This is a genomic window from Alistipes sp. UBA1686 (assembly GCF_002320215.1).
Classification (GTDB): Bacteria; Bacteroidota; Bacteroidia; order Bacteroidales; family Rikenellaceae; genus Alistipes; species Alistipes onderdonkii.
Window position 1 is genome coordinate 1 of the sequence record NZ_DCKA01000010.1, and the last position, 57,671, is coordinate 57,671.

At 59.2% G+C, this 57,671-nt stretch carries 43 protein-coding genes, 1 tRNA gene and 1 riboswitch (1 of these 45 running past the window's edge); of the genes, 33 read left to right on the top strand and 11 right to left on the bottom strand.

Going from position 1 to position 57,671, the window contains the following annotated elements; all coding sequences use genetic code 11:
- Positions 1-233: 233 nt before the first annotated feature.
- The 6 genes from B3C38_RS03185 to B3C38_RS03210 all read left to right on the top strand — a co-directional run bounded on the left by B3C38_RS03185 (position 234) and on the right by B3C38_RS03210 (position 10,684).
- The gene (locus B3C38_RS03185; protein ID WP_286725255.1) at positions 234-1,244 is read left to right on the top strand and encodes an FAD:protein FMN transferase; all 1,011 of its coding nucleotides are present in this window, start codon (positions 234-236) and stop codon (positions 1,242-1,244) included.
- Between the two features lie 7 nt (positions 1,245-1,251).
- Positions 1,252-2,124, top strand: a complete 873-nt coding sequence (locus tag B3C38_RS03190; protein ID WP_022332337.1) for a YegS/Rv2252/BmrU family lipid kinase — start codon at positions 1,252-1,254, stop codon at positions 2,122-2,124.
- Positions 2,125-2,231: 107 nt separating this feature from the next.
- Entirely contained in the window at positions 2,232-3,155 is a 924-nt protein-coding gene (locus tag B3C38_RS03195) for a helix-turn-helix domain-containing protein (RefSeq protein WP_286725259.1), read from the top strand.
- A 182-nt stretch (positions 3,156-3,337) separates the two neighbouring features.
- Positions 3,338-4,792, top strand: a complete 1,455-nt coding sequence (locus B3C38_RS03200) for a site-specific integrase (RefSeq protein WP_286725262.1) — start codon at positions 3,338-3,340, stop codon at positions 4,790-4,792.
- A 90-nt stretch (positions 4,793-4,882) separates the two neighbouring features.
- The gene (locus B3C38_RS03205) at positions 4,883-8,152 is read left to right on the top strand and encodes a hypothetical protein (protein WP_286725265.1); all 3,270 of its coding nucleotides are present in this window, start codon (positions 4,883-4,885) and stop codon (positions 8,150-8,152) included.
- 501 nt (positions 8,153-8,653) lie between these two features.
- Positions 8,654-10,684 carry a glycoside hydrolase family 2 protein gene (locus tag B3C38_RS03210; RefSeq protein WP_022331831.1) on the top strand — a complete coding sequence of 677 codons (2,031 nt, stop codon included), beginning with the start codon at positions 8,654-8,656 and terminating at the stop codon, positions 10,682-10,684.
- Here B3C38_RS03210 and B3C38_RS03215 read toward each other — a convergent pair.
- Together B3C38_RS03215 and ispG are read right to left on the bottom strand one after the other, a co-directional pair.
- A complete protein-coding gene (locus B3C38_RS03215; protein ID WP_232044663.1) occupies positions 10,608-11,222 on the bottom strand; it encodes a WbqC family protein in 615 nt (204 codons plus the stop codon). The two genes, B3C38_RS03210 and B3C38_RS03215, sit on opposite strands and share 77 nt — an antisense overlap.
- The gene (ispG, locus tag B3C38_RS03220) at positions 11,207-12,688 is read right to left on the bottom strand and encodes a (E)-4-hydroxy-3-methylbut-2-enyl-diphosphate synthase (RefSeq protein WP_022331833.1); all 1,482 of its coding nucleotides are present in this window, start codon (positions 12,686-12,688) and stop codon (positions 11,207-11,209) included. The genes B3C38_RS03215 and ispG overlap by 16 nt, the downstream gene beginning before the upstream one ends.
- Positions 12,689-12,789: 101 nt before the next feature.
- Here ispG and B3C38_RS03225 point away from each other — a divergent pair, with 101 nt between their 5' ends.
- The 7 genes from B3C38_RS03225 to B3C38_RS03255 all read left to right on the top strand — a co-directional run bounded on the left by B3C38_RS03225 (position 12,790) and on the right by B3C38_RS03255 (position 20,397).
- Positions 12,790-13,239 carry a radical SAM-associated putative lipoprotein gene (locus tag B3C38_RS03225; RefSeq protein ID WP_022331834.1) on the top strand — a complete coding sequence of 150 codons (450 nt, stop codon included), beginning with the start codon at positions 12,790-12,792 and terminating at the stop codon, positions 13,237-13,239.
- Positions 13,240-13,325: 86 nt separating this feature from the next.
- A complete protein-coding gene (gene recG, locus B3C38_RS03230) occupies positions 13,326-15,434 on the top strand; it encodes an ATP-dependent DNA helicase RecG (RefSeq protein WP_276790960.1) in 2,109 nt (702 codons plus the stop codon).
- A gap of 44 nt (positions 15,435-15,478) precedes the next feature.
- The gene (locus tag B3C38_RS03235) at positions 15,479-16,276 is read left to right on the top strand and encodes a DUF3108 domain-containing protein (protein WP_022331836.1); all 798 of its coding nucleotides are present in this window, start codon (positions 15,479-15,481) and stop codon (positions 16,274-16,276) included.
- Positions 16,277-16,354: 78 nt separating this feature from the next.
- Positions 16,355-17,293, top strand: a complete 939-nt coding sequence (locus B3C38_RS03240; RefSeq protein ID WP_117507761.1) for a hypothetical protein — start codon at positions 16,355-16,357, stop codon at positions 17,291-17,293.
- A 478-nt stretch (positions 17,294-17,771) separates the two neighbouring features.
- Positions 17,772-18,338, top strand: coding sequence for an alkyl hydroperoxide reductase subunit C (gene ahpC / locus B3C38_RS03245; protein ID WP_286725278.1), 567 nt, complete (start codon positions 17,772-17,774; stop codon positions 18,336-18,338).
- A 5-nt stretch (positions 18,339-18,343) separates the two neighbouring features.
- Positions 18,344-19,894: an alkyl hydroperoxide reductase subunit F gene (ahpF, locus tag B3C38_RS03250; RefSeq protein WP_286725280.1), complete on the top strand. Its 1,551-nt coding sequence runs from the start codon at positions 18,344-18,346 to the stop codon at positions 19,892-19,894.
- A gap of 29 nt (positions 19,895-19,923) precedes the next feature.
- The gene (locus B3C38_RS03255; RefSeq protein ID WP_286725283.1) at positions 19,924-20,397 is read left to right on the top strand and encodes a Dps family protein; all 474 of its coding nucleotides are present in this window, start codon (positions 19,924-19,926) and stop codon (positions 20,395-20,397) included.
- 178 nt (positions 20,398-20,575) lie between these two features.
- Here the strand turns inward: B3C38_RS03255 and B3C38_RS03260 are convergent, their stop codons facing one another.
- Positions 20,576-21,580, bottom strand: a complete 1,005-nt coding sequence (locus B3C38_RS03260) for an ROK family protein (protein ID WP_022331840.1) — start codon at positions 21,578-21,580, stop codon at positions 20,576-20,578.
- A gap of 116 nt (positions 21,581-21,696) precedes the next feature.
- Here B3C38_RS03260 and B3C38_RS03265 point away from each other — a divergent pair, with 116 nt between their 5' ends.
- The 15 genes from B3C38_RS03265 (at position 21,697) to B3C38_RS03335 (ending at position 40,068) form a co-directional block, all read left to right on the top strand.
- On the top strand, positions 21,697-22,665 hold the full coding sequence (locus B3C38_RS03265; RefSeq protein WP_018696293.1) for a polyprenyl synthetase family protein: 969 nt from the start codon (positions 21,697-21,699) through the stop codon (positions 22,663-22,665).
- 44 nt (positions 22,666-22,709) lie between these two features.
- Entirely contained in the window at positions 22,710-23,954 is a 1,245-nt protein-coding gene (locus B3C38_RS03270; RefSeq protein ID WP_022331841.1) for a peptidase U32 family protein, read from the top strand.
- Positions 23,955-24,140: 186 nt separating this feature from the next.
- Positions 24,141-24,344: a hypothetical protein gene (locus tag B3C38_RS03275; protein WP_022331842.1), complete on the top strand. Its 204-nt coding sequence runs from the start codon at positions 24,141-24,143 to the stop codon at positions 24,342-24,344.
- A 20-nt stretch (positions 24,345-24,364) separates the two neighbouring features.
- On the top strand, positions 24,365-26,281 hold the full coding sequence (locus B3C38_RS03280) for a S9 family peptidase (protein WP_390128115.1): 1,917 nt from the start codon (positions 24,365-24,367) through the stop codon (positions 26,279-26,281).
- Positions 26,282-26,693: 412 nt separating this feature from the next.
- The gene (locus B3C38_RS03285) at positions 26,694-28,055 is read left to right on the top strand and encodes an MFS transporter (RefSeq protein ID WP_117507773.1); all 1,362 of its coding nucleotides are present in this window, start codon (positions 26,694-26,696) and stop codon (positions 28,053-28,055) included.
- Between the two features lie 130 nt (positions 28,056-28,185).
- Positions 28,186-29,316 (top strand): S66 peptidase family protein, encoded by a 1,131-nt coding sequence (locus tag B3C38_RS03290; protein WP_022331845.1) that lies wholly within the window; start codon positions 28,186-28,188, stop codon positions 29,314-29,316.
- 274 nt (positions 29,317-29,590) lie between these two features.
- Entirely contained in the window at positions 29,591-30,982 is a 1,392-nt protein-coding gene (locus B3C38_RS03295; RefSeq protein WP_055202216.1) for an aminopeptidase P family protein, read from the top strand.
- A 1-nt stretch (position 30,983) separates the two neighbouring features.
- Positions 30,984-31,679, top strand: coding sequence for a phosphorylase (locus tag B3C38_RS03300; protein WP_286725309.1), 696 nt, complete (start codon positions 30,984-30,986; stop codon positions 31,677-31,679).
- Positions 31,672-31,905, top strand: a complete 234-nt coding sequence (locus tag B3C38_RS03305; protein WP_276656207.1) for a hypothetical protein — start codon at positions 31,672-31,674, stop codon at positions 31,903-31,905. Before B3C38_RS03300 ends, B3C38_RS03305 begins: the two co-directional genes overlap by 8 nt.
- Positions 31,902-32,678 carry a 1,4-dihydroxy-6-naphthoate synthase gene (locus B3C38_RS03310; protein ID WP_055202210.1) on the top strand — a complete coding sequence of 259 codons (777 nt, stop codon included), beginning with the start codon at positions 31,902-31,904 and terminating at the stop codon, positions 32,676-32,678. The genes B3C38_RS03305 and B3C38_RS03310 overlap by 4 nt, the downstream gene beginning before the upstream one ends.
- A gap of 328 nt (positions 32,679-33,006) precedes the next feature.
- On the top strand, positions 33,007-33,183 hold the full coding sequence (locus B3C38_RS03315) for a hypothetical protein (protein ID WP_286725316.1): 177 nt from the start codon (positions 33,007-33,009) through the stop codon (positions 33,181-33,183).
- 81 nt (positions 33,184-33,264) lie between these two features.
- Positions 33,265-34,389 carry a DUF418 domain-containing protein gene (locus B3C38_RS03320; protein ID WP_286725318.1) on the top strand — a complete coding sequence of 375 codons (1,125 nt, stop codon included), beginning with the start codon at positions 33,265-33,267 and terminating at the stop codon, positions 34,387-34,389.
- 169 nt (positions 34,390-34,558) lie between these two features.
- Positions 34,559-36,715, top strand: coding sequence for an elongation factor G (locus B3C38_RS03325; RefSeq protein WP_286725321.1), 2,157 nt, complete (start codon positions 34,559-34,561; stop codon positions 36,713-36,715).
- Positions 36,716-37,010: 295 nt separating this feature from the next.
- Complete coding sequence (locus B3C38_RS03330) at positions 37,011-39,248, top strand: inorganic phosphate transporter (protein ID WP_022332602.1); 2,238 nt, start codon at positions 37,011-37,013, stop codon at positions 39,246-39,248.
- Between the two features lie 253 nt (positions 39,249-39,501).
- Positions 39,502-40,068, top strand: coding sequence for a DUF4924 family protein (locus tag B3C38_RS03335; RefSeq protein WP_276790937.1), 567 nt, complete (start codon positions 39,502-39,504; stop codon positions 40,066-40,068).
- 213 nt (positions 40,069-40,281) lie between these two features.
- On the opposite strand, the gene B3C38_RS03340 is transcribed toward B3C38_RS03335, so the two are convergent.
- Positions 40,282-40,779 (bottom strand): GNAT family N-acetyltransferase, encoded by a 498-nt coding sequence (locus B3C38_RS03340; protein WP_026318447.1) that lies wholly within the window; start codon positions 40,777-40,779, stop codon positions 40,282-40,284.
- A 62-nt stretch (positions 40,780-40,841) separates the two neighbouring features.
- Positions 40,842-41,003, bottom strand: coding sequence for a 50S ribosomal protein L34 (gene rpmH / locus B3C38_RS03345; protein WP_018696309.1), 162 nt, complete (start codon positions 41,001-41,003; stop codon positions 40,842-40,844).
- Positions 41,004-41,250: 247 nt separating this feature from the next.
- Between rpmH and murA the strand changes: the two genes are divergently transcribed.
- Together murA and B3C38_RS03355 are read left to right on the top strand one after the other, a co-directional pair.
- A complete protein-coding gene (gene murA / locus B3C38_RS03350; protein WP_055202200.1) occupies positions 41,251-42,567 on the top strand; it encodes a UDP-N-acetylglucosamine 1-carboxyvinyltransferase in 1,317 nt (438 codons plus the stop codon).
- 74 nt (positions 42,568-42,641) lie between these two features.
- Complete coding sequence (locus tag B3C38_RS03355) at positions 42,642-43,220, top strand: thymidine kinase (RefSeq protein ID WP_237957848.1); 579 nt, start codon at positions 42,642-42,644, stop codon at positions 43,218-43,220.
- A gap of 170 nt (positions 43,221-43,390) precedes the next feature.
- On the opposite strand, the gene B3C38_RS03360 is transcribed toward B3C38_RS03355, so the two are convergent.
- Together B3C38_RS03360 and B3C38_RS03365 are read right to left on the bottom strand one after the other, a co-directional pair.
- Positions 43,391-44,083 (bottom strand): hypothetical protein, encoded by a 693-nt coding sequence (locus B3C38_RS03360; protein ID WP_032135530.1) that lies wholly within the window; start codon positions 44,081-44,083, stop codon positions 43,391-43,393.
- Positions 44,064-45,533: a carbon starvation CstA family protein gene (locus tag B3C38_RS03365; RefSeq protein ID WP_117507796.1), complete on the bottom strand. Its 1,470-nt coding sequence runs from the start codon at positions 45,531-45,533 to the stop codon at positions 44,064-44,066. The genes B3C38_RS03360 and B3C38_RS03365 overlap by 20 nt, the downstream gene beginning before the upstream one ends.
- Before the next feature lie 131 nt (positions 45,534-45,664).
- Between B3C38_RS03365 and B3C38_RS03370 the strand changes: the two genes are divergently transcribed.
- The 3 genes from B3C38_RS03370 to B3C38_RS03380 all read left to right on the top strand — a co-directional run bounded on the left by B3C38_RS03370 (position 45,665) and on the right by B3C38_RS03380 (position 49,375).
- A tRNA-Thr gene (locus B3C38_RS03370) sits at positions 45,665-45,737 on the top strand.
- A 61-nt stretch (positions 45,738-45,798) separates the two neighbouring features.
- A riboswitch (cobalamin riboswitch) is annotated at positions 45,799-46,018 on the top strand.
- A 169-nt stretch (positions 46,019-46,187) separates the two neighbouring features.
- Entirely contained in the window at positions 46,188-47,258 is a 1,071-nt protein-coding gene (locus tag B3C38_RS03375) for a YncE family protein (protein WP_286725329.1), read from the top strand.
- 20 nt (positions 47,259-47,278) lie between these two features.
- The gene (locus B3C38_RS03380) at positions 47,279-49,375 is read left to right on the top strand and encodes a TonB-dependent receptor plug domain-containing protein (protein WP_286725330.1); all 2,097 of its coding nucleotides are present in this window, start codon (positions 47,279-47,281) and stop codon (positions 49,373-49,375) included.
- Between the two features lie 216 nt (positions 49,376-49,591).
- Here B3C38_RS03380 and B3C38_RS03385 read toward each other — a convergent pair whose 3' ends face one another.
- The 4 genes from B3C38_RS03385 to B3C38_RS03400 all read right to left on the bottom strand — a co-directional run.
- A complete protein-coding gene (locus B3C38_RS03385; protein WP_286725332.1) occupies positions 49,592-50,974 on the bottom strand; it encodes an efflux transporter outer membrane subunit in 1,383 nt (460 codons plus the stop codon).
- The gene (locus B3C38_RS03390) at positions 50,971-54,066 is read right to left on the bottom strand and encodes an efflux RND transporter permease subunit (RefSeq protein ID WP_286725334.1); all 3,096 of its coding nucleotides are present in this window, start codon (positions 54,064-54,066) and stop codon (positions 50,971-50,973) included. Before B3C38_RS03390 ends, B3C38_RS03385 begins: the two co-directional genes overlap by 4 nt.
- 3 nt (positions 54,067-54,069) lie before the next feature.
- A complete protein-coding gene (locus tag B3C38_RS03395; RefSeq protein ID WP_286725336.1) occupies positions 54,070-55,320 on the bottom strand; it encodes an efflux RND transporter periplasmic adaptor subunit in 1,251 nt (416 codons plus the stop codon).
- Positions 55,321-55,933: 613 nt separating this feature from the next.
- Positions 55,934-57,671, bottom strand: partial view of a sensor histidine kinase gene (locus B3C38_RS03400; RefSeq protein ID WP_286725339.1) — the 3' portion only. 221 nt of this gene lie beyond the right edge of the window; only the last 1,738 of its 1,959 coding nucleotides appear in the window; its start codon lies off the right edge, out of view — the gene reads right to left on this strand; its stop codon occupies positions 55,934-55,936.

The following is a 57,671-nucleotide window of genomic DNA, read 5'->3' on the forward strand; positions in this document are numbered from 1 at the left end:
GCCGAAAAGCTCCTGCTTTTTCTCTGCTGTTAAATAAGCCATTTTTGAAAGTTTATTTAAATTCCACTCTACGACGCATCCCCCTTACCGTGGATAACGCCAGAGCGTCCGGCAAAGTTACGAAATAATTGACAATTAAGCATGGCAAATGAAAAATTATTTACCTTTTTTACACGGATTTATCGCCTTAAACTCCGGAAAATACTATTTTTGCGGCAAAACAAGTCTACGTTATGGTAAAGACGCTTATTTTCGCACTCCTCGCGACGATGTGCGCAGCCTTCCTGTGGGGCTGCGGCGGCAAGGTTTCCTATACGACCGTCGACGGGACGATGCTCGGCACGACGCTGCACGTGGTGGCCGACGTGCAGGGCACTTCGCCGCAGGAGCTCTACGCCGCCGTCATGGCGCTCGACCGGGAGGCCAAGGCCTCGATGTCGATCTTCGACCCGGCGTCGCTGCTGAGCCGCCTGAACCGCAACCAGACCGACAGCGTCGACCGCCATATCGCCTTCAACCTCCGCCTGGCCGACAGCATCAGCTCGCTGAGCGACGGCCGTTACGACGTGACCGTCAAACCGCTCGTCGAGGCGTGGGGCTTCGCCGGGAAAGAGGCGCAGGAGAACCCGAACGTCGATTCGATCCTTGCGTTCGTGGGCCGTCAAAAGGTGCGCATCGAAAACGGCCGCCTGATAAAGGACGATCCCCGTGTGCAGCTGGATTTCAATTCGATCGCCAAAGGATATACCGTCGACCTGCTCGCGCAGCTCGTCGAGTCGTTCGGTGCCCGGAACTACATCGTCGACATCGGCGGCGAAGTCCGCTGCAAGGGCGTCAACCGGCAGGGGGATCCGTGGCGCATCGGCATCGAGACCCCGTTCGACGGCAACATGTCGAACGGCGAATACCTCCAGCGGCGTATCGGGATGACCGAAGGCGGCCTGGCCACCTCGGGCAATTACCGCCGTTTCTACCTCGATGCCAAGGGCAACAAGATCGCCCACACAATCGACCCCCGCACGGGGCGCAGCGCCGTTTCGCGCCTGCTGTCGGTGACGGTCGCGGCTCCGACCTGCGCCGAGGCCGACGCCCTGGGAACCATGTTCCTGGCGATGGGGGCCGACGATGCGCTGGCCGCGGCGAAGTCCATGCCCCGGATGAAAGTCTATTTCATCCTCGCCGACGGCGCGGATGGCTATGAAGAGTATGTTTCGCCCGCCATGAAGGCGGCAATCATGCAATAACCGATTTATGAAAAGCGCAGTTTTCCTCTACAACACCCAATCCGGCAAGTGCAAGATCGGCCACTGTACCGATAGCATCTGCACCGTATTCCGGGCTTACGGCTACGAGATTACCCCGCAGCCGATCGACTTCGAAGCCAATCCCTTCGACGGCAACGAGCAGATCAGCCTGATGGTCGTGGCCGGCGGCGACGGCACGGTCAACTATGTGGTCAACTCCATGAAAAGCAAGGGGCTAGATATCCCCTTGGGGGTAATCCCCGCAGGTACGGCCAACGATTTCGCCGGGGCGCTCGGCATGTCGCACAAACCGCTCGAAGCAGCAAGGCAGATTGCCTCGGGCGCCATCGACCGGGTGGATTGCGGCTGTGTGAACGGCCTCTACTTCGTCAATATTTTCAGCTTCGGCATCTTTACCACCACCTCGCAGCGTACGCTCGACGAACGCAAGCACAAAATCGGCAAGCTGGCCTATATCATCGAAGGGGTCAAGGAGTTCCGGGCGATGCACGCCGTGCCGCTCCAGGTCGTGGCCGACGGCGAGGCGTTCGATTTCAATTCGCTCATGGTGCTGGTTTTCAACGGCGAAACCGCCGGGGGATTCCGCCTTGCGCGCCGGTCGTCGATCAAGGACGGCCTGTTCGACTGCCTGATGCTCGAAAAGAAGAATTTCCTGCGTTCGACGCTGGCCATGGGGCGTTACCTGCTGGGCGGAAACCCCAAGATCGTCCGCCACCTGCGGGTTCGGGCGCTGGACATCGTCTCGACACTCAACGAACCTACGGACGTCGACGGCCAGAAGGGTGCCGAATTTCCGCTGCATATTGAGTGTATCGCCGGCGGCCTGCGTGTGATGTGCCCCCGCGAGGAGGGGAAATAAAGGCGGGACAAAATCCGGCCGCGGACATTGCGTTTCCTTTGTTTTTTGCACGAGATATTGCATTTGCGTATGAAAAATGTTACATTTGTCCGAAATACCACGACGATATGGCGGATACTATCAAAACGGCAAGGGCGATAAGGGAGAGCGGAAGGGAGAACTTGCGTAAGGTTTCGATCTCCCGTATCAAAAAGGAGATGAACGATGTGTTCTATCTCTCCGACGATCTGGTAATCACAACGCTTTCTGCACAGAACAATACGACGGCCGAGTACCCGGCTTCGATCGACGGTTTTTCGGCCATCATCATGATGACAGGCGAGGCGACCGTGTCGATCGACATGCAGAATTACAGTGTCAAACCCAATACGATCGTCTTTTTCAATCCCGACAGCATCATCCGCACGGTGAAATGTTCGGCGAACGCCGCAGCCTATTTCCTCGCCTTCTCCAAGTCGTTCGTCAACGAAATCCAGATAGACCTTTCTACCTCGCTGCCGGTCTACATGCGCTTCGGGAAAGCCCCCGTGCTGGAAGTCGCGCCGCAGGACGTGGATGAGATACGCCAGTTGTTCCAACTGATCAAAACCATGCTGCGCAGCGACAAGGAGCGTTACCGCCACGAGATCATCCGCACGCTCTTTACCACGGCGTTCTACATCATCACCGAGATTAACCAGCGCGAGCAGCCCGGCGGAATCAAACAGGGGCGCTGCGAAGTACTTTTCGACGAATTCATGTCCCTGTTACAACAGTACAACAAGCGGGAACGCAACGTGAGTTTCTATGCCAAACAGTTGAATATCACGCCTAAATACCTTTCATCGGTCGTCAAGGAAGTCAGCGGGAAAACTGCTGCGGGCTGGATCGACGAGTCGGTGATCCTCGAGGCCAAAGCGTTGCTGAAATACTCGGGAATGAGTATCCAGGAAATCGCTTACCACCTCAATTTCTCGACCCAGTCGTTCTTCGGCAAATACTTCAAGCAGCATACCGGCACAAGCCCCTCGCGCTACAAGCGCAAAGGCTGATCGGCATGCGCGGCCACAGGATGAATCCCTCTCCCGAAGAGGGATTTTTCTTGTGCCTTTTCCCGACGGGGAATAAGGCCGGATTTATTATTGCATATCAATCGCATAGGACATATGTTGCCGGGGCAACGGGGCTTTTTCCGCCCCTTAATTTGTAAACCATAGCGTAAACCGGAAAAAAGATGAAAATTGCAAAAGCTACCATTACCGCGCTCCTTTACACCTCCAAGACCCTTGCCAACGGCGAACACCCCGTCATGATCCGGGTCTGTTACAACGGCAAACGTAAATACAAGAGTACGGGGCTCTCCTGCCCCGCAAAACTCTGGAATACGGCGAAACAGGAAGTACGCGGACGCCATCCCCTTTCGATGAATATGAACGCCCTTATCGAATCGGAACTGATGTGCCTGAAAAACAAGGTGCTGGATTACGAACGGCAGGGCATGGCCTATTCGGTGCAGAGCCTGCTCGAGGCTTCGGGGCGGAAACCGCCGTCGCGCAAAACGCTGGACGACCTGTTCGAAGAACGCATCGCCTATTTCAGGGACTCCATGCAGAAACACAATACGGCGGCCGGCTACCAGACGCTGCGGCATATTATCGGACGGTATTCCCAGAACCGGACGGTCGAGCTGTTCGACGTGGACAAGGCCTGGCTGCAGGATTTCGAACAGCACCTCCATACGCGCTACGCCGACACGAGCATAAAACGCTTCTTCAGCGCATTCAAGGCGCTGATGAATTACGCTTGCCAAAGCGGCCAGCTGGCCGTAAGCCCGTTCCACGGGTTCCGCCTCAGCCGGAGGCTCGATGTCAGGACGGCCAAGCGGGCGCTGGAAACCGGGGAACTGGAGGCGATCGTACGTTACTACCTCGACACCTATTATTATAAGACGAACCGAAAGCCCGATGTAAAAACGATGCAGCGACGCTACTGGCGCAGCCGTGTGTATGGGGCGGACGGCACCGTCAGGCAGGCCGCGATCGATGCCGAACAGTTTTCGCTCGCGCTGTTTATCTGCTCCTATATCTTCCAGGGGCTTGCCCTGGTCGACCTCGCCCGGCTGAAGTGGAAGGATATGGTCTGCATCGAAATTCCTGACAAGGAGAAATACGACCGGGATCGTACGACATACGGCCTGCGATATGCCGAGGTGCACAAGGCCACAGCCACGTTCTACGAAATCAACCTCGTCCGTGCCAAGACGCAACACCCGACACGGGTGCTGGTCGAACGGTCGGTGGCATGGCCCTACATGGTGCCGTTTTTAGGGCTGGGAAAGGCGCGGGGCAACGATTTCGTCTTTCCGATCTACTTCGACGAAGACCCTGTGCACCAGTTCGAGCGGATCACCTATGCGAACAACGTGATAAACCAAAGCCTGCAACGGGTTGCCAAACGCATCGGCCTCACGCGGAAAGTCACCTTCTATGCGGCACGCCATACCTATGCGTCCAGGCTCTACCATGCCGACGTTCCCCTGCCCCTGATCGCTCAGAACATGGGACGCAACCCCGCGGAGATCGAGACCTACCTCAAGGAGTTCGACACCGACAAGATTATCAGCGCCAACAAACGCATCTGGCAAATCCCCCGGACAGAACCGCTCGAAACGAATACCGGCGGATTGTAAACCGTCCAGTCAACCGGCTACTTCTTATTGTCATTAACAGACTGATAAACAAGGTCAAAATAATTATCCGCACTGTTCCTCACGGGAACAATGTTAGCCGGTGTCGGTTGTAAGGACTACGACGACGACATCAAGGAAATCAACAACAAAATCGAAGGCCTCGAGACGGGCAAGCTTGCCTCGCTTGAGGAACAACTCAACTCCCTAAAGGTTACAATCAGTACGCTGGAGCAGGCCGACAAGGATCTTCAGCAAAAAATCAACGAACAGGAAAAGGCCATTTCTTCCGCCACAGGTGATATCGAGCAGCTTGAAAAAGAACTCGAAAAAACAGTTAAAGCCCATGAAAGCTTGCAAACCAATATTGATAATCTGAAGAAATATTGCGACGGGGCTTTCCTCAAGACAGCAGATGCTGCCAAAACCTATGCGACAATCGTCAGTGTTGCAGATGCCGTAGCTCTTGCAAAGAACTTGAAAGTCTACAACACCGATGCAGCCATCAAGAAGGCCATCGACGATGCTGTAGCTGCTGCTGTAAATGCAAACGGAGCAGCTTTCCAGGCAGCTTTCGACACGCGTTTCACATCGGCACTCGATGCAGCGCTTTCGTCCGAAGCTGGTAAGGAAGGCAAGATCTACCAGGCTATCACGGCTGCCATTTCGCAATACGATGGTAAAATGCACCAGTGCCTGACCGACGCCTTGGCAGAAAACGGTGTTATAACCAATGCTATTGCCGATGCCATTGCCGATGCGAAAACAGATTTGACGGCAGAGTTGCAAAAATGGGTATCGGGACGTCTGACCAGTGTAACGCTGATTCCCGATCTTTATGAAAACGGCATTGAGACGATCGAAGTCAACTCGTTACGCTACAAGAAAATGAAGGTCAATACCTCTACGGAAACGGCCGCTGTTACTCCTGCTACCGAAAAGTATTGGTATATTTCCGAAAAAGCTACACCCGTTCGCTACCACGTTTCGCCTTCGGTCGTTACCAACAGCGATATCGAGACTCCTTCGTTCGTGTTCGAACAGGCTGTTTCGCGTTCCGCCGTCGGCAGCACGCTCCTGTCCGTCGTTTCCAACACATGGTCGACCGAGGCCGGCAGTGCATGGAACATCAAGAGCAACGAACTGACAGTCAACACACGTCGTGTTGCCGGTTATGGTCTTGTAAAGCCTGCTCCCGAAAATAATATCTATACGGCAGCATTGAAGGTGCCTATTGCGGAGAAATGGCTGGAAGACGATGCCGACGATACGTTCATTTATTCCGACTATACGAAACTGAGCGAATATATCTATGATGTTAAGATCTCAGCCCTGCGCGATGACGGGGAAGGAATTGCCAAGTACAGCGATACGGACAGCAAACATTATCATTTCTACGAGACGTATAAGAAGGCAACAGATTTGGTGGCATCGAAGCCGGCTGCGACTTGCGATTACGACGAAACGATCGACCTGTTGACCCTGGTTACCGGTTGTGCAACCAATGCAGAGGGAGCTAAGGCCCGTGAAATCAATAAGGCAGCTCTTGCTGTTGCGGGTTTGGAATTCCGTTTCGCAGTGCCGACAGTCCCGTTCAAACGCGGCGAAAACGAAGCCGACAACCAGAAGTACATCAAACTGAACGGCTCGGTTGCAACCCCCGTTACTCCGGAAGGAACCGAGAATAACCAGGCAGCCATCGGTAAAACCCCCGTTGTACGCGTCGAATTGTGGGATGCAAAACGCAATGAGATCGTAGACGTAAAATGGCTCCAGCTCAAATGGACACAAAAGACCTTCAGCTTCCCGATCGACAAGATCTATACGAAACTGGGTTGCAGCTATACCTATAAGTTCCTTTGGGATGATATGAACAAGCATATCCTCGAGAAGATGGGCGAGAGCGGCATGTCGCAGGCCGATTTCGTGAATACTTATAAAGTCGCAGGTATCAGCACGACCGACAAATGGACGGAGCGCAACAATAATACCGGTTTAGGCAAGGTCGTTACGGACAAGACCTCCGACGATTACAAGAACGGCAATTACGAAATGTGGTATGGACTCGATGCCAATGCCGCAGAGTCGACACCCGCGTTCGAATGGCACCTGACGGCCGACCAGATCGGTAAGATTATCGACCTGGACGGGAAGCTGCTCAGCAAGTACAAGGACGGTAAGGATATGTTCGTTACGATCAATCTGGTACGCAAGGACGGCAACGTAGACGGCGGTCTGACGATCACCTTCGGTGTAAACTTCACCGTCGAGCTGAAGGCTACGGTTACGAAGAATACCGCATGGTGGCACTCCGACTACGCAGGCAACGCGAACAAGAGTGTCAAGGTCACGCCGATCCACATTAACACGGCCAACCCGGAATACCGCAACGGAACTGTCGATAAGTTGGTTAACTATGAGTTCGACCTGGCAAGCGCATTTACCGACAAGAAGCCGCTCGCCAATATGAACAACTGCGCCGTATGGGATATTCAGTTCTCCAAAACGCAGCCAGTTACGGACTTCAAGGTTAACTTTAACCCTGCAACCGCCGAACCCCAGGTAGAGCACAACAACGACGATTACGGCTATGTGCTGCAATCGAAGACCCTCAGCGGTAATGCTTCGAGAATCCAGTTCAACGGCACTCAGACGCAGAATGCATGGTTCGGTATAGACAACGGCAAGTCGGTCGCATCCGAGATATCCGTATTCGTGGGTGAAAATGCAGCCGGCTATGCACTGCTCGGCCAGCGTGCGAACGCGAAGATTTGGGGCTCAATCAACCCGAAGAACATCTATCTGGTCGAAACGTTCGAACTTTCCTACGTTGCCCCGCTCAAGTTCGTGAACGACCTGGGTGTCGTAGAGCTTCCCTATGCAGCTGAAGGACAGACTATCGATTGCGCAGAGGCTATTTCGATCCGAGACTTCCAGAACTACCTCGTAGCTGCAAAAGCCCCGGTAGCAGCGCAAGGTGAGGATGAATATGCTCCCGAACGCTACAAGTACTACGATGTCAAGACCGCTCAATGGAACTTTGCCGAAGCAGTTGTCAATCAGGCTGTCGACGCGCAGGGCAATATTTCGGCTGTCAGCATCGAGGGTATCACTGCCGACAACTACGCAACCGAGGTTGCCAAGAGAAAGCTTTATAGCGCCAACTCGTTCTTCAAGATGCCTTCGGGTCAGAACTGCTTTGAGACGAATGCCCAGGATGCTACGAAACTCGATTTCCACAGCCTGCTTGGTAACGACCTCGGCAAAGAGGTATCGGTACTGATTCCCGTATCGGTTCAGCACAAGTACGGCGTCGCCAAGACCCTCGTTCAGGTCAAGGTCAAACCGGTTGTTCTTGACTAAGACATCTTTCCCGCGGAATCCGGCGCTGCCTCACAGCAGCGCCGGGAACCCGGAAACATACCCCAAGGCAGGAGTCGCACATCCCCAAAGTTTTTTGGTAACAAAAACTCCCACTTTTCAAGTAAAACTCCTGCCTGCGGCAGACCGAAGAGGCGCGGTCTGCCGCTTTTTTTGTGCCCGGAAGTTCCGCGGAACTCTTCCGATCTTCCTCTCGCGGGCATCACGCGCGGCAGGCGGCCCGCAATGACCGACCCTGTCCTAATATCCGCTCGCGCCCGACCCGGCAGTGTTTCTACAATCACGCAACGGCCCAATACGAATGCACACCACTCAACCGACAAACACGCCGTACGTATATCCCGACATACATTCCGCCCCGAATAACGCCGGACAGCCGACTCCGGATACCGACAGCACGGAAGCGGCGCCCGCAGCGGAAAATTTGATTTTGAGCCGGCGTTGTATTATCTTTGCATCAGGACACCAAAACCATCCGAGACAATGAAACGATACATAGCGACACTCCTGCTCCTCGCCATCTGCGCCTCTACACAGGCCCGCGAGGTATTCCCCCTGAACGAGGGATGGCGTTTCTTCTTCAAGTCGGAGAACAGCAGCGACAACGCCCGACATGTTACGCTGCCCCACACCTGGAATACAGATACGGGAGGCACCGGATATTTCCTCGAAACAACGGCCAACTACCAGAACGACATGTATATCCCGGCCGAATGGGCGACCAAACGGTTATTCGTGAAATTCTACGGCGTGCAAAGCGTGGCCGACGTCTTCGTCAACGGCTACTATGTCGGCGGGCACAAGGGCGGAGGTACGGCTTTTGCGCTCGAAATCACCGACAAGATACGGTTCGGTTCCGACAATGCGCTGCTGGTCGTCGTCAGCAACAATTACTGCGACGACGTGCTTCCCACCTCGACGGACATGAATCTCTACGGAGGCATTTACCGTGAAGCGGAGCTGATCCTTACGGAAAAAACAGCCGTATCACCCCTCTACCTCGGCTCGGACGGCATACTGGTGCGCCAGAACTCGGTCAGCGACGAGCGGGTCGAAGGCGAAGCGGAGATCCATCTGGTTACCGGCGGGGAGAACAGTTGCGTCCTGACGCTCGACATCACGGCGCCCGACGGCAGCCGCGTATTTTCCAAACGACAGAAAACGCGCATCGACGGGAAACCCGTCACGATTCCCTTCTCGGTCGACGCCCCGCAGTTGTGGAGTCCCGCCAACCCGGCCCTCTACCGGGTATCGGTAAGCATCGGCGACGCGACCGTCACCGACAGCGTCGCTGTGCGCACGGGCTTCCGCAGCATCGTAGCCACCCCGGCGGGCGGCTTTGCGGTCAACGGCAGCCGCATCCCGATACACGGCGTAACGCTCTACCACGACAACGCCATCTCGGGCGGCGCACTCATCGCGCCCGACTATGAGGCTGACCTCGGCCAGATCCGCACCCTCGGGGCGAACGCCCTGCGTTCGGCCGTGATGCCCCATGCGCAATACCTCTACGACCGTTGTGACGAGCTGGGCATGCTGGTATGGGTCGATGCGCCGTTCCACCGCTCCTCGTTCCTGGGCGACGTGGCCTACTACGCCACCCCGCAGTTCGAACAGAACGGCCTGCAACAGTTGCAGGAGATCATTGCCCAAAACTACAACCACCCCTCGGTGGTGATGTGGGGTATCTTTTCGCGGCTTTGGACGCGCGGCAACGACGTAACGCCTTACCTGGGCAAGCTCAACGCGGCGGCACACGCCCTCGACCCTTCGCGTCCCACGGTGGCCTGCAGCGACCAGGACGGCAATATCAACTTCATCACCGACCTGATCGTCTGGCGACAGGACGTAGGCTGGCGCAAAGGCACGACGGACGACGTGACCGTATGGCGCGACCAGTTGCAGAAAGGGTGGTCACACCTCCGCTCGGGAATCTGTTACGGGGGCAGCGGCTTCATCGGACACAAAAGCTATACGGCACAGGCGGCACCCCGCGCGAACTGGATGCCCGAGGAGCGTCAGACTCACTTCCACGAGCAGTATGCCAAAAACCTCCAGAACGACTCGCTTTTCTGGGGGACATGGATCAACAACATGTTCGACTACGGTTCGGTACGCCGGCCTTACGGGGTGAACGGCGCCGGTCTCGTGACCATCGACCGCCGCGAGCGCAAGGATGCGTTCTACCTCTATAAGGCTCTGTGGAACAAGGAGGAACCGACACTGCACATCACAGACAAGCGGCGGACGCTGCGCGACGGCGAACGGCAGGCATTCCATATCTATTCGTCGGCCGGTGCCCCCACGCTGCTCGCAGGGGCCGACACGCTGGCCGTGACGGAATACGCCACGTGCCAGTACCGCACGGATTCGGTGTCGCTGCGGGGCACGGTCGAAATCAAGGCCATCGCCGGGCCGTTGCGCGACAGCGTGACGCTCAGAGTCGGCAACGTCTTAAAACCGAAACGGCTTCAGGGCCCTCGGCGAACAGTAAATCCGCAACCGACAAATTAGGCTGGAAAGGCATACGATCGGAGAAGACCTGCACATAGGGCTCGGCAATGAACGCCGGGCCCTCATTGCGCCGTTTGGGACGCAGGTCGGTGTCGCCCGCGGCGGCAGCGACATACGCCTGGGAGAACTCCGGCATGGGAACGCGCAGCAGGGAGCAGAGCCGACCGAGCAGTTCGGCATTGTAATCGGCCAGGAATCCGTATTCCCGGCGGTAGAAAGGTTCGAAATATTCAGCGTAAAAATCGAAATAGGGCGACCCTTTGTAGGAGGCGACCAACGCCCCCCAGTGCTGGTGCTGCCAGCGTTTCGAATAGTCGATCCGCACGTCGCGTACGGGCTGGCGGGGACGGTTGGCATGACACACGTGGACGGTCAGCTCCATCACCCCATCCGTAGCGAGGATACGGGCGCGGTTGCGCTCCGAGCGCTTCACGAAATGCTCGCCCAGGTCGACGACGCACCCGCCGCACAACAAGTGCGCGAAGTACTCGACCGAGGGCAGGTATGCGAGCGGCAGGATCGTCATGGCTCCACCCACTCGCCGTCGGCCTTGATCAGTTCCACGAGGCGGTCGAGCGCCTCTTCCTGCGGGATGTTGCGTGCCACGACCGTGCGCCCCTTGTAGAGCGTGATGCGGCCGGGTACGGCACCCACGTACCCGTAGTCGGCATCGGCCATCTCGCCAGGGCCGTTGACGATGCATCCCATGACGCCGATCTTGAGGTTCGAAAGGTGCGACGTGCGCGATTTGATGTCGGCGAGGGTCTTTTCGATGTCGTAAAGCGTGCGACCGCAACTCGGGCAGGCGATGTACTCGGTGTGCGAGAACCGCACGCGCGCCGCCTGCAGGATCATCAGCTCGATTTCGCGCACCTGCTCTTCGGCAAATCCCGGCGCGTCGATCCAGATGCCGTCGGCCAGCCCGTCGAGCAGCAGCACCCCCAGGTCGGCGGCAGCCTTCACGGCCAATGTCTCCAGCGAGGTCTCCTCGTAACGGCGTTTCACGACGACCGGTTCGGGGGTATCGAGGTTCAGGATCGCGGCGCGCAGCTCGGCCGTGGGATTGCCCGACACGGCCTCGATTACGCGGAAGCCGTCGAGCGGCTCGCTGTGCACGACCGGCACCTGTATATTCGTACGGCGGCGGTACTCGGTCGGGGAGTAACGCTCGGGATGCAGCACGGGAAATATCCCGGGGCGCTCCGCGAAGTGCCTTACCAGCAGTTCCGCCACGGGAATTTCGTGCTCCGGGGCCTCGGTCAGCGATACGCGGATCGTGTCGCCGATGCCGTCGCAGAGCAGCGCCCCGATACCTACGGCGCTCTTGATACGCCCCTCGATGCCGCTGCCGGCCTCGGTGACGCCCAAGTGGATCGGATAGTGCATATCCTCGGCATCCATCGCCGCGACCAGCAGCCGGTAAGCGGCGACCATGACGCGCGTGTTGCTCGACTTCATCGACACGACGACCTGGTCGAATCCGTGCGCCTTGCAGACACGCAGGAACTCCATGGCCGAGACGACCATGCCCTGCGGCGTATCTCCCCACTGGTCGAAGACACGTTTGGCGAGCGACCCGTGGTTGACGCCGATGCGCAGGGCGACGCCCCGCTCGCGGCAGCGGGCGATCAACTCCTCCAGCTCCCCGCGATCCGTGCGGTAATTGCCCGGGTTGATGCGCACCTTGTCGACATATTGCGCGGCAATGGCGGCCACCTCGGGCAGGAAGTGGATGTCGGCCACGACGGCCGTATCGAAGCCCTCGTCGCGCAGACGGCGGACGATGCGGGCAAGGTTCTCGCCCTCGCGCCGCCCCTGTGCCGTAAGGCGCACGATCTTTCCCCCGGCGCGGTCGATCCGTTCGATCTGCGCCACGCTGGCTTCGGTATCGTTGGTGTCGGTGTTGGTCATCGACTGCACGGCGACCGGGTGCCCGCCGCCGATCACGACCCGCCCGATGCGCACCTCGCAACTCGGGCGGCGACTGTATTCCGAAAGATTCATCTCTTCTGCGATTGTGATGCAAAGATAAAGATAATCCGCGATTTTGCGAATTCCGATTTATTCCCTATATTTCGGATAGCAACCACAATCCCGCTCCCGCCATGAAAAAACGCATCAAAAAACGCCTGTCTTTCCTGTTGCTGACACTGCTCGGGTTCTCTACGGCCTGCGAAAAACAGAAAAACGGAGAACCACCGACCGCCATGTACGGAACGCCGCACGTAAATATCTGGGTCGGCGGCAAGGTAACCGACAAAACCGGCACCCCGATACCCGGGATCGAGGTGCGCCAACCAAACAGCTCCTATAAGGCACAGACCGGGGACGACGGTTGCTACGAACTTCCCGGACAATTATTCTCCATTGAAACGACGGCGGACATCCTGTTTACCGACACCGACGGCCCGTCCAACGGCGGGGAGTTCGCGGCACAGTCCGTTCCGGTCGAATTCACCGAAGCCGACCGCGTCTCGGAAGCCGAGGGATGGTGCGGGGGCAGTTTCGCCCGCATCGGTGTCGACGTCACGCTGGAGGAGGACGCGCAGGAATAGCCCGGAATAGCCCGCGGCAACACCCGGCAAAAGGAATAACGCCCTGTGCGCGATACGGATTTCCTGTTTTTTCGTATATTTGTCGTGTGGACTACCTGGACAACGACATAAAATTCGTAGGCGGCGTCGGCGAAGCCCGCGCCCGGCTTCTGGACAAGGAGCTGGGCATCCGTACGCTGGGCGACATGCTGCGTCACTACCCGTTCCGCTATATCGACCGCACGAAAGTCTACCGCATCGCCGAGATCACCGACGATGCGCCCACCCTGCTCCAGTTCCGCGCCCGCGTGACGGGCGTAGCCTATGCCGGCACGGGCCGCAAACGCCGCTTCACGGCCTATGTCTCCGACCCCACGGGGTCGGCCGAACTGGTCTGGTTCCAAGGTATCAAATGGATCGAAAAACGGGTCGAAGTGGGACGCGAATACCTCATTTTCGGACGGCCGTCGTTCTACCGCGGCGAATTGTCGATGGCGCACCCCGAGCTGGAGACCATGGAACAGGCGCTCTCGCGCAAAGCCGAAAGCGGCATGCAGGGCATCTATCCCTCGACCGAGAAACTTTCGAACGTGCTCGGCGCCAAGGGCATGTACCAGATCATCTGCAATGCGTGGGCGCTGGCCAAAGACCATATCCCCGACTACATGCCCGACGAGGTGCGAACCCGCTACGGGCTGATCCCACTGCGCGACGCCTACTACAACATCCATTTCCCGCAGTCGCCCGAACTGCTGCGGCAGGCACAGTACAGGCTGAAATTCGACGAACTGCTGGGCATCCAGCTCAACGTCCAGTCGCGCCGCACGGAGCGCCTGGCCAAAAACAACGGTTTCCTGTTCATGAAGGTCGGGGGCGTCTTCAACACCTTCTACAACGAAAAGCTACCGTTCCCGCTCACCGGAGCGCAGAAACGGGTCATCAGGGAGATCCGGCAGGACACCGTCACGGGCTACCAGATGAACCGCCTGTTGCAGGGCGACGTCGGCAGCGGCAAGACCCTCGTGGCGCTGATGTCGATGCTGCTGGCCGTGGACAACGGCTACCAGGCCTGCATGATGGCGCCCACCGAGATCCTCGCCCGCCAGCATTTCGCCACCATCACGCGTATGCTCGACGGCATGGGGGTGAAGGTCGCCATCCTCACCGGCGCCTCGAAGGCCAGGGAGCGCCGGCTGGCGCTCGAAGGGATCGCCTCGGGCGAGGTGCACATCCTGATCGGCACGCACGCCCTGATCGAAGACCGGGTGCAGTTCGCCAACCTGGGGTTCGTGGTGATCGACGAGCAGCACCGCTTCGGCGTGGAGCAGCGCGCCCGGCTCTGGATCAAAAACGAGCAGCCGCCGCACATCCTCGTGATGACCGCCACGCCGATTCCCCGCACGCTGGCCATGACCCTCTACGGCGACCTCGACGTCTCGGTGATCGACGAGCTTCCGCCGGGACGACGGCCGATCAAGACCGTACATTACACCGATGCGGCGCGGCTGCGCCTGTTCGGCTTCATGAAGCAGGAGATCGCCAAGGGACGGCAGGTCTATGTCGTATATCCGCTCATCAAGGAGTCCGAGGCCATGGATTACAAAGACCTCACCGACGGCTACGAAGCCATATCGCGCGATTTTCCGCTGCCGGACTACGTCACGACGATCTGCCACGGCAAGATGAAACCCGCCGACAAGGAGGAGTCGATGCGCCAGTTCAAGTCGGGCGAGGCCGATATCATGGTCGCCACGTCGGTCATCGAAGTAGGCGTCGACGTGCCGAACGCCACGGTCATGGTCATCGAATCGGCCGAGCGGTTCGGGCTCTCGCAGCTGCACCAGTTGCGCGGGCGCGTAGGGCGGGGCGGCGAACAATCCTACTGCATCCTGATGTCGGGCGAAAAGCTCTCGAAGGAGTCGCGGGCACGCCTCGACGCCATGTGCGAAACCAACGACGGATTCCGCCTGGCAGAGCTCGACCTCAAGCTGCGAGGTGCGGGCGACATCAACGGGACGCTCCAGAGCGGCATGGCGTTTGATTTGAAGATCGCCAACCCCACGCTCGATGTCCAAATACTCACCGTTTCGCGCGAGGCGGCGGCCGGCATCCTCTCCGCCGACCGCACCCTCTCCCGGCCGGAGCACCGCGGCCTCAGGGAGTTAAGGAGGCGCTATTCGGGGCGCGAAGAGATTGATTTTTCGATGATTTCGTAATATTTCATACCCACGACCGTTTATCCATTAAAAACCCTTTTTCCATGAAACGACTGTTATTCACGATATTGTTATTCACCGCCGCACTGCCTGCCGCAGCCCAGCTCTACCACCCGGGCGAGCAGCTTTTCTACCGCGTCAGCTACAAGGCCAAGATGTTCCCCAACACCGAAGTGGGAGCGGTCGAGGTCAAGACGAGCGAGGTGCAGCTCGACGACCGCAAGTTCTACAAGGTCGAGGGCATCGGCCGCACGCTGCCCACCTACCGCTGGTTCTTCAACCTCGAAGATATCTACACGGTGTGGATCAGCCCCGAGACGCTGCGTCCGGTACGTTTCGAAAGCGACCTCAAGGAGGGCGACTACACGTTCCAGAGCTATTACACTTACGACTGGGACAACGACCAGGTGCATACCCGGTGGCGGCGGCGCCAACGGCCTTTCGAGGAGAAAACCATGCCCCTGACTCCCGAGAGCATGGATGCCATCGCGCTTTTCTTCACCATGCGCTCGGCCAATGCCGAGGATTTCAAACCCGGTGAGCCCGCAACCCTCCAGATGGTATTGCAGGACACGATCCGGCACCTGAATTACAGGTACATAAGCCGCGAAACGAAGAAGATCCGCAACATGGGACGCTTCAAGACCCTGAAGTTCGAATGCCAGCTGGGCACCTCCGAAGGGTTCTCCTTCACCGACGGCACGGTCTTCACGCTATGGATCTCGGACGACGAGAACAAAATCCCGCTTTACATCGAGTCGCCCGTCCGCGTAGGCAGCATCAATGCCTATATTTCGGGCTACAAGGGGCTTAAATACCCGATGACGAGCCTCATAAAATAAAAATTTTGTTATCTTTGCCTCAGGATAACCCTGACCCGGCGAACAATCAGGTAAATTCGACACTGAAAAACTGTTTTTATGGAAGAAAATAAGCAAGGGTACGACCCCTCGGAATTCGAGGACGACGATTACATGACCTCGCAGCCCGTCCCGGAAAAATCCATCCGCGGCTACCGCATCGTCATCATCATCCTCTCGGTGATCCTGGTGGCGCTTTCGGTACTTTATTTCAGCATACACCGCCAGCAGATGGTCGACAACCAGCTGCTGCAGGCCGACCGCGATTCGATCCAGAACGACCTGGGACGCCTGATGACCGACTACGACAACCTGCAGGTGACCAACGACAGCATCTCTGCCAACCTCAACGTGGAACGCGACCGCGCAGACTCGCTGATGACGCGCCTGAAAAAGGAGCGTTCATGGAACCTGGCCAAGATCAAACAGTACGAAAAAGAGGTGGGTACGCTGCGTACGGTCATGAAGAGCTACATCCGCCAGATCGACTCGCTCAATACGCTCAACAAAAAACTCATCAACGAGAACGTAACCTACCGCAAGGAGATCTCGTCGGCGAAGCTGCGCGCCGAAATGGCCGAGGAGAAGGCTGCCGAGCTGGACAACAAGGTACGTGTCGGCGCCGTGATCCGCGCCCGCGACATCCGTCTCTCGGCGCTCAACGCCAACAGCAAACCCGTGTCGAGGATCAAGAATGCCGCGCGCCTTCGCGTGGATTTCGTACTGACGGCCAACGAGCTGGCGACACCGGGCGAAAAGACCGTCTACGTCCGTATCACCTCGCCCGACGGCTATGTACTGACGACCGAGGCCATGCCGACTTTCGATTTCGAGGGTGAACGCCTGAGTTATTCAGCCATGCGCGAAGTGGACTACCAGAACCAGGATCTCGAAGTGGGTATCTACTATAACAGCACAGGCTTTGCCGCTGGTGCCTACACCGTACAACTGTTCTGCGACGGCCGCCTGATCGGAACCTCGCAGATCGCGATGCGATAAAACAGGAACACCCCGCACCCAAGGCGGGAGGAGAGCCCAAGCCCCGGAGTTAACGCTCCGGGGCTTTCGTTTTGCAGGCACCCCGCTCCCGGCACCGGGAAAACCCCGGCGGCCTGCGGGAATCTTCATTCCGGATTCCCGCATGATGCGATCCCGGCTGCCCCGGGCACTCCGATCCTGTTCCCGGCCCCGCCTGTTCCGGATTCCGGCGCATATCCCCAATAACGGGTATCGGGCGGGGAAAATTCCCCTGAAATTGCGATTGCACGGATACGCCGGGCTCCGTACTTTTATAAAATCTACGGGCAACGGCAAAACACAGGCCGGAGCGCGGTAAAAGCACTATCATAAATTTTAACTATAACTACATAAATATTATCAATTTGATTTATACAAAGATTTCCCCTATTTTTGTATCAACAAAGAGGAAGAAAACTAAAGCAGCAAAAAATATTCACATAAATAAAAAAGTATAGCTATGACATCAATCATCAATTCAACGGTACCCGAATTCAAGGTTCAGGCCTACCACAACGGCAAATTCGTAACGGTCACGAACGAAGACCTCAAAGGCAAATGGGCGATCTTCTTTTTCTACCCGGCTGACTTCACGTTCGTATGCCCCACCGAGTTGGTGGACATGGCCGACAAATACGACCGGTTCAAAGCCATGGGCGTGGAGGTCTACTCGGTAAGCACCGACACCCACTTCGTGCACAAAGCCTGGCACGACACTTCGGAAAGCATCCGCAAAATCAACTACCCGATGCTCGCAGACCCCATGGGTGTACTTTCGCGCGGCTTCGGCGTCATGATCGAGGAAGAAGGCGTAGCCTACCGCGGCACGTTCGTCGTCAACCCCGAGGGGAAGGTCAAGCTGGTGGAGATCCAGGACAACAGCATCGGCCGCAATGCCGAGGAGTTGCTGCGCAAAGTCGCCGCGGCACAGTTCGTCGAGGCGCACCCGGGTGAAGTATGCCCCGCCAAATGGCAGCAGGGCGCCGAGACGCTCAAACCGAGTATCGACCTGGTAGGTAAAATCTAAGGGCCATGCTGGATCATACACTCAGGGAGCAGTTGCTCCGCTTGTTCGAGGGGCTGGAAGCCTCCTACGTGTTCGACGTCACGGCCGACCCCGGCCATGCGTCGCGCGGAGAGCTGCTCGAGCTGCTCGAAGAGACGGCCGCCTGTTCCGCGAAGATCGGCTGTCGAATCACCGACGGGCAGGGACTGGAGTTCCGGCTTCTGCGCAACGAGAAGGACACCGGCATCCACTTCCGGGCGGTGCCCAACGGCCATGAGTTCAGCTCACTGGTACTGGCCGTGCTGAACGCCGACGGCAAGGGCAAAAACCTGCCCGACGAAGCGACGCGCCGACAGATCGGGGCGCTCGGCGGGCAGATCGCGCTGACGACCTACATGTCGCTCACCTGCACCAACTGCCCCGATGTGGTACAGGCGCTCAACCTGCTGGCGCTCTCCAACCCCCGGATCACCCATACGGCCGTGGACGGAGCCCTGTTCCCCGAGGAGGTTGCACGGCTGAATATCCAGGCCGTACCGGCGGTCTTCCACGGCGAAGAGCTGATCCACGTCGGCCGTGGCTCGCTGGCTGAACTGCTGGATAAACTCGAGGAACGTTTCGGCACCTCGGATACAGGCATCACGCCCGTCGTGCGCGAATACGACCTGCTGGTCGCCGGGGGCGGCCCCGCCGGGGCTTCGGCCGCGATCTATGCAGCCCGCAAGGGGCTCCGCGTGGCGGTCGTGGCAGAAAAGGTCGGCGGGCAGGTCAACGAAACGGTAGGCATCGAAAACCTGGTCTCGGTGCCGCGCACGACCGGAGCAGAGCTCGCGGGCGACCTGCGCAGACACATGGAGGCCTACGGGATTGACATCTGCGACAACCGCCGCATCGAACGTTTCGACATGGACGGCGGCATCCGGGAGCTGCATGCCAAAGGCGGGGAGGTTTTCCGCGCCCCGGCACTGGTCGTCGCCACGGGAGCTTCGTGGCGCAGGCTCGGGGTGCCGGGCGAAGCGGAGTACATCGGCCGCGGCGTAGCCTTCTGCCCCCACTGCGACGGGCCGTTCTACACCGGGAAGCATATCGCTGTGATCGGCGGCGGCAATTCGGGCGTCGAGGCCGCAATCGACCTGGCGGGCACCTGCGCTTCGGTGACGGTTCTCGAATTCATGGAGACTCTCAAGGCCGACCAGGTATTGCAGGAGAAGCTGCGCACGCACCCCAATGTAGCGGTACATACGAACGTGCAGACGCTCGAGGTCGAAGGCGACGGCAGCCGCATGACGGCCCTGCGCACGAAAGACCGCTCGACGGGAGAGGAAAAACGGCTGCCGCTCGACGGCGTATTCGTCCAGATCGGCCTCTCAGCCAACAGCAAGCTGTTCGCCGGCATCCTCGACACCAACCGCGCGGGAGAAATCCTCACCGACAAGGAGTGCCGCACGTCGGTACCTGGCGTATATGCAGCGGGCGATGTGACGGACATACGTTACAAACAGATCGTGATCGCAATGGGCGAAGGAGCCAAGGCAGCCCTGTCGGCCTCGGAAGACCGGATCAAGGGAATAATTTGATATACAAACAATTAAAATAAAAAACGATTATGAAAACACTGGATTATTTGCACCTGAACGAGAAGAAGGTACAGGGCGTAGTATCGGCACTGCATTCGCTGCTGGCTGATTTTCAAGTATTTTACACCAACCTGCGGGGTTTCCACTGGGACATCGAAGGGCACGGGTTCTTCGTCCTGCACGGCAAGTTCGAAGAGCTGTATGACGATACTGCCGAAAAGGCCGATCAGATCGCAGAACGCATCCTGATGCTGGGCGGCAAGCCCGAAAACAGGTTCAGCGAATACCTCAGGGTCGCCAAGGTCAAGGAGGTTTCGGGCGTAACACGCGGCGATGAGGCCATCGGGCATATCCTCACCACGTACAGCTACCTTATCGGCGAGGAGCGCAAGCTGCTCGAACTGGCCTCGGAGGCCGGCGACGAGGCTACCGTGGCGCTGATGAGCGACTACCTGAAGGAGCAGGAGAAGATGGTCTGGATGCTGACCGCCTACAACAAATAGCCCTTCACAGGGACACCGGGCAGCCGGTATGTAACGGCAATGCCGGCGGAGCACAAACTCCGCCGGCATTCTTTTCATCCGGACAAATCCGAAAACGGCATCGGCAAGACAAGACAATCCCGGCTCATCCTCTGCCAGGCAAACCGAAGCGACGCCCGTCGCCCGGCCTTCCGCCGGATTATTTATGCTCCTCCTGCCAGATCAGGGCCGAAGCGCCGAGAATCGCGGCATTCTTACCCTGGATACCGCTCGGAAGCAGCTTCACCTTGTTCTTGAATGCAAAGAGCATATTCTCCTCCATGTACCACTGCGTAGGCTCGAAGATCAGCTTGCCCGCCTTCGACAGGCCGCCGAAGAGGAAAATCGCCTCGGGCGACGTGACGGTCACCACGTCGGCCAACGCACGACCGAGCATCTCGCCCGTAAAACGGAAGGCTTCGAGTGCGATGGGATCGCCCTGCTCGGCAGCGGCGGAGATCATCGAAGCGTCGAAATCGCCGAAAGCGATGTCGCGCAGCTTGCTGGGAGCCGACATTTTGGCCATCAGTTCGAATGCCGTACGCTTGATACCCGTAGCCGAAACATAGGTCTCCAGGCAGCCCTTCCGCCCGCAACCGCACTCGCGGCCGTCGCGCTCGACGATGACATGGCCGAACTCTCCGGCAAAGCCATCATGGCCGTAGATCATCTCGCCGTTGGCGACGAAACCCGATCCGAGGCCCGTACCGAGCGTAATCATGATGAAGTCGCGCATGCCCTTGGCATTGCCGTAGATCATCTCGCCGATCGTCGCGGCATTGGCGTCGTTCGTCACGAGCACCTTCACACCCCCGAAGCAGTTCCGGATGTCGTCCGCCAGCGGGAAAACGCGGCGGCTTTCATCGGGATTGGGGTCTCCCTCGCGGAATTTCCAGAGGTTCGCGGGGTTTTCGACCGTACCTTTATGATAATTGGCATTGGGGGCACCGATACCGATACCCGTCAGTTCGTACTCGAACGAAAGGCTGTCGGCCAGTGCGTGCATCGCCTGGCAGAGGTCTTCGACATAGGCCGGATAATCGTCTACACTGGGGTATTTCTTGGTCGAAATGACCGATTCGGCATACAGGTCGCCGTTTTCGTCGACGAGGCCGAACGCAGTATTGATACCGCCGATGTCCACGCCGATAGCGAGTTTTTTCATATCGTGTTCTGGTTAAAGGTTAGAATTTATCAGGTCAAAGTTAATCCAAAATTCGGCTACTCCAAACTTTTTTCCTACTTTTGGGACAGATTCCGATCCAAAAGTATTGTCAGACTATGCAAACGAACGAGCAACTGCTCTCCGCCATCGAAAATTACCTGGCCCAAACCGAGTTCCCGGCCGAACCCGAGCTACTTTACGCCCCGATCGGCTATTCGCTCGCGGGCGGCGGCAAGCGCCTGCGCCCCATGCTGCTGATGCTCTCCAACGGCATCTTCACCGACAAGATACAACATGCCCTGCCGGCCGCCGCGGCCGTCGAGGTGTTCCATAATTTCACGCTGCTGCACGACGACATCATGGACAATGCAGCCGTGCGGCGCGGCAAACCCTCAGTCTACGCCAAGTGGGGGCAGAACGTGGCGATCCTCTCGGGCGACGCCATGCTGATCTGCGCCTACCGGTTGCTGGGCGAAGTGCCGGCGCAACTGCTGCCGCAGATACTCTCGACGTTCAACACCATGGCGCTCGAAGTGTGCGAAGGGCAGCAGTACGACATGGATTTCGAACGCAAGCCGAAGGTTTCGGTCGTGGAATACATGCACATGATCGAGCTGAAGACCTCGGTTTTGCTAGCCGGGGCCACCACGATCGGCGCCCTGCTGGGCGGCGCTTCCGAAGAGGACTGCCGCAAGCTGCGCCGCTTCGCCATCGAACTGGGACTGGCATTCCAGTTGCAGGACGACCTGCTGGACAGCTACGGCGACGAAAGGCTGGGCAAGGCCATCGGCGGCGACATCCTCGAAGGCAAACAGACCTACCTGATGATCACGGCCATAAGCCGCGCGGACGAACCTACGCGCGAAGTGCTCCGCTCGACGCACCGCTCACAGATGCCCGACGCCGAGAAAATCGCCACGATAAAAGCCGTCTACGACCGGCTCGACATACCACGCCTCACCGAACAGCAGATTTCGCTGCGCTTCGAAAGGGCGCTGGGCATCCTCGACACCCTTTCGGTCGAAAAATCCCGCACGGAACGGATGCGCGAATACGCCCTGAGCCTGATGGGACGCAAAAACTGATTCCGGAAACACCCCTCACAGGAACATCCCCCGTAAACGACACTATGCAACGCTCCGAGATAGAAATCATGGCCCCCGTAGGGTCTTACGAAGCACTGGCCGCAGCCATACAGGCCGGGGCGGACTCGGTATATTTCGGCGTCGGGAAGCTCAACATGCGCTCGGCGTCGGCTGCGAATTTCACGCTCGACGACCTGGCGAAGATCGTCGCCACGGCACACGCCGCAGGGGTCAAGGCCTACCTCACGGTCAACACCATCGTCTACGAGGACGAGATGCAAACCGTCCACGAGGTAATCGACCGCGCCAGGGCCGAAGGCATCGACGCCATCATCGCCACCGATTTCGCGGCGATACTCTATGCCCGGCGCATCGGGGTCGAGGTGCATATTTCGACCCAGAGCAACATTTCGAATTCCGAAACCGTGAAGTTCTTCTCGCAGTGGGCCGACACGGTGGTGCTGGCACGCGAACTGACGCTCGAACAGGTGGCGCAAATACACCGCCAGATCGTCGGGAACGACATCCGGGGCCCGCGTGGCGAGCTGGTCGAAATCGAAATGTTCGCCCACGGCGCATTATGCATGTCGATTTCGGGTAAATGCTACCTCTCGCTCTACGAAACCAACTGCTCGGCCAACCGCGGAGCCTGCCGCCAGCTGTGCCGCCGCAAATACACCGTCACGGACACGGAGACCGGTGCGGCGCTGGACATCGACGGGCGCTACGTCCTCTCGCCCAAAGACCTCTGCACGGTCGATTTCCTCGACAGGTTCATCGGTGCGGGTGTGCGGGTGCTGAAGATCGAAGGGCGTGCACGCGGCGCGGAATACGTCAAGCGCGTGGTGGAATGCTACGACGAAGCGCTGCGCGCGATCGAAGCGGGCACCTACACCCCCGCCCTGGCCGCCGGGCTGAAGGAGCGGCTCGCCACGGTCTTCAACCGCGGCTTCTGGGAAGGCTACTACGCCGGGCGCCCCGTGGCCGAACACAGCCAACATTACGGCTCGGCCGCCACGCGGCGCAAGGTCTACGTAGGCAAGGTAACAAACTTCTACAAGAGAATATCGGTGGCCGAGGTACTGGTCGAAGCCGCACCGCTGTCCGTGGGCGAGGATATTTTCTTCATGGGTGCCACCACCGGCATCGCCGAACAGGCACTCACCGAGCTGCACGACACCGACGGCACCCCGGTGCAATCCGTGGCACAAGGCACCCTCTGCGCCGTGCACACCGACACCCCGATCCACCGCGGCGACCAGCTCTACAAATTCGTCGACGCGGAATAGACCCGGCTGTCAGGGCAATACTCATTACAAGAAACGCCTCCGGGCGTTTTTTTGTTACGGTTTCTCTGCGGTCAGGCAGGAAAAAGTTGCTTATCATAAAAATTTTATCGAAAAACAATAAATTTTATTTGTTTTTCAAAATTTCTTTTGTAAGTTTGCAGTGTCAAAAACAAAAAGACACCCACTATGGAAATCGAAAAAGTCATCCGCATCCTGGCCATTTTCATCGCCGTGGCAGCCTTTGCAATCAAAGTAGCCACGCACCTGATGTTTCCCGGGGCGTCGCACACCGGCGACATCCCGATCCTGATCCTGCTGACCCTCTCGGTCTGCAGCATCTGGCGGGACGCCTTGCGCACGAAAAAGCAGAACGAAAATCCAAACGAATAAACCCCATGAAAAAACTCCTCATGTTCGCCGCTACGGCAGCCATACTGGCCGCCTGTACACCCAAGACAGCCCCCGAGCTGCCTTTGGAAACCTTCTTCCGCAATACGGAAAAAACCGGGTACCAAATATCGCCCGACGGAAAATATTTCTCCTACATGGCGCCTTACGAAAGCCGCCGCAACATCTTCGTGCAACCTGTCGACGGCAAGGACGCCGTGCGCATCACCTCGGAAACCGAACGCGACCTGGCCGGATACTTCTGGGCCAACGACCACCGCATCCTCTATCTGAAAGACACCGGCGGCGACGAGAATTTCCAACTCTACGGCGTGGACATCGACGGCAGCAACCCGCAAGCCTATACGGCCATCCCGGGCGTACGAACACAGATCATCGACCCGCTCGAAGAGATCGACTCGCTGATGATCATCGGCACCAACCAGCGCAACCCGATGATCTTCGACCCCTACCGCCTGAACCTCTCGACGGGCGAGATGACGATGCTGTGCGAGAATCCCGGCGACATCCAGGGCTGGCAGACCGACCATGACGGCAAGCTGCGCGTAGCCTATGCCATCGTCGACGGCGTGAACACGCAGATCCGCTACCGCGAAACCGAAGCCGAGCCTTTCCGTCCCGTACTGACGACCAACTTCAAGGAAGGCGTTTCGTTCGCCACTTTCACCCCGGACAACAAGCTGGTCTACGCCATCACCAACCTCGGGCGCGACAAATCGGCACTCGTGCTGATGGATCCGGCGACCTGCGAGGAGCTGGAACAACTCTACACCAACGACAAATACGACCTGCGCGGCATCTGGTACAGCGATGCACAGAAAAAATTGCAGGGTGTTTCGTACGAAGGCCACAAAGGCGTGAGGCGCCATTTCTTCGACAAGGCGACGGGCGAGATGTTCGGCCGCATGGAGAAACACCTGCGCGGTTACGAAGTCGGCATCAGCGGCTGGAACAAGGCCGAAGACAAATATATCGTCTATGCGGGCGGCGACCGCACGATGGGCGCCTACTACCTCTACGACGTGAAAGCCGACACGATGACCAAACTGGCCGACCTCGCACCTTGGATCGAGGAGCAGCAGATGGCCGAGATGACACCGGTTACCTATACCTCGCGCGACGGCCTCGAAATCGAGGGCTACCTCACGCTGCCCGTCGGCAAAACGCTTCACAACGCCAAGAACCTGCCCGTAGTGGTCAATCCGCATGGCGGCCCGTGGGCCCGCGACTCGTGGGGATTCAACCCCGAGGTGCAGTTCCTCGCCAACCGCGGTTACGCCGTACTGCAGATGAACTTCCGCGGTTCGACCGGCTTCGGACGCAAATTCACAGAAATCGCCTACGGCAAGTGGGGCCAGACCATGCAGGACGACATTACGGACGGCGTGAACTGGCTGATCGAAAAAGGCATCGCCGATCCCGCGAAGATCGCCATCTACGGCGGCAGCTACGGCGGTTACGCCACGTTGCAGGGTATCGTCAAGGATCCCGACCTCTATGCCTGCGCCGTGGACTACGTGGGCGTATCGAACCTCTTCTCGTTCCTGCAAACCATCCCTCCCTACTGGAAACCGATGCTCGACATGATGTACGAGATGGTCGGCAATCCCGAAAAGGACGCCCAAATGCTGCGCGAAAACTCCCCGGCACTCAACGCCGAACGGATCAAAACCCCGCTGCTGGTGGTACAGGGCGCCAACGACCCCCGTGTGAACATTAACGAGAGCAACCAGATGGTCAACGCCCTGCGCAAACGCGGCGTGCATGTCGACTACATGGTCAAGGACAACGAGGGACACGGCTTCCACAACGAGGAAAACCGCTTCGATTTCTACCGCACGATGGAGAAATTCCTCGGCAAATACCTCAAGGGCATCGAACCCGAGGGCGAAATCGTCCCCGAAGACAGCCGAAGGTAAACCGTATGCGACACCCAATCCCTAAAACGAACACAGCCAATTTTTAAAATAAAAAGTTCAAATTCATAGTTGTGTGACGGAGGCCCGGATAATCCCGGGCTTCCGTTTTTTACAGCACAGGAAAGGGGGGGGGCACGGACAGCCTCACCTACGGCAGCAGCCGGAGGCGCGGGCGCCGCCAAAACGCAAAGCGCTGAGAGAGGCGTCCGGCGGCAGCATCCGACGACAGACACGCTGCGGGCAGTCAGAAGCATCCCCGAAACCGGCGGCGAGCCCTTTCCCGCAACCCGGCCGATCCAGCTACAACCAGCCTGCGGGCCGCCCCGAATTTGAATTGAGCCGCGATTACATTATCTTTGTCCCTGCAATGAACGCCGCACCCCATATCGCACGACCTGACGACGGGCTTCCGATGCCCCGCCGCCTGTGGGCCATCCTGGCCGTAGCGTTCGGCGTCTCGCTGTCGGTGATCGACAGCGCCATCGCCAACGTCGCCCTGCCCACCATCGGGCTGGAACTGGGGATCTCGTCGGCCGACTCGATCTGGATCGTCAACGCCTACCAGCTGGCCATCATGATCTCGCTGCTGTCGTTTTCGGCATTGGGCGACGTGGTGGGCTACCGCAAAGTCTATATCGGCGGCCTGATGCTCTTCACCGTGGCCTCGGTGGGCTGCGCCCTTTCGACATCACTCCCGACGCTGGTGCTGGCGCGCGTGATGCAGGGGTTCGGCGCCGCGGCCGTCACATCGGTCAACACCACGCTTATCCGCATCATCTACCCCAAGGCGCAACTGGGACGCGGCATGGGCATCAACGCCACGGTCGTCGCCGTGTCGTCGGTCGCCGGGCCTACGCTGGCTGCGGGCATCCTCTCCGTCGCCGAGTGGCCGTGGCTCTTCGCCGTGAACATCCCCATCGGGCTGGTGGCGCTGTGGCTGAGCCGCCGCTTCCTGCCGGACAATCCCGTGCGGGTGAGCGCACGCCGTTTCGACTGGCGCGACGCCGTAATGAACGCCCTGACCTTCGGCTTGCTGATGGCTTCGGTCGAAGGGTTTTCGCACGGGCTCGACCCGCGGCTGCTCACCCTGGGCATCGCAGCGCTGCTCATCGTCGGGTTCTTCTTCATCCGCAGCCAGCTGCGCGAGCCCTATCCGATCCTGCCGTTCGACCTGCTGCGCATCCCGATCTTTTCGGTTTCGGTCGTCACGTCGATCTGCTCGTTCCTGGGGCAAATGCTGGCCATGGTAGCGCTGCCGTTCTACCTGCAACACGAATTCGGCTACGACGAAGTGGCGACAGGGCTGCTGATGACCGCATGGCCGGCCGTGATCATGGTCGTGGCTCCCGTGGCCGGAATGCTCGTCGAGCGCATCCACGCCGGACTGCTCGGCGGGACAGGGCTGACGGCCATGGCCGCGGGACTGTTCCTGCTGGCATTCCTGCCCGAACACCCCGCACCGGGCGACATCGTATGGCGGCTGGTGCTCTGCGGTGCCGGCTTCGGGCTTTTCCAGTCGCCCAACAACAGCATCCTGATCGCCTCGGCTCCGCACGAGAGGAGCGGAAGCGCCAGCGGCATGCTCGCCACGGCGCGTCTCATAGGCCAGACCACGGGTGCGGCCCTGATGGCGCTGCTGTTCCACATCGTCCCCGATGACAGCACCCACACGGCACTCCTGCTCGCCGGCGGGTTCGCACTCACAGGGGCCGTCGTCAGCCTTACCCGTATCCGGCTACCCCTGCCCGAAGGGTTGGCCCGGCACAAGAGATAATTCCCCGGGCAGGCGGAACGACGGACACTCCGGCAGGTATCGGCACCGCCCATGCAACCCGGCACAGCACGCACGGCAAACACACAAGACAACCACACAAACAACAGCATACAACAACACTAATCCCAGCATGAAATACCCCTTGCTCCTCGCCGTCCTGTTCTCCTGCATCGGGATGGCGCCCGCACGACAAACCCCGCCTTCACCCTCCGATACGGTACAACGTGCAACGGCCGCTCTGCAAACCGACAATGCATCGATCTGCACCCCGCACGCAACCGGCGCGGAGACACCCCCTACACTGCACCCCGACACCGCACAACCATCCGCCCGGACGCAATTCATCCGCCCGCCCTACCTGCGGCCCGGCGACACGGTGGGCATCGTCACCCCGGCGCGGAAACTGTCGGAGAAGGCCGACACGGCAAAAGTGCGCGAGCGCTTCGAATCGTGGGGCCTGAAGGTTAAGTTCGGGCCGCATACCGCCGACCGCGAGCAACCCTATTTCGCAGGTACCGATGCCCAGCGCGCCGCCGACCTGCAGGCGATGATCGACGACCCCGGCGTAAAAGCCGTCGTCAGCTTCCAGGGCGGTTACGGCTCGGTACGGCTGCTGCCGCTCATCGACCTCAGCCACCTGCGCGAGCACCCAAAATGGGTCGTCGGGTTCAGCGACGTCACGATGCTCCACCTGGCACTGGGACGGCTGGGCGTTGAGAGCCTCCATGCCACCATGCCGGGCAAGTTCCGCTTCGGGAGCGAGGAGACCGCCGACGCGATCGTCTCCGACGAAGCGCTGCGCAGTGCTCTGCTGGGACTGCGGCAGCGTATCGACACCGGCCCACACCCGCTCAACTGCCCGGGCACGGCCCGCGGACGCCTCACGGGCGGCAACCTTGCGATCGTCTGCTCGTCGCTCGGCACACCCGAGGAACCCGACTTCGACGCCCCCACGGTGCTCTTCATCGAGGAGGTCGGCGAACACATGTACCGCCTCGACCGCATGATGCAACAACTCGCCCGGAGCGGAAAGCTCGCCAAATGCAAAGCCATCCTCGTCGGGCATTTTTCCGACATGGCCGGACAAAAACATTTCGGCATCACCGACCCCTACGACATCGTTGCGCAATACGTGCGGCCGCTGGGAATCCCGGTCGTCTTCGGCCTGCCCGCGGGGCACGAAGACCCCAATGTGGCGCTTTACATGGGACGCGAAGTCACCGTCACGGTGGGCGAAACGGGTGCCGTCATCGAATTCTGACGAAGGAAGCGGGGCGCAGCGGAACGGCCCGACTCCGCCCGGACAGCAGGGCGGCGGGGCAACCGTCCCGGGCAAAGCCGCCGGGCTGCGGCGGAGCGGCGAAAGCCTTCCGCTCCGGGCCATCGCCCTCCGCAAAAAATAAACCCGCCGGGGAACGGGCTTGCCATATTTTTACTATTTTTGTAAAAGGAGGGATACGTAGCCCTGTGAAAGGCGCGGGAAACCGTCCCCGGAAACGAAATACGGATTATCGGAAATCTAAAACACTACGCATATGTTCTCAGCAAAAACCTACGCCGCGCGCCGCAACATGCTGCGCACCAAAATCGGGTCGGGCATCGTCCTGTTCCCGGGCAACCCCCTGTCACCCAACAACTACCCGAACAACGCCTACTATTTCCGGCAGGATTCGTCGTTCCTTTACTATTTCGGGCTGAACATCCCCTCGCTGGCGGGCCTGATCGACGCCGACACGGGCGAAGAGGCACTCTACGGCGACGATTTCACGGTCGAGGACATCATCTGGACAGGCCCGCAGCCCACGTTGCGCGAGCTGGGCGCAAAGGTCGGCATCGCGGCGACACACCCCCTCTCCGAACTCGAGAAACGGCTCCGCAAAGCCATTTCGCTGGGGCGCAAAATCCATTTCCTGCCTCCCTACCGCGGAGAGACTAAGCTTTGGCTGTCGTCGCTGCTGGGTATCAAACCCACACTGCTGCACGACTACAAGTCGGTAGACCTGATGTTCGCCGTGGCCGAAATGCGCGAGAAAAAGAGCGCCGAGGAGGTCGAGGAGATGGAGCGCGCATTCCAAATCGGCTACAAGATGCACACGCTGGCCATGAAGATGTGCCGCCCGGGCGTCGTCGAGCGCGAAATCGCGGGTGCCATCGAAGGCGTCGCCAAATCCTACGGTTCGGGCGTGTCGTTCCCGTCGATCGTCTCGCAACACGGCGAAACGCTGCATAACCTCAACGCCGACGGCGTATTGGAGGAGGGGCGTCTGCTGCTGTGCGACGCGGGCGGCGAAACGGTCGACAACTACTGCTCCGACCACACCCGCACCTACCCCGTAAGCGGGAAATTCACGCAGAAACAGAAGGATGTCTACAACATCGTGCTGGCGGCACACGACCATGTGGCCGACATCGTCAAACCGCACATGATGTACTCCGAGATACACAACGCCGCCTACACGACGCTGGCCGAAGGGCTTGCCGGAATAGGGCTGATCAAGGGATCGGCAGCCGACGCCGTGGCCGCGGGTGCCATGACGATGTTCATGCCCCACGGGCTGGGGCACGGGCTGGGCATGGACGTGCACGACTGCGAGGCGATGGGCGAGCGGAGCTTCGACTTCTCCTCGATCGCCCAACGCGCCGCCAAGTCCGCGACCTGCATTTACCGTGCGGCGTGGCGCCTCGAACCGGGGACGGTGATGACCGACGAACCGGGGCTCTACTTCATCCCGGCGCTGATCGACAAATGCCGGGCCGAGGGCCTTTACAAGGGGATCGTCGATTACGACGCCCTGGAGGGCTACCGCGACTTCGGCGGCATCCGCATCGAGGACGACATCCTTGTGACGGAAAGCGGGAGCCGTATGCTGGGCGACAAGAAGATACCCGTCACGGTCGAGGAGCTCGAAGCAGTCGTAGGCCGGTAAGGTGAAACGGATTTTCATTTTCCCGACCATCGAGGAGGCCAAGGCCTTCATCCTCACCGAGCCCCGCGACCCGGTATTCGTCGGCGGGGTGGGCATGGCCGAAATCGCAGCGGCGACGCTGCGCGCCGTGAAAGCCAAAAAGCCGCAGTTGGTGGTGCTGGCCGGCATTGCCGGCGCCTGTGACCGGACATTGCGGCGCGGCGAGGTGGTCGAAGTGGTCACCGAATGCATAGCGGGCATCCCCGAGCGTTACGCCCGCAAATACGAGACCTCGGGCCCCGACCTGGGGCTGCCCCTTGCAGCCGGGGTCACCGTCAGCCGTTCGGGCGACGGAGCCGCGGCAAAGGACGGGCCGAAAAGCGCGGCGGAAGGCACCGGGCACGCGGCAGGGGACGCCGGATTCGCGGAGCCGCACCCCGGATTTACGGCAGACGACAGGGCGGGACACGCAGCGGAAGGCACCCATCACCAGACGCCGGAAGGAAACCCGGAGGACACACCGGGCGGGTACCTGCCGGAAGTGGAGAACATGGAAGGCGCAGCCTTTTTCGCCATATGCGACGCGCTGGGTGTCGCGTGCTGCCAGATACGCGCCGTGTCGAACTACGTCGGCGAACCCTTTGGCCAGTGGGCTGTGGAGGAGGCCGTCGGGAACCTGACGGAAAAGTTAAACCAAATATTCGAAAACAATGAATAAAAATTGGATGCTCTGGGCGGGACTGATCCTGATACTGGTCGTCTTCATCCTGGTCTGGCAATTCGCCCCCGCCATCCAGCGGTGGCTGGCCAACGTATTTATCGACATCATCGTCCTCGTGCTGACTTTTGCCGCCGGATGGCTGCTGGGCCGTTTCGGGGGTAAACGCAACCGCAGCGACAACGAGAAAAACGCCCGCAACATCACCGAGACGCAGAAACGGTGAGGCTGAAGCTGCATATCTCGCCGTGCCCGAACGACACGTTCATGTTCGACGCGCTCGTTAACGGCCGCATCGACACGGGCAGCCTGCGCTTCGAGGTCGAATACCACGACATCGAGGAGCTGAACCGCGGTGCCGGGCTGGGACGTGCCGACATCAGCAAGATAAGTTGCGCCGTGCTGCCCGCCATCGCGGAACATTACGCGCTGCTCGACAGCGGTGCGGCACTCGGACGCGGCAACGGGCCGTTGCTGGTACGCCGCGCAGGCGATACGCGGCCAATACGCCGTGTGGCCGTCCCGGGGCTGCACACCACGGCCAATGCCCTGATGGGCAAACTCTTCCCCGAAATCGAAGAGCGTACACCGCTGCTCTTCTCCCGAATCGCGGCTGCCGTCGAGCGGGGCGATTTCGACGCCGGAGTACTTATCCATGAGGGCCGCTTCGTCTACCGTGAACGGGAACTGGAACTGGTCGCCGACCTAGGGCAGTTGTGGGAACACCGGACGGCGCTGCCGCTGCCGCTGGGCGGGATCGCAGCCCGGCGCAGCCTGCCGGACGAGGTGCGGCACGAGGCTGAACGCCTGCTGCGCACAAGCATCGAATACGCCTTCACCCATCCCGAAGCTTCGCGCACCTATATAAAACAGCACGCACAGGAGCTGGATGACAAGGTGATCGACGCACATATCGCGCTCTTCGTGAACGGATATTCGCTCTCGCTGGGCGACGAAGGCCGCCGTGCCATCGAGGCACTGACGGGGGTGATCCCCTGAGCAACCGCCGGCCACCTCCAACACGTTCCGTCATGAAGTCCGTTTTATTATTGTTTCCGCTCCTGATCGCCGCAATTCGTGCAACGGGCGAGGCGCCCCTGTGGCAGGCCGCCAACGGGAGTCGGATACGCTTCCTCTGGCTGCGGACATTCGACAATCCCGTCGTCGTGAGGATGGAGAAAAACGGTAACGGAATCACCCTCCGCAGGAAAACAGCCGGCGGGGCAAGCGGTTACGAGTCCGGAAAAATCGCGGCAGACGAGAGCAAAACCCTCGGCAGGCATGGCTGGAGTACATGGCCCGGTTGCAAAAGGCCGGCTACTGGCTAATGGGTACGATAGACAAAGACCTAATGAGTTTCGACGGCTCGCAATGGATCCCGGGAGTAAATCTGAACGGACAATGCCACCTCGTCGACCGATGGTGCGGACACGGTATCCGGGAACTGTGCCTGCCGCTCTTCCGGCTGACCGGAATGGAAATAACCGGCAACGACATATATTAGGAAACGCCCCGGCAACCCGGAACATACAGCTTACGGCGACAACGAACCACTGCCAAGCAACCCCAAACCCCGCAATATCCCATGTACCGCACGACAAACCGCCCCAACACCCGTATCGAAGTGGCCGACGCACTGCGCGGCATCGCCGTGGCAGGGATCATCCTGTTCCACGCCCGCGAGCATTTCAACCTCTACTGGAGCGCCCTCGACCTGCCCCGCGCCGGATTCGGCAGCTGGGAACAGCCCGTGGCCGATATGCTGGGATTCCTGCTTTCGGGCAAGATGTACGCCATCTTCGCATTGCTGTTCGGGCTGAGCTTCTTCATCCAGAGCGACAACCAGGCACAGCGGGGCAACGACTTTTCGCTGCGCTTCGCATGGCGCATGGTGCTGCTGTTCGGCATCGGGCTGGTCAACGCGGCGATCTACAACGGCGACGTACTGACCTACTACGCCCTTTTCGGGCTGCTGATGATTCCCATCGGCAAGCTCCCCAACCGATGGGTGTGGGTCATCGCGGCCCTGCTTTTCATCCAGCCGCTCGAACTCTGGCAGTATTTCAGCGGACATACACTCTCGATCCGCGGCATCGAAGGCATGGAGACCCTCTATCCCACCCTCGCCACGGGCACCTTCGCCGAGAGCGCCCGCGTGAGCCTGCTCTACGGCCCGCTCAGTTCGTTCGGCTGGGGACTGGAACACGGCCGGGGCACGCAGACGCTGCTGATGTTCGTATTGGGCATGCTGGCCGGCCGCTACCGGCTCTTCTACGACGAAGGGCAGCACAGACGCATCTGGGGCGGGTTGCTGGCCATGGGCATCGCGGGCACGTGGCTCGTACCGTTCGAGGCGATGCGCAACCTGATGACGGCCACAGCGATCGTCTCGACGGTCGTCCTGCTGTGGTACGGCTGGCCGGGGTTCCGCCGGGTACTGCACGGCATGACCTTCTTCGGGCGCATGAGCCTGACCAACTACCTGCTGCAATCGCTGCTCGGGACGGCGCTCTTCTACAACTGGGGGCTGGGGCTTTACCGCCACGTGGACGTGATATACGGCACGCTGGCAGGCGTGGGGATCATCCTGGTTCAGTATCTCTTCTGCCACCTCTGGCTGCAGCGCCATACGCACGGCCCCGTCGAATGGGTGTGGAAAAAGCTCACCTGGGTCGACCTCCCGCTTTTCGACCGTAAAATCGCCTCCTGAGGGCGATTTTTTCGTGTCGCCGTTTGGTTATCCCGATTTTTTTGTATATTTATAGTCGGCTAATCGGAAAATGCTCCGCAGCACGACTTTCCGTTCCGGGAACCCGGCTCCGCGAAGTACTCCCGACGATGCCCCGCACCACCGCAAAACCTTAAAACCATACGGGAATATGAAAAACTATTCAGCAAAAGAAATCAAAAACATCGTACTCATCGGGGCGCCCGGCACGGGAAAAACTACCCTTGCCGAAGCGATGGCCTTTGAGGGTAAGGTCATCGACCGCAGGGGTAGTATCGAGGCGAACAACACGCTCTCGGACAACACGGATATCGAGCACGAATACAAACGCTCGATCTATTCCACGATCCTCTTCACCGAATTCATGGATCGCAAGCTGAACATCATCGACTGCCCGGGCTCGGACGACTTCTGCGGAAGCCTCTTCTCGGCATTCAAGGTAGGCGACGTGGGCGTATTCCTGTTCAACGCACAGAACGGCTGGGAAGTCGGCAGCGAGATCCAGGCCCGCTATGCACGCCTGCTGAAAAAGCCCGTCATCGGCGTGGTGAACCAGCTCGATGCCGAGAAAGCCAATTTCGAAGCCACGATCGAGTCGATCAGGGCCGCATCGCGCGTGAAGCCCGTCATCGTACAGTACCCCGTCAACCAGGGGTCTGAGTTCAACGCCTTCATCGACGTGCTGCTGATGAAGATGTACCGTTTCAAGGACAACGACGGCCACCGCGAGGAGCTGGAGATTCCCGCCGAGGAGATAGACAAGGCGCAGGAACTGAACAAGGAGCTGGTCGAAATGGCCGCCGAACACGACGAGGCGCTCATGGAGCTCTACTTCGACAAAGGTACACTCACGCAGGACGACATTCGTGCGGGTCTGAAAATCGGCGTTTCGAAACGCGAGGTGATGCCGATCTTCTGCACCAGCGGCAAGCGCGACATCGGCACCAAGCGCCTGATGGAATTCATCATCAACGTGGCACCCGGTCCGCTGAAGGCTCCGTGTTTCCTCTCGACCGAGGGCGAGGAGATCGCCGCCGACGAGACGGCACCCGCCGTGGCGTTCGTATTCAAGAGCCAGGTCGAACAGCATATCGGCGAGATCACCTATTTCCGCGTCATTCGCGGCAGGATCGCCGAGGGCACCGAGCTGGTAAATACCCGCACGGGCAACAAGGAGAAGATTTCGCAGTTGTTCGCCGTGGCGGGCAAGAACCGCATCAAGGTCACGGAGCTGTCGGCCGGCGATATCGGCTGCACGGTGAAGCTCAAGGGCACGCGCACCAACGACACGCTCTCGGCTCCTTCGGCACCGGTCAGCATCGAACCCATCGTCTTCCCCGAACCGCGCTACCGCGCCGCCGTGAAGGCCAAGGAGCAGAGCGACGAAGAGAAACTGGGCAAAGTCTTGAACGACGCCAAGTTCGAAGACCCGACGATTCTGGTCGAATACTCCAAAGAACTGAAACAGACCATCATCCAGGGTCAGGGAGAACACCACCTGAATATTCTGCGCACACGCATCGAGAAGGAGAACAAGCTCTCCTACGACTATATCGCACCGAAAATCCCCTACCGCGAGACCATCACCAAGGTTGCGCAGGCCGATTACCGCCACAAGAAACAATCGGGCGGTGCCGGGCAGTTCGGCGAGGTGCATATGATCATCGAACCCTACTACGACGGCATGCCCGAGCCCAAGAACTACAAGGTTCCCGGCAAGGGCGACATGATCGTGAACCCCAAGACCAAGGAAGAATACGACCTGGCATGGGGCGGCAAATTGCAATTCTACTCGGCGATCGTGGGCGGCGCCATCGACGCACGCTTCATGCCCGCCATCCTGAAGGGTATCATGGAGAAGATGGACGAAGGCCCGCTGACAGGATCCTACGCCCGCGACATCCGCGTGGTGGTATACGACGGAAAGATGCACCCGGTGGATTCGAACGAAATCTCCTTCAAACTGGCGGCGCGCAACGCCTTCAAGGAGGCTTTCCGCAACGCGGGGCCCAAGATCATGGAGCCGATCTACAATGTCGAGATACTCGTCCCGAGCGACTACATGGGCGCCGTGATGTCCGACTTGCAGAACCGCCGTGCGATGATCGCCGGAATGGAGTCCGACAAGGGCTTCGACCGTCTGAACGCCATGGTTCCGCTGGCTGAACTATACCGCTACTCGACGACACTCTCGTCGCTGACGTCGGGCTCGGCCACCTATACCATGAAATTCTCGTCCTACGAGCAGGTGCCGGCCGACGTGCAGGACAAGCTGCTGAAGGCCTACACCGATACCGACGACGAATAATCCCCGGCAGCGGAGAAATACAGCGGGAGGGCAATCCCCCTTCCGGGCAAGGGCGGGCAATTATGCCCGCCCTTTTTCGCCGTCCGGGAACCGGCAGTCCCCGCCTCCGCCCACCGGCGCTCCGCACGCCCTGCGGTATGGCGTATGCCCCAATCCGCCCGGCATCCCGGCATATCCAGCGCGGCCGCAACGAACAGAGCCGCCTCATGTTAAGTTAATGTTAACAATCGGTGCCAAAACCGTTTCATCGGAAAAAATGGCGTAAATTTGTTCACAATTTGCACTAAACCCTAACATGAGCGAAATCTACACCGTAATCGTAGTTATTCTGGGAATCCTCGCCATTTCAGGTCTTTTCGTCGGCGTCACGAACGACGCAGTCAATTTCCTCAACTCTGCCATCGGCTCCAAGGCCGCTTCGATGCGGGTCATCCTCACCGTCGCCTCTGTCGGCATTATCGTCGGCGTAGTCACCTCGAGCGGCATGATGGAAGTGGCCCGAAGCGGCATGTTCAATCCCGGACTGTTCACATTCCACGAGGTCATGATGTTATACCTGGGCGTGATGTTCGCCAACATTATCCTGCTGGATCTCTACAACTCGTGGGGACTGCCCACCTCGACCACCGTCTCGCTGATCTTCTGCCTGCTGGGCTCGGCCATCGCCGTGTCGATCTACAAGATCTCGAACGACCCCGCGCTGGGCGTCGGTTCGCTCGGGCATTTCATCAACACCTCGCGCGCCATGGGTATCGTCTCGGCGATTCTGCTGTCGGTAGTCATCGCCTTCACCTGCGGTACGATCGTCATGTATATTTCGCGTACGATCTTCTCGTTTCGCTATACGGTGATCTTTCGCCGCTTCGGGTCGTTGTGGTGCGGCGCATCGCTTACGGCGATCATCTATTTCGCAGTCTTCAAAGGACTCAAATCGCTGCTTGCGGACAATGCCTTCGTCGGAATGGTCGACCGGCACCTGCTGCTGTCGCTCTTCATCTGCTGGGTGGCATGCTCCGTGCTGCTGTTCTTCATCCAACGGTTCAAGATCAACATCCTGCGCATCACGATCCTGTCGGGTACGTTCGCCCTGGCACTGGCTTTCGCGGGCAACGACCTGGTGAATTTCATCGGCGTACCCGTCGCCGGATTCGACGCCTTCTCGATCGCTAAGCATTCGGGTGACCCGCAGATGATGATGGGGGCACTCTCGGAAAACGTCCCGGCCAATTTCCTGATTCTGCTTGCCGCAGGGGCGATGATGATCCTCACGCTTTGGACTTCGAAAAAGGCCATGCACGTCTCCGAAACCGAGTTGTCGCTCTCCGCAGCGCAGGAAGACGAAGGCCCCGAACAGTACGGCTCGTCGGTCATGTCCCGTACGATTGTCCGCGCAGCGCTCAATATCAACGCCGGCATCGAACGGATCATCCCCGCACGCGTACGGGCAGCCGTCTCACGCCGTTTCGAATACGAGGACATCGAACATAGCGGCGCCCCCTACGACATGATACGCGCTACGGTCAACCTCACAACCTCGGCCATGCTGATCGCCATAGCCACCTCGCTCAAACTCCCCCTTTCGACCACCTATGTCTGCTTCATGGTAGCCATGGGTTCGTCGCTCGCAGACCGCGCATGGGGCCGCGAAAGCGCCGTGTACCGCATCTCTGGCGTCATGACCGTCATCGCCGGGTGGTTCATCACGGCGCTGGGCGGATTCCTGATCGCCTTCGTCGTCGGACTTGCCCTGATCTACGGCGGCACGATGGCCTTCGTTATCGTCACGGTACTCTGCGGCTACATGCTCATCCACAGCAATTTCCTCAAGAAAGGCAAGACATCCGCCGCCCCAGCCGCAGCCGGGGTGAAATCCCAGAGCACGGAAGACATCATCATCAACCTGCGCGACGAAGTATGCCGTACGATGGAGTCGGCGACAAAGATCTATGACCGTACGCTGATCGCCGTATTCAAGGAGAACCGCAAGGTGCTGCGCGACATGGTCAAAGAGTCGAACGACCTCTTCTACCAGTCGCGCGAGCGCAAATACACGCTGCTGCCCACGCTCAAAAAGCTCCAGAGCAGCGACGTCAACACGGCCCACTACTACGTGCAGGTGGTCGATTACCTCAACGAAATGACCAAGGCGCTGATGCACATCACGCGTCCGGCGTTCGAGCACATCGACAACAACCACGAAGGGCTTTCGAAGGAGCAGGCCAAAGACCTCATGTCGATCAACGACGACGTGGAGTCGATCTACCGCCATATCAACCAGATGCTGCGCGACGGCGATTTCTCCGAAATCGAGATGGTGCTCACGCTGCGCGACCAGTTGTTCGAGTCGATCGCCGAAGCCATTAAATCGGAGCTCTCGCGCATCAACGAAGCCCGCTCGAATACCAAGGCCAGCATGTTGTACCTGACGATCCTCACCGAAACCAAAAACATGGTGCTGCAATCACGCAACCTGCTCAAATCACAACAATACTTTCTCAAGCACCGCACGGGGCCGCAGAAGTGGATTAAATAACGGCTACGTATAAATCCCTGCATTCCGTTTGCAGCGGGATAAAAGCAGACGCGGCAACGGGCGCCCGGAGCAGACGGGCGGAAACCGCAGCCGTTCGGGAAAAAACCACGAACGCTCCGCCAAAACGGCTTGCAGATAGTTTTAGCTACCTTTTGTCACCCAAAGGTACTCGAGATTGCTTTTTTGCAGAGAAAACACATAACCGCATCCTGCACGAAAGCACACGACAGGTTACACAAAAAACGCATACGACATGGATATAGCACAGGCCAAGCGGCGGGAGAACATCGCCGAATACATTCTTTACCTCTGGCAGTTGGAAGACCTGCTGCGGGCGCTGCAATTCAGTCCCGAGGCGATTTTCTCGACGCTGATCGCCCCCCGCAAGGACATCGCCGAGGAGCAGAAGCACGTCTACCTGCTGTGGTACATGGACATCGCCAACCTCCTGCACCAGGAAGGCAAGGACGAGAAAGGGCACCTGGAGCATACGCTCCACCTGATCGGCGACCTGCACGACCTGCACCTGCAATTGATGAAGCTGCCCGTCGGCGCACATTACCGCCAGACCTACGCGAAGCTCGAGCCCGAGTTGCCGCGTCTGCGCGCCGTCGTGGGCAATCCCGGCATGAACGACACGGAACTCTGTTTCCGGGCACTCTACGCGGCGATGCTTTACCGCATCAAGGGCGAGGGTGACAAGCAGGCCGTCACCGACACGCTCGAATACATCTCGCCCGTCATCGCCGAGCTGGCAGACATGTACGGCAAAGTCGAACGCGGAGAAATCGACCTGTTCAAGACCGACACGGCGAAATAGGCCGTTCCGGAGGCAACGCAGCCAGATAGCGCACCCCGGCATCCGGGGAGCCGGGTGGCGGCATCGGGCAGCAGCCCGCCGACGAAGACTCCGGCACCCCGGAAAGGGCCGCAAGTTGCGCCGAATCACCCTTAGCCGGCTTTAAACAAATAAACGGATGCCCTGCCAGGCATCCGTTTTTATCTTGCGAACCGTAGCAGCGACGCGCCGGCACTACTTTATATCCAACCCCATGATATAGTCGTTCATATAATATCCGTCACCGATCGGGAAATCGCCTTCGCGCAGTTTGCGCATCCCCATCCGCTCGTAAAAGTGCAGCGCCCGGTTGTTGCGGTTGACGTTCAGCTCCATGCGGCAAGGCGCAGGATGCACCGAACGGATATATTCCACGGCATGGCGGAACAGGAATTCCCCGGCGCCGATTCCCTGGAAGCGGGGAAGGACATAGATTTTCTGCAAATGGAAAAGGTCTTCGGCCTCGTGCTGCACCGAAAGGTAACCGCACGGTTCGCCATCGGCCGAGGCGATGAACCAGGCGAACTCCCCGCACATCTCGCGCGCAAGCACCTCCGCCCCGTACATCCACTCCATCATATACTCCATCTGCGACGGGGTGATGATCCCGCGGTAGGTCGCAGGGAACACCTCGTCGGCAAGGCGGCGTATCAGGGCGCAATCGGCCTCACAGGCCCGTCGTATCGTCAGCATCATCTGGAACAATAAAAAAGGCCGGCACGAAAGCCGACCTCTTAGTCATTTTCCCGCAGGAATTAAGCGTACTTGAACGTCGACTCGTCCGATACGGTCAGCTTCTTGCGACCTTTTGCGCGACGTGCAGCCAGCACCTTGCGGCCGTTCGCCGTAGCCATACGGCTGCGGAAACCGTGCTTGTTGATTCTCTTCCGGCGCGAGGGCTGGTAAGTTCTCTTCATTGCCATAGCTATATAATTTTTGTTGTTTCAGACATTTTTACGGATTGCAAAAGTACAACAAAAAAGTTATCCGCAAAAATTTTTCAAGAAAATATTTCAAAAAGCCGGGTAAAAAGCATGAAATCTTTTTATCTTTGTCAACGAGAGAGTGGCCGCCGGCAAAGCAGCATGCCCGTACGGGGCATGTCCGCACGGCAAGGGGCGGCTTACGGCGGGAAACGGTTCCTGCCGTTAATTTTCACGGATTATGGCGATTTTCAAAGTCGAAGGAGGCCACCGGCTCCACGGCAGCATCACGCCCCAGGGCGCCAAGAACGAAGCGTTGCAGATACTCTGCGCCACGCTGCTGACCCCCGAACGGGTCACGGTGCACAACATTCCCCAGATCCTCGACGTCATGCAGCTCATCGAACTGCTGCGGCGCATGGGCGTCGAGGTCGAACAACTCGCGGAGGATACATACAGTTTTTGCGCCCGCGAAATAGATTTCGACTACCTCCGCACGGAGGACTACCGGCAACGCTGCACGCGCCTGCGCGGCTCGGTGATGCTCATCGGCCCCATGCTGGCGCGCTTCGGCGTGGGTTACATACCCAAACCCGGCGGCGACAAAATCGGCCGGCGGAGGCTGGATACCCACTTCCTCGGGTTCCAGAAGCTGGGTGCGAAGTTCGATTTCGACATCGCCGACGAATTTTTCATGGTCGAAGGCCGCGAGTTGAAAGGAACCTACATGCTGCTGGACGAAGCATCGGTGACCGGTACGGCCAACATCGTGATGGCCGCCGTGATGGCCAAGGGCTTCACGACGATCTACAACGCCGCCTGCGAGCCCTACCTGCAACAGCTGTGCAAGATGCTCAACCGCATGGGCGCACGCATCTCGGGCATCGCCTCGAACCTGCTGACCATCGAGGGCGTCGAGTCGCTCGGCGGCACGGAGCACACGCTGCTGCCCGACATGATCGAGGTGGGCAGCTTCATCGGCATGGCCGCCATGAACCAGTCGGAACTGACGATCCGCAACGTATCGTTCGAGAACCTGGGCATCATCCCGGCGCAGTTCGCCCGCATGGGCATCCGTTTCGAGCAGCGTGACGACGACATCTATATCCCGCAGCAGGAACATTACAGCATCGACACCTTCCTCGACGGGTCGATCATGACGATCGCCGACGCCCCGTGGCCGGGGCTTACCCCCGACCTGCTGTCGATCTTCCTCGTGGTGGCGACGCAGGCCAAGGGTGCCGTGCTTATCCACCAGAAGATGTTCGAAAGCCGCTTGTTCTTCGTCGACAAGCTGATCGACATGGGGGCGCAGATCATCCTCTGCGACCCGCACCGCGCCACGGTCATCGGCCACGACCACCGCATCCGCCTGCGCGCTACGCGCATGACCTCACCCGACATACGTGCGGGTGTGGCGCTGCTGATCGCTGCCATGTCGGCCGAAGGGGTTTCGACGATCCAGAATATCGACCAGATCGACCGCGGCTACAAAGACATCGACGGGCGTCTGAACGCCCTCGGCGCACGGATTACCCGCATCGACGACTGCGAATAAGAGGGAAGGGCAAACGGCAGCGCCGCAGCGGGGAACAAGACTGAAACAAGATTAAGAAACACGATTGGGAACTTATGTTTTTGGAAAATGCCAGCCGCAAGGGCTGGATCGAAGTGATCTGCGGCTCGATGTTCTCGGGTAAGACCGAGGAGCTGATACGCCGCCTCAAACGCGCCAGGTACGCAAACCAGAAAGTCGAGATATTCAAACCCCGCATCGACGTACGCTATTCGGAAGAGGAGGTGGTCTCGCACGACGCCAACGCCATCCGCTCCACGCCGGTCGACTCGCCGCGCAACATCCTGCTGATGACCTCGGAGGTCGACGTCGTGGGCGTCGACGAAGCGCAATTCTTCGACGACAGCATCGTCGAGGTCTGCCGCGAACTGGCCGACAGCGGCGTGCGGGTCATCGTCGCAGGGCTGGACATGGACTACACCGGCAAACCCTTCGGGCCGATGCCAGCGCTGATGGCCACGGCCGAATATGTCACCAAGGTGCACGCCATCTGCGTCCGCTGCGGCAACCTCGCCCATCACTCGCACCGCCTCACACAGGACGAAAAGCTGGTCGTACTGGGCGAAACGGACTCCTACGAAGCCATCTGCCGACACTGCTTCAAAGAGCTGGTACGCGACAAGAAAGAGAAATAAGCGCAACGGGCTCGCACGGGGAACCGGGCACCTGCCAGCCTACACCAAGAAAAGCACACCGAGGGCTACAAACGCGCCACCGAGGAGCATGTCAACGCTGCATGGTATCCGGATCATCACCGCCCCCCGCCCTGCCGAAGCCTGCAAAGAATAGCGGACACACCTGCGGCCTACTGTGCAGCCCGCAGCGCAGCGATAAACCCGGGCCACAATACCCACAGGTTCTCGGTCTGCAACCAAAGTTCGCGCGCCTGCGCCTGCACGGAGGGACGTTCGCCCTCGATATCCCGCAGGTAAGCATCGTCGGCAGGGTGCTCGGCGGCCGTAAATTCCCGGAAGAAAGGCGCAAACCGCGTCTTGAAATGCAGCAATTCCCCTTCGGGAAGCGTCCCTTCACGACGGAATGCCGACCAGAGCAGCAATATCCCGCGGCTGGCGCATTTGTCCGAGACGTCGTTTATCACCTCGTCGAACAGCTCCTGCTCGTCCATCGCCAGGTAATCGAACGCCAGCAGTTCGCTCCCCTCGAGGTGGTCTTCGGGATCCAGCTCCAGGAGCATCTCCAGCAGCGCCGCAGACATCTCGAAATCGTTGATCAGAAAGTGGTCGATGGCCGAGGCACGGATCAGTTCGAGCGCAGACTGCGAATTGCGGTGGCTCCATTCGAGGTTGATCTCTTCGTCTTCGGGCAGCAACCCCGCAAGCCGCTGGAATGCCTGGTAACGTTCATTGCAGGCATCTTCGACATTTCCCGCGGCCTCCAGCTCACGGGTGTGTGCCAAAACCCTGGTGAAATTATACGGCCCGTCGCCGACGATTTCGAAAGTCTGGTCGGGCGTGGGGTTAAGATATGCTTTTTGCATCGCGGCGCATTTTAAAAATCATGGTTATCAGTATAGCGAGTGTCAGCGCGCCGCCCAGCAGGTAGGCCGCTGCCCGGTCGCGCATGCCGCACATAAGCGGCGATATAAAGACATAGGACATGCAGACGTAGGTCATGACCAGCGCCGGCAGGAGCCCCACCCAGCGGTTACGGCCCCGTTTGTTTAGGTAGGCCGTAATCATCCACAGCGTGACCATCGCCAGTGTCTGGTTCATCCATGCGAAATAGCTCCACATGGCCTCGAACGGCAGGCAGAAAATAATGACCAGCCCCGCAGCGAAGAGCGGGATGCTGATATAGATTCGCTTGCGCAGGCTGCGCTGTTCGAGCCCCATGAAATCGGCCACGATCAGCCGTGCCGAACGGAACGCCGTATCGCCCGAGGTGATGGCGCAGGCCACAACCCCGAAGATCACCAGTCCGGCCAGCACTTCGCCCAGCGTAGTGCGGGCGATGACATCGACCATCACGGCCGCCTGCCCGCCATATTCCGCAATCGCGGCATTCAGCCCGGAGGCACCGTTCCAGAAGGCCATGGCGATGGCCGCCCATATCAGCGCGATGATGCTCTCGGAGATCATGGCGCCGTAAAACACGGGGCGGGCCTGCCGTTCGGAGCGCAGGCAGCGTGCCATCAGCGGCGACTGGGTCGCATGGAAGCCCGAAATAGCGCCGCAGGCGATGGTCGTAAAGAGCATCGGCAGGATCGGAAACCGCTCCGGATCGGCGATGCAATTTTCCAGGGAGGTAAACTCTGGGATCGTGTATTTACCGCTGAAAAGCAGCACAGCGAGGATTCCCAGCGCCATGAAAAGCAGTGCGCAGCCGAAAACCGGATAGATACGGCCGATGATCTTGTCCACGGGCAGCAATGTCGCCACGATATAATAGATCAGGATAACACCCAGAATGATGAGTAGCAACCAGGAGAACCCGCCGAAGGCAATCCCCGACAGTGCCGGGGCGTCGATACGGTTGGCGATCAGCTGAGCGGGCTGCGACAGGAAGACGGCACCGACGAGCACCATCAGTCCCACGGAAAAGACCCGCATAAGCTGCTTTACCCCCGGCCCGAGGTAGGTGCCGACAGTCTCGGGCAAACTCGCACCGTTGCTGCGCAGCGAGACGATCCCGGCGATGAAGTCGTGCGCCGCCCCCATGAAGATACCGCCGAAGGTGATCCACAAGAATGCCACGGGGCCGTATGCCGCGCCCAGTACGGCACCGAAGATCGGCCCCAACCCCGCGATATTGAGCAGTTGTATGAGGAAAGTCCTCCACATCGGCATCGGGATATAATCCACCCCGTCGAACGACGTGGCCGAAGGCACAGGCCGCGCAACATCCACGCCGCACAGGCGTTCGAGATAGCGTCCGTAGGTGAAATATGCTGCCACGAGGAGCGCCAGGCACCCCAGGAAAGTAATCATAGCCCGGTCTGTTTTCGGTTAGTTTTGACGCGAATATAGCAAGAAATGCGAGAATTTTCGGAAAATTGTTGCGAGAAAAATATTTTTTTCAGATATTTGCAGTCCCAAAGAGAACTTAATGTTCTCGGTAAGCCGAAATAGCTCAGTTGGTAGAGCGTTTCACTCGTAATGAAGAGGTCCCGGGTTCAAGTCCCGGTTTCGGCTCGGAAAGGTCGCCATACGGCGACCTTTTTTCGTTATAAGACCTTGCGAACCCGAATTTTTTATACTTTTGTTGCGCAATGGTTCGCAAAGGGGTTCCGCAACCCCCAGACCGATTAAAAGGGAATGCCGTGAAAATCGGCAACAGTTCCCTCTGCTGTGAGTTCCTGCCACCCGAAATGGCACAACAAGTCCTGACAATCTTTTGCCACTGGCCCCAGTCCGGCCGGGAAGGCGTCTCGACGGGAACGAGTCAGAAGACCTGCCGTTGCAATGATTTTACAATCCAGGGGAATGGATCGTGATCGGCATGAAGAGCCTGCCGGCAAGGCATATTCCCGGATGTAAAATCAGTTTGACAAATACGAAGGCCGCACCGGACATCCGATGCAGCCGGCTGCAGCCCCGTACCAGGGAAGAGGTGGGGCGGGCCGTTTCTTTAATTTTCGACGCATGAAACGGATTTTACGACATATCCTGCCCGTGATCCTGTGCCTGCCGGCACTGGGCGGCTGCATGAAGTGGGACTACGCAGACATGGAAGAGTTCGCCGCGACGGGGCCGGGGTTGTTCATCACCAACGAGGGAAATTTCCAGTACGGCAACGCCACGCTCTCCTATTACGACCCGGCAACGAAAAAGGTCGAGAACGAGGTTTTCTACCGTGCCAACGCCATGAAGCTGGGCGACGTGGCACAGTCGATGACCATCCACAACGATTTGGGATGGATCGTCGTGAACAATTCGCATGTCGTCTTCGCAATCGACCTCCGTACATTCAAGGAGGTGGGCCGCATCACGAACCTCACCTCGCCGCGGTACATCCACTTCGTCTCCGACGAAAAGGCCTATGTGACCCAGCTCTGGGACAACCGCATTTTCATCGTCAACCCCAGGCGGTACGAGATCACGGGCTACATCGAGTGTCCCGGCATGACACCCGGATCGGGATCGACCGAGCAGATGGTACAGTACGGGCAATACGTCTACGTGAACTGCTGGTCGTACCAGAACCGGCTGCTGAAGATCGACACCCGAACCGACAGGGTGGTGGACGAACTGGTCGTCGGCGTACAACCCACATCGCTGGTACTGGATGCCAACGACAAGTTGTGGACGATCACCGACGGCGGTTACGAAGGCAGCCCCTACGGATATGATGTTCCGGCACTGTACCGCATCGACGCCGCCACGTTCCGCCTGGAAAAGCAGTTCCGTTTCAGAGAGGGGGATGCCCCCTCGGAAGTGCAGCTCAACGGCACGCGCGACACGCTGTACTGGATCAACAAGGATGTCTGGCGCATGCCCGTAGCTGCCGAGCAGCTCCCGGCGCGCCCGTTCCTCGAATACCGGGAGACGAAATATTACGGGTTGACGGTCGACCCGGACAACGGCGACGTCTACGTGGCCGATGCCATCGACTACCAGCAGCAGGGGATCGTCTACCGCTATACGGCCGACGGCGACGCGGTAGACGAATTTTACGCGGGCGTCACCCCGGGCGCCTTCTGCTGGAAACGATAACCCGACAAACACGCAAAGCAATGAAGAGACTCCTAATCCCGCTGTTCAGCATCGCCCTCTGGTGGAGCGCCGCCGCCCAGGACAAGGCGCCGTCGGACGGAGGGTGGTGGAACGAGAATCCGTCGCTGGTGTTGCCCATCCGCGCAGTCGGGGTGACGGGCGTGAAACCCATGAAAGAAATAGGCGTTCAGAAAACGCAGCTCGACACGCTCGTCCTGCACGAGAACATTGCCTTGTCGATGGCCGACGTGCTGACATTCAACTCGTCAATCTTCATCAAGCAATACGGACGGGCGACGCTTTCGACGGTCGCATTCCGCGGCACGGGCCCTTCGCACACGCAGGTGGTGTGGAACGGCATGCGCATCAACTCGCCGATGCTGGGCATGACCGATTTCTCGATGATTCCCTCCTACTTCGTCGACGACGCACAACTGCTGCACGGCACCTCGTCGGTCAACGTCACGGGCGGCGGCCTGGGCGGTGCGGTCATGCTGGCGACCAAACCCGCCGGTACGCAGGGCTTCGGGCTGCAATACACCCAGGGCATCGGGTCATTCTGGACGACGGACGAATTCCTGCGTCTCACCTACGGCAACGACCGCTGGCAAACCTCCACGCGCGTGGTATATTCGTCGTCCCCCAACGAATATTCCTACCGGAACCACGACAAGAAGGAAAACATCTACGACGACGAGCACAACATCATCGGTTCGTACTATCCCCGCGAAAAGCACGACGACGGAGCTTTCCGCGACTTCCACCTGTTGCAGGAGGCCTATTACAACACGGGCAACGGAGACCGGTTCGGCCTGAACGCCTGGCTGATCGCCTCGAAGCGCGGGCTGGGGCGCATGACGACCGATTACGGCGATCCGAAGAAATTCATCAACGAACAGCGCGAACGTACGCTGCGCAGCGTGCTGTCGTGGGATCACCTGCGCCGGAACTGGAAAGTCGCGGCCAAGGCCGGATACATTTACAGTTGGTTCGCCTACGACTACGCCAACGACGTGGGCAACGGGAAACTGGAGTACATGACCACCTCCCGGAACTGGTACCACACGCTCTTCGTCTCGGGCGAAGGGGAGTACTACATAGGCCGCAAATGGCTCTTCACGGCACAGGCCGACCTGCACCAGCATTTCGTCACGAACAACGACCGCAGGATCATCTCGCAGGACATGAACCGAAAGACCATCGGATACAACCACGCGCGCACGGAGCTTTCGGCCAGCATCACGGCCAAATGGATGCCCACCGAACGGCTGGGGCTGTCCGTCACGCTGCGCGAAGAGATGTACGGCGCGCAGTGGACGCCGCTCATCCCGGCGTTCTATGCGGACTACCTGATCTCGAAACGCGGGACGATCCGGGCAAAAGCCTCCGTATCGCGCAACTACCGTTATCCCACGCTCAACGACCTCTACTTCCAGCCGGGCGGGAACACCGACCTCGTGCCGGAATCGGGGTTCTCGTACGACGGCGGGATATCGTTTGCCATAGGGAAGGAAGGAGTATATTCGCTGCACGGCGAGGCGACATGGTTCGATTCCTACATTGATGACTGGATTCTCTGGCTGCCGCTGGGCGGCAACACCAACTACTGGACGCCGCTCAACATGAAGGACGTACACGCTTACGGCGTGGAACTGAAAGCCGGGTACGACCGTATGCTCTCCAAGGAGTGGCAGCTGGGGCTGGACGGCAACTTCTCGTGGACGCCCTCGGTCAACCGGGGCGAAGCGTTCAGCAAGGGCGACCGGTCATTGGGCAGGCAACTCCCCTATGTGCCCGTATATTCGGCCGCGATGACGGGGCGTCTGGCCTACAAAAGCTGGCGCCTGCTATACAAGTGGTGCTATTACAGCGAGCGGTTCACCATGACGAGCAACGCCTTCACCTACACGGGCAACGTCCCCTACTACCTGATGAACGACGTGACACTCGAAAAGCTGTTTTCCGCGCGCTGGGCCGATCTTTCGGTCAAGGCCGCCGTCAAAAACCTCTTCGACGAAGAGTATGTTTCCGTGCTGGGACGCCCCATGCCGGGGATAAATTTCGAAATATTCCTCGACATCCGCCCCAAATGGGGGAAGAAAAAAGCCAGGGATTGATCTGACCCGCACAAGGGCATCGGCAGGCCGGCACTATTCCGATTCCCTGACTCCGAATCACGGCCCGGCGGTAAGAACTTTCCCGGGAAAGGACGTTTCGTAGGAGCTTGGCAAAAAGAGTTTTCGTGACATCTTTCCCGAAACGGCGTCCCGGAAATAAAAAGCCCGGATCCGCACGGATCCGGGCATACCGATAAACCAAAGAAGCCGGCAGGGTTATTCCGCCCAGCCGCCGCCCAGGGCTTTGTAAAGGTCGACCAAAGCCAGGTGCTCGTCGCGCACGGCATTGCTGACCCCGATCTGGGCGTCGAAATAGCGGCGCTGGGCATCCAGCACGTCGATATAATTGATGCTCCCGCCCCGGTATTGCAGCTGGGCGAGTTCGACGTATTTCCGGGCTGCGTCGCGCAGGTTAACCTTCAGCGCGGCCGTCCGGCGAACGCTGCGGTAGCTGACCACGGCGTCGTTTGCCTCCTTAAAAACCGTCAGCACCTTCTGTTCATACCCCAGCCGGGCCTCATCGTAGGCGGCCAGCGCGGCCTTGTACCGGGCCTGCTTACGGCCGAACCCGAAGATCGGCGAGGCGAGCGTACCCGCGACATACGAGAACGGCGAGCGGAAAAACCCGCTCACATCGTCGTTTTCCCAGCCGCCCGTCAGGTTGAACACGATGCGCGGGAAGCGGTCGGCGTAGGCCATGCCCGCGGCGGCCATCGCCGCACGAAGCTGCTGCTCAGAAGCCCGCACGTCGGGACGCCGCAGGAGCAATTCCGACGGCAACCCCACGGGAAGCGACTCGGCGAACTCCGCCTCGGTATTCATCTTGCTGCGCACGACCCGCCAGTCGGGATTTTCGCCCATGAGCAGCGAAATGCTGTTTTCCATGACCTCGATCTTGCGTTCGAGGTCGGGGATCAGCGCCGCCGTAGAGGCGTACTCCACTTTCGCCTGCTGGAAGACCGTTTCAGAGGTGAGGCCGCCCTCGAAACGCAACTGCGCCTGGTAAGCGCCCTCGCTGCGCGTGATGAGCGTACGCCGCACGATGGAAAGCTCGTTGTCGAGCGCCATCAACCGGAAATAGGCGGCGGCGACCTCCGCGACGAGCGTCATCTGCATCGCACGCCTGTCCTCGACCGATGCGAGGTATTCGGCACCGCCTTTGCGTTTGGCCCAGCGCAGGTTTCCCCACAGGTCGAGCTCCCAGCTCACGGTAGCCTTGGCGCCGAGTTCGGGGTCGCGGCTCGGCTCCTCGCCCGCATAGTCGTTGGTTTCGTGATCGGCGTAGACCGTTCCCGACACCGACGGCAGGCGTCCGGCCTTGCCAATACGGTAGAGCTGGCGCATACGTTCGACACGCACCGCCGCGGCAAGCATGTCCTTGTTGTTGGCCAACGTATGACGGATGATGTTGCACAGGGTCGAATCGCCATAAAACCGCCACCACTCCATGTCGGCGATGGCGAGCGAATCGGCCGCAGCACCCCCGGCGATAGCCGCCGGGAAGTCGACCTCGGGCGCCTTGCAGTGACGCACGGCCGAGCAGGAGCCCAATCCAGCGGCAGCGGCCAATATCATAAGTAATATCGCAAGTCGTTTCATCGTTTCAGTTTTTCTTTAATCCGGTAAATCCACACGAAGAAGAAGGGCACGAAGACAATGCCTACCGTAATGGCGACCAGCATGCCGAAAAAGACGCCCGTCCCGATCCCCTGGCGGCTCGCCGAGCCCGGCCCCGAAGCGAAGACCAGCGGCAGCAGGCCGAGGATGAAGGCCAGCGAGGTCATGACGATCGGGCGGAAACGCAGGTGCGCCGCCGTGAGCGCAGCGGAGACCACGTCACGGCCTTTCTCAACCTCTTCCTTGGCAAATTCCACGATCAGGATGGCGTTCTTGGCCACCAGGCCCACGAGCATCACCAGTCCAATCTGAAAATAGATATTGTTCTCCAGCCCGCAGATCCAGATACCCAGGTAGGCGCCGATACCGGCCACAGGGAGCGACAGGATGACGGCCACGGGCACCGACCAGCTTTCGTACTGCGCCGCGAGGAACAGGAAGACGAACAGGAAGGCCAGCGCCAGTACCAGGCCGGTCTGCCCGCCGACATGCTTTTCCTGGTAGGAAAGGCCGCTCCACTCGACGCCGACCGACGCGGGCAAGTGCTTTCGGACGAGCTCTTCCAGTACGCCCATCGCCTGCCCCGAACTGTAACCGTGTGCGGCCTCACCGGAAATGGTAGCCGAATTGAACATGTTGAAACGCTTGATATTCCCGGCACCCGTCGTGTAGTGCGTCGTTCCGAGCGAAGTGATCGGAATCATCACACCGCCCGCGCCGCGGACGAAAAAGAGGTTCAGGTTATCGCGCTGCGCACGGTAGGGAGCCTCGGCCTGGATGTAAACGCGGTAGATGCGGTTGAACATATTGAAGTCATTGACGTAGATCGACCCCGTAAAGGCCTTCATCGTCGAGAAGATGTCGGACATCGATACACCCAGCAGCTGCGCCTTGTCGCGGTCGACGTCGAAATAGAGCTGCGGGATGTCGCCCTGCATGGACGATGCCAGCCCCGTGAATTCGGGACGCTGCGAAGCATAGTACATCAACGTGTCGACGGCATGCTGCAAATCCTGATAGGTCGTATTGCCCCGCGCTTCGAGCACCATCTCGAAACCGCCCGAGTTGCCCAGGCCGGGAATCACGGCGGGCGTCGAGAGGTATACCTTGCTTTCGGGGTAGCGCGAGAGTTCGGTGCGCACGCGCTGCATCACGGAGCTCAGCCCCTCGGAGTCGAGGTCGCCCCACGGTTTGAGGATCACGGTCAGCTGGCTGCGCGCCTGGTTGGTACCCACGCGGGGACTGGAACCCGTGACGTTGAGCACGTACTCCACGTCGGGGTCGGCCATCAGGAACTTCATCGCGCGGTCGGTCACCTCGCGGGTACGTTCGATCGTCGCCCCCTCGGGCAACTCCAGTTCGACGGTGAAGTAGCCCTGGTCTTCCTGCGGCATGAAACTTTGCGGCACGAGCCTGTTCATCAGCCAGATGCCGATCAGCACGATGCCGAAGGCGGCGAACATGCGGCGCGAATGTTTCAGCGCCCCCTGGATCATGCGGCCGTAAAACTTGTTGCCCGTCGCCAGGGAGAGGTTGATGCGGCGGAAAAAGCGGTTTTTCTTCCCCTCGCCTTCGGGACGCAGAAAAAGCGCGCACATCACGGGGCTGAGCGTCAGCGCCACGACGGTCGAGATGACCACCGACACGGCGATGGTGATGGTGAACTGGCGGTAGAGCTGGCCCGTAATGCCCGAAAGGAAACTCACCGGGACAAACACGGCGCACAATACCAGCGACATGGCGATCAGCGCCCCGCTCAGGTTGGACATCGCCTTTTTAGTAGCCTCGTAGGGCGAGAGGTGCTCCTCGTTCATGATGCGGTCGACATTCTCCACGACGACGATGGCGTCGTCGACCACGATGCCGATGGCGAGGATGAGCCCCAACAGCGTCAGCATGTTGAGCGAAAACCCGAAAACGAGCATCACGCCGAAGGTACCGATCAGCGAGATGGGCACGGCGACGATCGGGATGATCGTGGCGCGCCAGCTCTGCAACGAAAGGAAGACCACGAGGATCACCAGCAGCAACGCTTCGAACAATGTCTGGTAGACATGGTGGATCGACTCCGAGATGTAGGTCGTCATGTCGAACGGAATCTCGTAGCTGATGCCCTCGGGGAAGTTGTGGCTGATCTCTTCCATGGCCGCCTTGACCAGCGCCGCCACCTCCATGGCATTGGCTCCGGGCAGCATGTTGATATTCAGCACGGCGGCGTTCCCGCCGTTGATGCCGCTCTCGGTATTATAGGACGAAGCTTCGAGCGAGATACGCGCCACGTCTTTCAGGCGGATGATCGACCCGTCGGGGTTGGCCCGCACGACGATGTCCTCGAATTCGCTGACAGACGACAGACGCCCCTGCGCCGTGATGGGAATCGTCACGTCGATGCCGTTCATGGGGGCCTGCCCCAGCACGCCGGCGGCAGACTCGCGGTTCTGGTCTTTGAGCGCCGTCTGCAAATCCTTGACCGTCAGCCCCAGGTCGGCCAGCTTGTCGGGCATGACCCATATCTGCATGGCGTAATAACGGCTGCCGACGTTCGAAACGCTGCCCACTCCGGGAACACGGCGCAACATGTCCAGCACGTTGAGCGTCGCATAGTTCGAAAGGTAGATTTCATCGAACTTGGGGTCGGACGAAAGCAGGGTTATGGTCATCAGTTTGCTGGCCGCCTGCTTCTCGACCGAGATGCCGTTCTGCACCACTTCGGCAGGAAGGCGCGCCTCGGCCTTTTTCAGGCGGTTCTGGATATCCACGGCTGCCAGGTCGGGATCCGTCGAAATGTCGAAGGTCACCGTGGCGGAGAAACCGCCCGAGTTGGAGCTCGACGACTCCATGTAGATCATGCCGGGGGTACCGTTCAACTCCTGCTCGATGGGCGTAGCCACGGCCTGCGTCACGGTCTGCGCATCGGCACCGGGGTACGACGCCGAGATACGCACTACGGGAGGTACGATCTGGGGATACTGGTCGACGGGCAACAGTGCCAGGCCGATGAAACCCACGATCACGATGATGATGGACAGCACCGTCGAGAAGACGGGCCTGTCGATAAAGAAGTCCGCTTTCATAGGCTACTGTTGTTTTTCGGCCTCCTCATCGCGGCGCGGAGCGACCGGTTCGACTTTCATGCCGTGCTGGAGTTTATGGTAGCCCTCGACGACGATATCCTCGCCCCGCACCAGGCCGCGTTCGACGACGATGTTGTTGCCCCATTCGGGGCCCGTCTCGACAAAACGCTTCTCGACGATGCTGTCGGGGCGCACCACGTAGATGTAGGCGCCGCCCTTCTCGATCTCGATAGCCTTCGACGGCACGACAACGGCATCCTCACGCACGTCGAGCAGCAGCCGCACCTTGGTGAACTGCCCCGGCAGCAGGATGTGGTCGGGGTTGGCCATCTCGGCTCGCACGGAGAAGGTACCCGTCTGCGGGTCGACCTGCGGATCGGCGAAATCTACCAGGCCGCGGTAGGGGTATTCCGAGCCGTCGGCCAGGGTCACGGTGATGTAGGGATCCCACTTGCGGGTCGAATCGCGGTGCCCGAGGTTGACGTTGCGCGCCTTGCTGCGCAGGTAGTCGAGGGCCGTCATGCTGAAATCTACACGCACGGTATCGCTCTTCACGACCGTGGCGAGCAGCGATTTGCCGCTCGGCCCCACGAGCGTACCGATGTCGGCGTTGCGTTCGGAGATATAACCCGAAATAGGCGACTGCACGGAGGTATAGCCCAGGGTCATCTGCGCCTGCGTGAGGTCGGCCTCACCGACGGCCACGTCGGCCACGGCACTCTCGTAAGCCGCCGTGGCATTGTCGAGTTCGAGCTGGCTGGCCGCACTCTGTTCAAAGAGCGGACGGATACGGTCGAGGTCGCGCTTGGCTTTCAGCGCCTGCGCCCGGGCCTTGTTCAGCTGCGCCTTGGCCTTGTCCACGCGCGCACGGTAGACCCGGGGGTCGATCACGAAGAGGGTTTGTCCCTTCCTGATGTAGGTACCTTCGGCGAAGAGCATCTTTTCGAGGTAGCCCTCGACGCGGGCGCGGATTTCAACGAACTGCTGGGCGCGGATGCGGCCAACGTAATCGCCATAGATATTCATGTCTTCGGTCGTTACGGGTTCCACCGCCACGACAGGCAGGACGACTGCGGCGGGACGCGGCCGGAGCAGGATGACGAGCAACACCGTCACGACCACAAGGCCGGCAATGACTCCGATCCACTGGCCTCGGCTCAGTCTTATCCGGACATGGGCGACACGGGAGGCCGCTTTTTTCACACCGTTCAGGTTCAGCTCCTGCAAATTCGGTTTCAATTTGTCAAATTTCATAAAGCACTAATATAATTGGGGGCAGCAAAACGAGGTTCAAACCTTGCGCCAGAATTGCAGGCAGCCCTTTAAAACATTTATTGACAGCAAAATATCTACCAAATACCCAATCAAATATATACAAAAATATGTAGAATAATTCCACACGGATGTAGAATAATTCCACATCGCCCCGGCAACTCCGCCTGCCCCGGGGTCTTGCGACGGCCGGAGCCGTAATCGGCGCATCCGAACGCATTGGAGGCAACTGCCCCGGCTTCGCGGCGCAAAGGTAACAAAACAAGTCCGGGCAGGCGAAAAAATGCACCAGGAAGGTTACAGCAAATCCGGCCGGAATATTATCCGAAACGGGCACATTTCCGGCCGGGAAGCCATAACTTCGGGGGAAGCATCTCCGACGGGAAGGCACAAAAAAAAAGACCCGTACGGGTCTTTTTGCCATATCGCGGCAACGCTGTCCACCGCATCATACACCCCGCCTCACGCGGTGTTCTACACATCTGCGGAACAAGCTGGAACCAAGCGGAAATTCCACACTCAGAGGGCTCATTTCCGATCGCAAACGAGGCGGCCTTCCCCCGTCACCTTGAGGATCCGGGCGCTTCCAGAGGGCTCAAATCCCCCCCCCCTCACGGTTCTCTCCATCCTCGGGGAAACGAATGTCGATCGGATGGGCAAAGACAAAACGCGCACCGGCGGTATAGGTCGGATCGACCCAGATGCGGCCACCGAAGATCATGGCTATCTGGCGGCAGATGGCAAGGCCGAGGCCCGTGCCTTTCTTCTTGTTGCCGTCGAGTTTCTCGAAACGGTTGAAGACCATCTCCTGTTTGTCGAGCGGAATGCCGGGGCCCGTATCGGCTACCGAAAAGAGCACTTCGCGGTGTGCCTCGTCTATCTCCACGCCGAGTGTGATACTCCCCTGGGAAGTGAACTTGCCGGCGTTGGTGAGCAGGTTGATCAGAATCTGCGACAAGCGGTGGACATCGGTTACAAGCATGTAGGAACCCACGGCACATTCGAGACGCCCCTCGACACCTTCCTGCCGCGTATGGGCGGTCGTCATGAGCACATGCTGGCAGACCTGCACGATCTCCTCGGACGAGCAGTTGAACTTGATCTTGCCGCATTCGAGCGACGAAATGTCGAGGATGTCGTTCAGCAGCGTGAGCAGCATCTCGGAATTGTTGACCACGATGGCGCAGTACTCGGCACGTTCCTCCTGTGAAAGTTCTTCGCCCTGCATCAGCGACGAGAAGCCCACGATGGCGTTGAGCGGCGTGCGGATCTCATGGCTCATATTGGCCAGGAACGCCGATTTGAGCATGTCGGACTCTTCGGCCTTCTCGCGGGCGACCACCAGCTGTCCTTCGCGCTCTTCGAGCGTGCGCTTGAGACGCCGCGTGCGCAGGAAAAGCGCCGCGACGAAAACCAGCAGCAGTACCAGCAGTACGATACCCGCCACGAGCAACTCGATGTAATGGGAATATTTCGAGAGTTTGGCTGCTACGGTATCCTCGACCACACTCCCTTTGGGCAGGGCGTATTCGGCAATCTTCAACTCCTTGAGCTTGCGCGAATCGAAGAGGTACTGGCCGTCCGTAAGGCGGAAATGCGTCCCGTCTATCTTCCCCGAGGCGTAATACTTCTTGATCTGCGATGCGATGACCGAGGCGGCGTTCTCGTATTTGGGGACATAGCCACCCACAGCCACGTCGCCGATGCCGATCTGGGATATCGAAAAGACCGGTATGCGCGGATTGAGCTGCACCAGGTCGTTGAGCGAACGCTGCATGAGGTACTCCCCGTCGCGGCCCACACGCCAGGTTCCGAGTATCGCCGCGGAACGGTGCGACAGCGAGGCATAGGTCTCATGCATCGCATCATCCCCCTCGCGGCTGTCCACCAGCACAAGGTTCATGTCGGGATAGTTTTTCATCTCCTCGCGTACGAGCGCCTGGAGGGAAATACCCCCGTAGGTGTTATCCGAGATGAAGGCGATGTTCTCGGCTTCGGGAAAAAGCGAACGAACCAGCTCGATATTGCGGCGGACGTCATACTTGTTGAGCATACCGCCCACATTGTTCAGGCTGTCCGTCATGTTCATGTAATTGATCGAAGGGGGCAGCCACATGCCGAGACTGTCCTCCGGCGGCGGGAGCACGATGCCGTTGGAACTGACATAGCAGCAGAAGCACATCACATCCTTGGGGATATGCCCCAGCGAGACGAACGATGCCCATGCCTCCTGCCCCAGCAGGACGATGGCGCGAAGCCCCTTGTTCTCATACCGGGAAATCATGTTCTCGGTCTGCGACATCCAGATGGGTGCGTCGTTGATGCTCTTGCAT

Excerpts from the sequence above, each read along its gene's own strand:
- B3C38_RS03275 (WP_022331842.1), top strand. The coding sequence starts at position 24,141 with ATGGAAATCGAAAAAGTCATCCGCATCCTGGCCATTTTCATCGCCGTG.
- B3C38_RS03390 (WP_286725334.1), bottom strand. The coding sequence starts at position 54,066 with ATGAAAGCGGACTTCTTTATCGACAGGCCCGTCTTCTCGACGGTGCTG.
- B3C38_RS03395 (WP_286725336.1), bottom strand. The coding sequence starts at position 55,320 with ATGAAATTTGACAAATTGAAACCGAATTTGCAGGAGCTGAACCTGAAC.
- B3C38_RS03365 (WP_117507796.1), bottom strand. The coding sequence starts at position 45,533 with ATGATTACTTTCCTGGGGTGCCTGGCGCTCCTCGTGGCAGCATATTTC.
- B3C38_RS03190 (WP_022332337.1), top strand. The coding sequence starts at position 1,252 with ATGAAAAGCGCAGTTTTCCTCTACAACACCCAATCCGGCAAGTGCAAG.
- B3C38_RS03380 (WP_286725330.1), top strand. The coding sequence starts at position 47,279 with ATGAAGAGACTCCTAATCCCGCTGTTCAGCATCGCCCTCTGGTGGAGC.
- B3C38_RS03240 (WP_117507761.1), top strand. The coding sequence starts at position 16,355 with ATGGAAGAAAATAAGCAAGGGTACGACCCCTCGGAATTCGAGGACGAC.
- B3C38_RS03340 (WP_026318447.1), bottom strand. The coding sequence starts at position 40,779 with ATGCTGACGATACGACGGGCCTGTGAGGCCGATTGCGCCCTGATACGC.
- murA (WP_055202200.1), top strand. The coding sequence starts at position 41,251 with ATGGCGATTTTCAAAGTCGAAGGAGGCCACCGGCTCCACGGCAGCATC.
- B3C38_RS03295 (WP_055202216.1), top strand. The coding sequence starts at position 29,591 with ATGTTCTCAGCAAAAACCTACGCCGCGCGCCGCAACATGCTGCGCACC.
- B3C38_RS03375 (WP_286725329.1), top strand. The coding sequence starts at position 46,188 with ATGAAACGGATTTTACGACATATCCTGCCCGTGATCCTGTGCCTGCCG.
- B3C38_RS03330 (WP_022332602.1), top strand. The coding sequence starts at position 37,011 with ATGAGCGAAATCTACACCGTAATCGTAGTTATTCTGGGAATCCTCGCC.
- B3C38_RS03235 (WP_022331836.1), top strand. The coding sequence starts at position 15,479 with ATGAAACGACTGTTATTCACGATATTGTTATTCACCGCCGCACTGCCT.
- B3C38_RS03290 (WP_022331845.1), top strand. The coding sequence starts at position 28,186 with ATGAAATACCCCTTGCTCCTCGCCGTCCTGTTCTCCTGCATCGGGATG.
- B3C38_RS03385 (WP_286725332.1), bottom strand. The coding sequence starts at position 50,974 with ATGAAACGACTTGCGATATTACTTATGATATTGGCCGCTGCCGCTGGA.
- B3C38_RS03305 (WP_276656207.1), top strand. The coding sequence starts at position 31,672 with ATGAATAAAAATTGGATGCTCTGGGCGGGACTGATCCTGATACTGGTC.
- B3C38_RS03360 (WP_032135530.1), bottom strand. The coding sequence starts at position 44,083 with ATGCAAAAAGCATATCTTAACCCCACGCCCGACCAGACTTTCGAAATC.
- B3C38_RS03285 (WP_117507773.1), top strand. The coding sequence starts at position 26,694 with ATGCCCCGCCGCCTGTGGGCCATCCTGGCCGTAGCGTTCGGCGTCTCG.
- B3C38_RS03325 (WP_286725321.1), top strand. The coding sequence starts at position 34,559 with ATGAAAAACTATTCAGCAAAAGAAATCAAAAACATCGTACTCATCGGG.
- ispG (WP_022331833.1), bottom strand. The coding sequence starts at position 12,688 with ATGAATCTTTCGGAATACAGTCGCCGCCCGAGTTGCGAGGTGCGCATC.
- B3C38_RS03315 (WP_286725316.1), top strand. The coding sequence starts at position 33,007 with ATGGGTACGATAGACAAAGACCTAATGAGTTTCGACGGCTCGCAATGG.
- B3C38_RS03270 (WP_022331841.1), top strand. The coding sequence starts at position 22,710 with ATGCAACGCTCCGAGATAGAAATCATGGCCCCCGTAGGGTCTTACGAA.
- B3C38_RS03200 (WP_286725262.1), top strand. The coding sequence starts at position 3,338 with ATGAAAATTGCAAAAGCTACCATTACCGCGCTCCTTTACACCTCCAAG.
- ahpF (WP_286725280.1), top strand. The coding sequence starts at position 18,344 with ATGCTGGATCATACACTCAGGGAGCAGTTGCTCCGCTTGTTCGAGGGG.
- rpmH (WP_018696309.1), bottom strand. The coding sequence starts at position 41,003 with ATGAAGAGAACTTACCAGCCCTCGCGCCGGAAGAGAATCAACAAGCAC.
- B3C38_RS03265 (WP_018696293.1), top strand. The coding sequence starts at position 21,697 with ATGCAAACGAACGAGCAACTGCTCTCCGCCATCGAAAATTACCTGGCC.
- B3C38_RS03260 (WP_022331840.1), bottom strand. The coding sequence starts at position 21,580 with ATGAAAAAACTCGCTATCGGCGTGGACATCGGCGGTATCAATACTGCG.
- B3C38_RS03195 (WP_286725259.1), top strand. The coding sequence starts at position 2,232 with ATGGCGGATACTATCAAAACGGCAAGGGCGATAAGGGAGAGCGGAAGG.
- B3C38_RS03255 (WP_286725283.1), top strand. The coding sequence starts at position 19,924 with ATGAAAACACTGGATTATTTGCACCTGAACGAGAAGAAGGTACAGGGC.
- B3C38_RS03280 (WP_390128115.1), top strand. The coding sequence starts at position 24,365 with ATGTTCGCCGCTACGGCAGCCATACTGGCCGCCTGTACACCCAAGACA.
- B3C38_RS03320 (WP_286725318.1), top strand. The coding sequence starts at position 33,265 with ATGTACCGCACGACAAACCGCCCCAACACCCGTATCGAAGTGGCCGAC.
- ahpC (WP_286725278.1), top strand. The coding sequence starts at position 17,772 with ATGACATCAATCATCAATTCAACGGTACCCGAATTCAAGGTTCAGGCC.
- B3C38_RS03185 (WP_286725255.1), top strand. The coding sequence starts at position 234 with ATGGTAAAGACGCTTATTTTCGCACTCCTCGCGACGATGTGCGCAGCC.
- B3C38_RS03225 (WP_022331834.1), top strand. The coding sequence starts at position 12,790 with ATGAAAAAACGCATCAAAAAACGCCTGTCTTTCCTGTTGCTGACACTG.
- B3C38_RS03355 (WP_237957848.1), top strand. The coding sequence starts at position 42,642 with ATGTTTTTGGAAAATGCCAGCCGCAAGGGCTGGATCGAAGTGATCTGC.
- B3C38_RS03335 (WP_276790937.1), top strand. The coding sequence starts at position 39,502 with ATGGATATAGCACAGGCCAAGCGGCGGGAGAACATCGCCGAATACATT.
- B3C38_RS03205 (WP_286725265.1), top strand. The coding sequence starts at position 4,883 with ATGTTAGCCGGTGTCGGTTGTAAGGACTACGACGACGACATCAAGGAA.
- B3C38_RS03210 (WP_022331831.1), top strand. The coding sequence starts at position 8,654 with ATGAAACGATACATAGCGACACTCCTGCTCCTCGCCATCTGCGCCTCT.